Source organism: Streptomyces kunmingensis, from assembly GCF_039533535.1.
GTDB classification, from domain to species: Bacteria; Actinomycetota; Actinomycetes; order Streptomycetales; family Streptomycetaceae; genus Streptomyces; species Streptomyces kunmingensis.
This window is the reverse complement of sequence record NZ_BAAATS010000013.1, coordinates 14630-71170: the sequence shown is the minus strand read 5'-3', so window position 1 is coordinate 71170 and position 56541 is coordinate 14630. Positions and strand designations below refer to the sequence as shown.

Sequence of the window (56541 nt, the reverse complement as noted above, 5' to 3'; positions counted from 1 at the left end):
GGGTGCAGCGCGGGGTATCAGTGAACGCCGGTGGCGCCGGAGCGTGCAGGCGTCCGGCGCCACCGACAGCGGTGGAGTCAGCAGGCGGGGGCAGGGCCCGCTGTCTCAAGTACCTCTTCCGTTCCCGAGCCGGGTTCGGATGCACCGGATTTCTCGGGCGGCCCGGACTCGGGCGCCACCGACAGGAGTTCGACTGCTCGTTGGGCGGAACGTGCGCCCGCGGGGGGCGGCGTCGCGGACGCCGGGGGAGCGGCGGCGTAGGACAGGACGAGGACGAGCAGTGCGGCGAGCGCGCACACGGCGATCTCGGCGCGCAGCACCAGGACGCGGCCGGCGCGGCGAGTCCGGCTGCTGTGGAGGAGCTGGTCGAGGGCGCGTTCGGCGCGGTGGTGCTGGGGCCCGTCGGCGTAGCGGGGGCCTTGCGCCGGCACGGGGTCGGCGGCGCGCAGGAGGGCGAGGTCGTCGAGGGGTTCAGGCACGGTCGTGGTCTCCCGCGGTCACGGTCATGTTCATCCGGTCGATCTCGGCGCGCAGTCTGCGCCGGGCGCGGTGCAGACGCATCGCCGCCGCGGCCTTGCTGCATTCCAGAGCGATGGCCAGTTCATCGAGGGTGAGTTCCTCCCAGGTGGTGAGGCGCAGGGCTTCCTGGTCGGCGGGGTTCAGACGGGCCAGCGCCTCGCGGACCCAGGCGCCGGGCCGTTCGGTGTCGGGGCCGGACACGATGTGCCTGCGGTGGGCGCTCTCGTGGTGGCCGATGCGGTCGAGCAGACGGCGTCTTCGGCCCAGGCCCCGCACGGTGTTGGCGAGGCAGTTGCGGGCGACGGCCTACAGCCAGGGCAGCGGTGTCTCCGGTGGCAGTTCCGACCGGCGCCGCCAGGCTATGGAGAAGACGTCGGCGACCACCTCCTCGACCTCGTGGGCGGCGCCCGGATCGAGTCGGCGTGCCACGAAGCGGCTGACCGCCCAGTAGTGCGTGCGGTAGGCCGCCGCGAAGGCGTCGTCGTCGGTCGTGCTCATGCTGCGTAGATATCCGGCACGGCACCGATCTTCACAGGCGGCTGGTGTGATCTTTCCGGCGGGGTGGGAGCGGGCGGGTCGGTGAAGCGCGGGGCCCGTCCGGACACGTACGGGGTATGAGATCTTCCAAGTGGGTCACGTGGCTGACCAGCACGGACCACAAGACCATCGGCACGCTCTACCTGGTCACGGCGTTCGCCTTCTTCTGCCTAGGTGGCGTCCTCGCGCTGTTCATGCGGGCGGAGCCGGCGCGGCCCGGTTTGCAGATCATGTCGAACGAGCAGTTCAACCAGGCCTTCACGATGCACGGCACGATCATGCTGCTGATGTTCGCGACACGCGGCCTGTGTGACGTGGCGGGCCACGATCGGCCCGCCTTCGCGTGCGCTCCGTGCACCAGGCACTCAGGCTCGGACCATGCGTATCCGTACTCCGTTCGCCCTGTGCCTGGCCGGCACCCTGCTCCTGGTCACCGCGTGCGGTGACGACAGCAAGCCCGACCCCGAGCGGGACGACCAGTGGGCGCTCGACGCCGTCGGGCTGCCGGACGCGTGGACGTCCTCGCGAGGGGACGACACGGTGATCGCGGTCGTCGACACGGGAGCCGACCTCGACCACCCCGACCTCGAGGGGCGGTTCGTCGACGGCCACGACTTCGTCGACAACGACGACGAACCCAAGGACATGAACGGCCACGGCACACACGTGTCCGGCATCGCAGCCGCCCACACCGACAACGGGATCGGCATCGCGGGCGGCGCGCCCGGCGCTAAGATCATGCCCGTGCGGGTGCTCGGCGCCGACGGCTCCGGCTCCAACGCGAACATCACCAAGGGCATCGTGTGGGCGGCCGACCACGGAGCCGACGTCATCAACCTCTCCCTCGGCGAGGGCCCGCTGATGTCGAACCTCCTCCAAGGCGGCATCCTCAACCGGGCCATCCAGCACGCCCACGACAAGGGCGCCGTCGTCGTCGCAGCAGCGGGCAACGACGGCAAGGACACCCAGCCGTACAAGGTCGACACACCCGTCCTCGTCGTGGGCGCCAGCGACCAGGACGGCAAGGCCGCCTCCTTCTCCAACTTCGGTGCTGAGCAGGCCGTTTCGGCGCCCGGCGTCGACATCCTGTCCACGCTGCCCACGTACAGGACGAAGGAGTCGCTGAAGAACACCTCGGGGTACGGGGAACTGTCCGGAACTTCGATGGCGTCGCCCTACGTCTCCGCGCTCGCCGCCCTGCTGCACCATGGGGGGTCGAAGCCGGACGACATCATGGCCACCATCCGCGACACCGCCTCCAACCCGGGCAGGAGCTCCAAGCTGGGCCTGGGCGTCGTGGACGCCGAGGCGGCGGTGAAGAAGGGGAAAGCCTGACCGGCAGCACCGCGCTCGTCGGGCGTGAACTCGGCTTGTTTCCCGGGTGGTCGGGGACGAACCTCCAGTAATGACCCCGTTGGCGGAAGTGCTGCCAGAGTCGGCCCTGCACGACGTGATCGGTCTGCTGGTCAGGCTGGTCGAGGCCGCGGGCGCCCTGATCATTTTCATCGGCGCCGCGCGTGCGTTCGTACAGTTCCTCCGGGTCCTCCGGGCGGGTATGCGCGGGCGCGGCAAGGTGGCCGAGTTCAACCGGATCCGGCTGGGCCTGGGGCGGTTCCTCGTCCTGGGCCTGGAGTTCCAGCTCGCCGGTGACGTGCTGCGCACGGCGGTCGCACCGAGCTTCGCCGAGGTCGGCCAGCTCGCGGCCATCGCGGGCATCCGGACCGCGCTGAACTACTTCCTCGGACGGGAGATCGCCCAGGAACGGGCCGAGATCGAACCGGACGGTCAGGCCAGGGGGACGTCCAGGTAGGACGGGTGTGCGTCGGGGGAGGAGACGGTGAGGGTGGCGCCCTGGCCGTTGCTGTCGGCGTAGAACGGGTCCTGGGTGTCGATGACCAGCATCAGGCGATGCCCGGCACGGACGTCGTAGCCGGTGGCCTGAAGGTCGAGCCGGACGGAGAGCTGCTCGCCGGGCCGGCCGTCGGAGCGGGTGAACGGGGCGTGGGTGATGATGTGTGCGCTGTCGTCCGGGCCGACGTCGAAGAGATGGGCGATGAACGTCGAAGTGGCAGCGCTGGAAGCGTAGTTGAGGTGGAGGACGGGCGTGCCGCGGAGCCGGGCGGGCTGGCTCAGGGGGGCTCCCGCCCATACACCGGCGGCGCTGCGGCTGATGTCGCGGGTCGCGTACACCTTCGGGTTGCCCGCCATCTCCGCGTAGCCCGCCTTGATGATGGAGTCGGCGACGGTGGCCGGGGTGTCGGTGCCGGTACTGATGGTGCGGGTCCAGCCGTTCTCGGGCTTGTCGGTGAGGGCGCCGTCGCCGGTCTCGGCACCCGTACCGGCGAGATACAGCCGGTGGGGCTCGCCGACGGCGTCCTCCCAGGTGGCGGAGGGCTCGAGCGTGCTGTCCCACATCACCTGACTGACCAACTGCCCCTCCTTGTCGATGCCGTTGGCGTCGCCCTTGAGGTGATGGTCCAGCCACCGGTGGGCGTCCTGCCAGATGCGGTTGGGCAGGCCGAGGATGCCACTCATCTCGGGTCCCGAGTGGTCGCCGATGGAGAAGTCGAGCCGCTTGGGCCCTTCCAGGGCGTTGAACATCCGCAGCGTCTGGTTGTTGGGGAACAGCGTCTCGTGCCAGGCGTTGGCGAAGAACACGGGGACGCGGCGCTGGTTGAGCTGGTCCCGGTGGGTGTACGGGGAGCGTTCCTCGGCCCATTGCAGCGTCTGCTCGATGTTCTGCCCGGCCAGTACGTCCTCGAAGACCTGTCGGGTGCGGGCGCTGAGGCGGGCGTTCGCGGCGGCGTTGAGCAGCGCGGTCACCGAGGCGATGTGCCGGGTCTCGTTCTCGTAGAAGGCCTGGCCCAGGTCGCCCCAGGTGCTCAGCGCGGCCACCGCCGTCACACGTGTGTCGTGCGCCGCGACGAGCTGGCTGATGCCGGAGCCGTACGAGTCACCGAGGAACCCGACACCCCGCACGGTCTCGTCTGTCTGATCGAGGAGGTAGGTGAGCGCGGCGCTTCCGTCGGCGACGTCGTCCGGCCCGGCCACCTCCACCTCACCTCCCGACTGACCGAAGCCGCGGGCCGTGTAGGCGAGCACGTGGTAGCCGTTCAGCGCGAACAGCGTGCCCTGCACCGCGTACGCCAGCCAGCCCAGGTCCGTCCACGGGGACGGCATCACGATCGCCGGGTGCGCATGCCCGTCGCGGTGCCGCCACAGAAACCCGGCGAGCTCGATGCCGCCCTCTCCGGGTACGCGTACCCGGCCCATGCGGAGCAGCGCCCGCGCCTCGGCGGCCTCCTCCGAGCGGGTGGCGGACAGCCCGGCGGTGTCACCGCTCTCGAGCGAGTACACGAACCGCAGGAGCGCGGCCTCGTCGATCTCCGGATAGAGGCTGACCGGTGCCTGTTCGCGGGCTGCGCCCTGTCCTTGAGACGTCATGTCCGAACTCCCCTCCAACGGCCCGGCTGCGCACCCGGGCTCGCCAAGCTGCTGGCCTACGACGTCGACGAGGTTCCTACGTGGAGGGGGAGAGGGATGAGTAGTCGGTGAGCCTTTATCGTGGTTGGCTGGAAATTCGCGGTTCGCGGTATTTGTTCAGATTTTTAGGAGTTGTCGGGGACGGTGGTGCGCAGCCAGGCGCTTGCTTCTCCTGGGAGCTGCGTGCCGTTCAGGGGGTGTGAGGACAGGAGCAACTCCTGGTGCTCGGGGAGGTCGACGGGGGTGCCGGAGAGATTGACGACGCAGGTGAAATCGGTGCCGCGGGTGAAGGCGAGGACGCCGTCGGGGGAGGGTAGCCAGTGCAGGGGGCCGTCGCCCAGTGCGGGGTGAGCGGCGCGCAGGGCCAGCGCACTGCGGTAGAAGTGCAGCATGGAGGCGGGGTCGTTCTGCTGGGCGGCGACGCTGAGATGTGCCCAGGAGGCGGGTTGGGGCAGCCAGGGGCGGTCCGTGGCGTCGGCGGGGCTGAAGCCGTAGGGCTCTTGGTGGCCGCTCCAGGGCAGGGGGACGCGGCAGCCGTCGCGGCCGGGGTCCGTCCCGCCCGTGCGGTGGTAGATCGGGTCGTCGCGGCGGTCGGCGGGGATGTCCTCGACTTCTGGGAGGCCGAGTTCCTCGCCCTGGTAGATGTAGACGGCTCCTGGCAGGGCCATGGTGAGCAGGGCCGTGGCGCGGGCGCGGCGGCGGCCCAGGTCCTCGTCGACGAGGGGGTTGTACTGGCGGATGCCCGCCGCGGTGCTGGTGTCGGGGCGGCCGTAGCGGGTGACGTGGCGGGTGACGTCGTGGTTGGAGAGCACCCAGGTGCTGGGGGCCCCGACGCCGGCGTGGGCGGCGAGGGTCTGGTCGATGCAGGCGCGCAGGCTGGGCGCGTCCCAACTGCAGCCGAGGAAGTCGAAGTTGAAGGCGGTGTGCATCTCGTCGGGGCGCAAGTACAGGGCGAAGCGGGCCGGGTCGGCGAGCCACACCTCGCCGATCAGCGCCCGGGGCTCGGCGTAGGAGTCGGCGACGGCGCGCCAGCCTCGGTAGATCTCGTGATTGGCGTCGAGGTCGACGTAGGGGTGAGGGTCGGGGAAGGTGCTGTGGTCGTAGTCGGGCAGCGCGGGATCCTTGCTGCACATGGCGGCGGAGTCGATGCGGATGCCGTCGACGCCACGGTCGAACCAGAACCGCAGGACGTCCTCGTACTCGGCGCGTACGAGCGGGTTGCGCCAGTTGAGGTCGGGCTGCTCGGGCGCGAACAGGTGCAGGTACCACTGGCCGTCGTCGACGCGTGTCCAGGCCGGACCGCCGAAGATGGACTGCCAGTCGTTCGGCGGCAGTTCGCCCTGCGCGCCCCGACCGTCGCGGAACCAGAACAGGTCACGCTCGGGTGAGCCGGGCACGGACTTCAGGGCCGCGGTGAACCAGGCGTGCTCGTTGGAGACGTGGTTGGGGACGACGTCGACGATGATGCGGATCGACCGCTCGTGGGCTTCGTCGATGACCTTCTCCGCCTCGGCGAGGGTGCCGAAGCGGGGGTCGATCCGGCGGAAGTCGGTGACGTCGTAGCCGGCGTCCGCCATCGGGGTCAGGTACCAGGGGGAGAACCAGATGGCCTCGATGCCCAGGGCCTTGAGGTAGTCGAGGCGGGAGCGCACGCCGGCCAGGTCGCCGATGCCGTCGCCGTTGCCGTCGGCGAAGCTGCGGGGATAGACCTGGTAGATGGCTGCGTGTCGCCACCAGTCGGTGGTGCGCGGGGTCATGGGATCTGCCTTCGTGAGTGGGCCGGGGTCACCAGCCGGAGTTGCCGCTTCCGCGCTGGATGGTGAAGCCGCCCGCGACGTCGAGTGCGCCGCCGGCCGCTCCGGTGAGGGTGGTGTTGGAGAAGGTGCCCTTGCCGCCGGCGTTGACCTCGATGCCGCGGTGGCCGGTCCTGTTGATGGTGAGGCCGTCCACCCGCAGGTCGGAGACCTGCTTCTGATAGGAGACCAGAAGTCCGCTGTAGGTGGAGTCCTCGACGGTGTTGTTCTTCAGTACGACGGGCTGGGTGATGTCGGACTGGTCGGCGTAGACCCACACCGCACCGAGCTTGGCGTTCCAGTTCACCTCCATGCTGCCGGTCCGGCGCAGGACGTTCCCGGAGACGGTGGTGGTACCACTGAAGGGCTGGCCGAAGCGGGTGGAGACGGTGACACCGGCGGCGGCGACGACGGTGTCGGAGATGAGGTTGTTCTCCACGCTGTTGCCGCTGCCGCCGTATATCGCGGCGCCGTTGGCGAGGGTGGGCAGTTGCACGGTGTTGTTGCGGAAGGCGCTGTTGGTGACCGCCGCTCCGTCCGACCACATGGCCAGCGCGTCGTCCCCGGTGCCGCGGATGCTGCTGTTGGAGACGACGGTGTCCCGCACCGCACCGTGCAGGTTCACACCGTCCGCGTAGGTGTTGCGGATGCGCAGGTCGCTCGCCCTGAGGCCGGTGGTCGGGCCGGTGATCCACAGGCCGACCTTGGTGTGCTGGATCCAGACGTTCTTGATGACGGAGCCGGTGCCGAAGTCCCCCTCGACGGCGGCGTGGCCGCCGGCGTCGTCGCGGACGGTGTTCCGGCCGTCGATCATCAGGTTCTCGACGGTGCTGGTGCCGCCCCGGCCGAACAGTCCGCCCTTGAGGCCGGTTCCGCGCAGGACCGTGTGCCACACGCCCGCGCCGCGCAGTTTCACGCCGGTGAGGTTGATGTGGTCGGAGATGACGTACGTGCCTGCGGGCAGGAACAGGCCCTTGCCCTGGCTCTTCGCCGTCTCGAGCGCGGTGTTGAGGGCGGCTGTGACGTCCCTGTCGGTGTCCGGCGTGACACCGAGGTCCTTGGCCGAGACATAGCCGCTGGGCAGCGTGGCGGCGGCGCCGGTCTCCTCCGCCTCGATCAGGTCGACGGTGTAGGAGGCGGCCTGGTCGGCGGCGTCCTTCTGCAGGCGCAGGACGGTGCCGGCCGGCAGGGTCTGGCCGAGCTTGAGGCGGCTCTCGTCGAAGAAGCGATGGGCCTGGCCCTCGCCGGGGTTGTTGGAGTACGGGTAGCCGCCGTAGACCCAGGAGTAGCGGGAGGTCAGCTGGAGGTCGGGCAGGGCTCTGCCGTCGGCGTAGGCGCTGAGGGTGGCGTCGAGGCCCTTGCCGTCGCCGCTGTCGGGGAGCGAGTAGCGCAAATTGACGGCGTTGGCGGCCTTGGTGAGCTTGAACTCGACGTAGTCGCCGGTCTGGGTCAGCTTGACCGCCTTGCGGCCGGAGGACTCCGAGGCGACGGTGAGGTAGGTGCGGTCGGGGCCGATGGCCGAGCCCTTGAAGGTGCCGGCTTCTGCCTCGTACGTGGTGAACGGTGTGGTGGCGCCCGCGCCGCTCGGGCCCGGATCACCGGAACCGGCGGGGGTGTTCGCCGTCAGGCTGTCGATGTTGACGTTGCCGCTGTCGTTGCCGGTGAAGGCGAGGGTGAGGGTGTTGGCGCCCTTGGCGTAGGAGACGGGGACGTCGACGGTCGCCCAGGAGGTCCAGCCGCTCGTGGCGGGCAGGGTGACCTGCGAGCTGTTGCCGCCCGCGGACAGGGTCAGCGTTTTGCTCGAGCCGGTGCCGTTGGCGTAGCGGAGGGTGACGTTGCCCGCGCCGTCGTAGGTGGACTGCACGGTGGTGGTGAGGGAGGCCCGGCCCTTGTTGGGGTCGGTCAGTCCGCCGACGTAGCCGGTGCCGGTGTACCCGGAGTGTTCCCGCTCGGCGACCGCGCCGCCGGAGAGCGTGGCGGATTCGGCTTCCAGGAGAGCGGTCGCGGCGTGGGCCGGGGTCGGGGCGAGGGCGCTGTAGGAGACGGCGCCGGTGACGGCGAGGAGGAGTGCCGCTGTCGCGGCGGAGGTGCGGATGCGTGGGGCTCGTGCGTGGATTGACACGGCTGTGTGTCCTTCCAGGTGAGGGGCGGCTCGCCCGTGAAGTCCGCCGGTGGGATCGCGGCGGCGCTTGGGGGGTCGGTCGGTGATCGGGCGGTACGGGGGCCGGTGGTCGCGGGGCTGTGTCAGCCCTTGAGGCTGCCCGCCGTCAGACCGGCGATGATGTGCCGCTGGAAGATCAGGAAGATCACCAGCAGGGGGAGGGAGGCCATGACCATGCCGGCCAGGAGTTGGTTGGCGGGCATGAACTCGGCCAGGCGGTTCAGGGCCACGGTGATGGGCTGGCGCGCCGGGTCGGGGAGGACCAGCAGCGGCCAGAGGAAGTCCTTCCAGACGCCGACGACCGCGAAGATGGAGACGACCGCGAGTACGGGCCTCGACAGCGGCAGCACGACGGACCACAGGACTCGGACGGGACCGGCTCCGTCCAGGCGTGCGGATTCCAGCAGTTCGGCGGGGATCTGGTCGAAGAACCGCTTGAGGATGAAGATGTTTAAGGCGTTGGCGCAGGCCGGCAGCCAGATCGCCCAGGGCGTGTTGATCAGGTTGAGGTGGAGCAGGGGGACGTCGGTGACGGTCAGGTAGGTCGGCACCAGCAGGGCGGAGACGGGCAGCATGAGCGTGGCGAGCATCATGCCGAGGACGACGTTGCCCAGGACCGGTCGCAGTTTGGACAGGGCGTAGGCGGCGGCCACGTCGACGATGAGCTGGATCAGCCAGGCGCCGGCGGCCAGCAGCAGGGTGTTGAGGAAGTACTGGCCCAGGCCGACGTTGGTCCACGCCTGGGAGTAGGACTCCGGGTGCCAGGACCGCGGCCAGAGTGTGGGATCGGGGTCGGCCAGTTCCGTGGAGGACTTCAGGGCGCCGCTCGCCATCCAGTACAGCGGGAACACGAAGGCGAGGGTGAAGCCGACGACGGTCGAGCCGAGCACGAACCGGTAGAGGATGCGGCCGGTGCGGCGGTTCATCTCGGCGGGGGCGATGAGGGTGCGCGAGGCGGACATGGCGTTCCTTTCGAAGACAGCCTCTTAGCCCTTGCCGCGGCTCAGCCGCAGGTACACGGCGGCGAAGGCTCCCAGGACGAGGAAGAGCACGGTGCTCATGGCACTGGCCATGCCGAAGTCGTTGTAGACGAACGCGTAGCGGTAGAGCAGCAGCAGGACGGTGACGGTGGCGTCGTCGGGCCCGCCGCCGGTCAGGACGAACGGTTCGACGAAGACCTGCATGGTGCCGATGACCTGAAGCAGCAGGGTGATCATCAGGATGAACCGCATCTGCGGGACGGTCACGTGGAACAGTCGCTGCCGGATGGACGCGCCGTCCAGCTCGGCCGCCTCGTACAGCTCGCCGGGGATGGCGCCGAGGGCGGCGAGGTAGATCAGCGTGGTGGTGCCCATGTTGGCCCAGGTCGAGACCAGGACCAGGGAGACCATGGCCAGGTTCTCCGACTCCAGCCACTGTTGGGCCGGCAGGTGGAACACGCCGAGGACGTTGTTGAACAGGCCAGGTCCCGGATCGTAGAACCAGCGCCACAGCAGCATGGTGACGATCGGCGGCAGCATCACCGGCAGGTACACCGTCATCCGCAGATAGGACCGGGCGTGCCGGAACTCGTTGAGGATGACCGCCGTCACGAACGGAGCGGCGAAGCCGAAGACCAGGGCGAGGAGCGTGAAGTAGCCGGTGTTCTTCCAGGCCGTGGCGAACAGCGGGTCGTCGAAGAGGCGTTGGTAGTTCTCCCAGCCCACCCAGGTGGCGGGCTGGGCGAAGCTGACCTGCTGGAAGCCGAGCAGCAGCCCTCGCACGATCGGGTACCAGGAGAACAGGGCGAAGCAGATCAGTCCTGCCGCGAGGAACGCGTAGGCGGTGGCGTTCTCCCGGATGCGGCGTCTACGCGGGGGCCGGGGGCGCACCCCGTCTTCCTGCCGCGGCCCGGCGGCACGCTTGGGTGTCCGGGTCAGGGTCGTCGGGGCCGCCATGTCACTTGACCGTCGCCAGGATGCCGTCGACCTTCTTGGCCGCGTCCTTCAGGAGCCGGCCGAGGTCGGCGTCCTTCTTGGTCAGCACGGCCTGCATCACGCCGTCGAGGACGGTGTAGATCTGCTGGGCGTTCGGCGGTTCGACCTTCTGCTCGATCTCGCCGTTGCGCTCGACGAACGGCTTGTAGTTCTTCGTCGGCACGTTGGCGTACTTGGCGTGCGCGGCGTCCTGCTCGGTCTCCGCCTGCCCGGTGAACAGGCGGTCCAGAGGCAGGCCGATCGGTACGTCACTGCCGGCGGCGCGCTTGTCCTCGAACTCGGTGCGGTCCGGGTTGAGGTACTTCCACTGGACCCACTCGATACCGGCCCTGATCTTCTCCGGCGAGGCCTTCGGGTTGAACATGAAGCCGTTGCCGCCGCCGAGCGTCGCCTGCCCCGGCATGGCCCCGACCCCGTACTCCTCGTACTTGCGCTCGAACTGCTTGACGATGGTGGGGATGTTGTCCGGCCCGGCCATGTACATACCGAGCTTTCCGGCGCCCATCATCTTCTGGACGTCCTCGATCTGCAGCAGTTGGCGCGAGCCCATGGTGTTGTCGGTCCAGCGCATGTCATGCAGCGTCTGCAACGCCCTGCGCCCCGCGTCACTGTCGAAGGCGGCCTTCCATCTGCCGTCCTTCTTCGCCGCGATGTCGCCGCCCATCGAGTACACCCAGGAGGTGAGGTGCCAACCGCCCTGGTTGTTCTTGCTGTAGTCGGCGTATCCGACGGTGCCGTCGCCCAGGGCGCTGATCTTCTTCGCGGCTGCCCGGACCTCGTCCCACGTAGCGGGCGGGGTCTCGGGGTCGAGGCCGGCCTTCTTGAACAGGTCGCGGTTGTAGAGCAGGCCGAGTGAGTACTGACCGTTGGGCAGGCCGTAGAGCCTGCCGTCCGGACCGGTGAACACCTTCAGGAACTCCGGCTTGATGTCCTTGTAGTACGGCATGTCCTTCACGTACTGCGAGATGTCGGCGCCCTGGCGGCGCTGGATCAGGCCGGCGGGGTCGGTGAAGTACACGTAGTACACGTCCTCCAGCTGGCCTCCGGCCAGCTTGGCGGAGAACGTCTTGGGGTCCATCTGCCCCTCACGGGCGTCGATCCTGATCTTCGGGTGGTCCTTCTCGAAGGCCTTGACGTCCTCCTCGAAGTACTTGCGGTCCACCGGCTGCGTCTTGGGCGGCATGCCGTTCACGGAGATCGTGACGACGCCGTTCTCGCTTCCCGTCTCCGACGGGCCGCTGCACGCCGCCAACGCTCCGGTGAGCGCGCAGGCCACGCCTGTGGCTATGAACCGACGACGGCTCTGGATACCAGCCATGACACATCAGCCTTCCTGCGATGCATCCGCGCCTGTGAACTCCGTCGCTCACAGCTCCAGCGGACACGCAGAAGGTAGAAGTCGTCGCTGCAAAAAGTCAATGACAAAGTGCAAAATCTCTACGTCACCGCTGTCGGGCCGGTCTCCCGGTGGAGCTGCGGACGATCAACTGCGTCTCGAACAGGGTCACTCCGGGCTCGATCCGGTGTCCCTGCATCTGCTGCGACAGCGCCTCCACCGCCGCGTCGGCCATCCGCGCGACCGGCTGCCGGCACGTCGTCAGCGGCGGGTCCACCGTGCCCATGAACAGGGAGTCGTCGAAGCCGGTCACGGACACGTCGCCGGGAACGCTCAGGTTCTGGCGGCGGGCCCCGCGCACCGCGCCCAGCGCCAGTTCGTCGCTGCCGCAAACGAGGGCGGTGGCCCCGCGCTTCAGCAGTCCCTCCGCCGCCGAAGCTCCCGCCTCCATGGAGAACAGGGCGTGTCCGACCAGGGGCATCCAGCGGTCGGAGGACACCTCGCGGGCCTTCCAGAACGCCGCGAAGGCCGCCAGTTTGCGGGCCGAGGGCACGTGCCCGACCGGACCGACCAGCAGGCCTATGTGCTCGTGCCCCATGCCGGTCAGATGGGTGAGCGACTGCCGTACCGCGTCCGAGTCGTCGGCGCTGATCCGCACCGCGTCGGGGTTCTCGTCGGCCGCGTTGACCAGTACCAACGGCACCCGGCGGTCCCGGAGTGCGGCGCCCTGCTCCGGGCCCGCGTCGGCGTAGCTGGAACCGATGAAGACGATCCCCCCGATGTTCTGCGCCAGCAGCATCTCGATGTAGTTCGCCTCGGAGACGCCGTCCGACGTACGCGTGCACAGCACCGGGACCAGGCCGCGTTTGTTGAGACGGCCGGCGATTGCCTCCGCGAACGCCGGAAAGACGGGGTTCTGCAGGTCCGGCACGACCACGCCGATCAGCGGGCTCCGCTCGGCCGTCACGTCCGTCGGCCTGGGCAGCCCCAGCACGTCCAGCGCCCTCAGGACCCGCTCCCTGGTGGCGGGGGCGACCAGAGGGCTGCCGTTGAGCGCGCGCCGAACCGTCGCTTCACTGACGCCCGCGAACCGGGAGACCTCGACCAGCTTCTTGTTCATGCACACACAGTACAGTCGCGTCGCAAAAAGAGATCAGGCTTACGCAAATAACTTGCAACGGTGTTGGGGGGTGGGTCGACGCGTGGGCCCGTTCACGTGCCGGGCTCCTGCGGCGAGCGGCGCAGGCTCAGAGCCCGTAACGCGAGTTGCATCTCGAACTGGGCTGCCGGGTCGCGTAGTTGATCGCCGAGTACCTCTTCCAGCTGGCGCAGCCGGTAGCGGACGGTCTGGGGGTGCACGGCGAGACGCTGGGCGACCTCGCTCGCGTTGCGGGCACAGCTCAGCCAGCACAGCAGGGTCTCGGCCAGCCGCTCGCGCTGCGGGGACCGTACGGCGTCGAGCGGGCCGAGGTGCCGGCGGGCGAGCGCGTCGACGAGATCCTCGTCGCGGAAGAGCAGCAGCGTGGCGAGATGGTCGGTGCAGCGGACGAGGCCGTGGGCGGGCAGCGCGCCACGGCGCACGAGGTCCAGCGCGTCGCGGGCCCACCGCAGGGAACGGGCGCCCTCGTCGAGCGCGACCGTCGGCCCGAGCGTGGCCCGCAGGCCGCGCAGGGCCCCGGTGATGGCCCTCTCCCGGCCTGGGCCCTCGGGATCGGGCACGACGATGACACCGGACTGTCCCTCGAACCGGGCCAGGAACTCGGGAGGCACGATCGGGCGCGGCAACTCGCCCTTCCCGGTGCCCTCGGCGACGACCAGCGCGATCTCCCGGGGTACCGGCCACTGCGCGGTGTGCGCGAGATCGGCGACGGCCTCGGGGGAGACCGGCGGGTCGGCGGTGACCAGGTCGATCAACCGGCTGCGACGCTGCTGGAGTTCACCGGCGGTGTGCAGCCGGGCCTCGGTGTACCCGGCGGTGGTGGCGGCCGCCATCTCGTCGAGGTGCAGGAACATGGCCTCGCCGAACGCGACGAGGATGTGCGGCGGGAGCCGGTCGGCCCGGACCAGTTCGCTGACCCGGCGCCAGGTGACGCGGGCGCCGAGCCGCAGCGCCGCCTGGAACGAGTCGAGGCTGCGCCCCTCGTCGGCCTCGCCCCGGCCGATGCGCTGGTACGTCGCCTTGACGTCCTCCCAGTCGGTCTCGGAGTCGGCGACCCGGGCGAGGAACCCCTCCAGGGCCTGCTCGACGCCACGGTGCACGACATGCATGTACGTGTCGTCCATCGGCCGGGCGTACTCGGCTATCCCGGTTCTGATGGCGCGTACGACCTCGTCGGTGAGGTCGCCGAGGAACGGCCGCAGCTGGGCGTGGAGTTCGGCGGGGAACGACCGGAACGCGGCGTCCTTCGTGGGGCGTTCGGCCGTGGTGCGGGCTCCGTCGACCATGGGGCTCCCTCTGCGCGTGGGGTCATCAGGGGCCCGGTGACGATACTGCCCGGCCGGGTCCGGGGCCCCTCGGTGGCGTACAGATTCGGCGGTGACCCTTGTCACTGGAGTGACAGCCGGTGCCGTGCCCGGCGCGTACGCGCGATTGCGGGGTGACTCCTGTCACTGGAGTGACAAAGCACTGCCGCCTCCTGCGCGTGCGGGCACAAGTGGCGGCGATGTGTCGTGCGCCACGATCCGTACATGACGGACCTGTTCGCGCGGCAGCCCGTGGCGGAACCCTGGCTGCGCTTCTACGCTCCCGGCGTGCCGCGGGAACTGTCGTTGCCCCAGGTCACGCTGGCGGACCTGCTCGACGACGCGGCCCGACGGTTCCGGTTCCGTGCGGCGCTCTCCTGCCAGGGGCGCCGGACTGGCTTCGGTGCGCTGCGGCGGGCGGCGGTGCGGCTCGCCGCGGCACTCGACCGGCTCGGGGTGCGCCGCGGCGACCGGGTGGCGGTGCTGCTTCCCGACTGTCCGGAACTGGTGGTGATGTGTCATGCGGTGTGGCGGCTCGGGGCGGTGGTCGTGCCGGGGGACCCGGCGGACCCCGGGCGGCCGGTGGCCGGAGCCGTGGTCGCCGTCGTACCGCAGGAGCGGGGGCCGGAAGTGGCCCGGGCCGGGAGGTATGCGGCGCTGTCCGCGGTCGTGACCGTCGAGGTGCCACGGACGGGAACCGCGAAACGGGTCACCTCCGCCGCTGCCCCGGAAACCGCTCCCCGGCTGGGACGACCGCCGGAGTCCGTGCGGCTCGTGGCCTACGGTGCTCTTGACCGGCGCCGGGGCGACGCCGTGGGCCGGGGCAGGAGCGGCGGCCCGCTTCCCGAGGACGTCGCCGTCGTCCTGCCCCGCCATGACGGCACCTCCCTGACACTGCGGCACAGGCACCTCGTCGCGGCGGCCCACCAGATCCGGTCCTGGTGTCCGGAGGCGGCGGAGCGGCGGGTACGGGTGCTGTCGCTGGTGCCGCTGCGCGAACCGCACGGCCTCGCGCTGGGCGTGGCGGCCTCGCTCACCGGGGCCCGCACCGTCCTGGTGCCCGGCGGCGACCCCGCGACGGCGCTGCGGGCCGCACGCCGCGCCGCGCCGACCGTTCTCGCGGCGGCACCCGCCGGGCTGCGCCTGCTCCTGGAGCGGCCCGCCCATGAGTGGGAGGCCCTCGCCACGGTGCGTACGGTCGTCACCGGCCCGCTGGACGCCGTCACCGGCGAACGGCTGCGGGCGGCCCTGGACGTCCGGGTCGTCGAGGCGTACGGGCCGGTCGCGGCGGCCGGGGTCGCGCTCGCCAACCCGGCCACGGCCGACGCCCGTTCGGGCACGGCGGGGATCCCGTTGCCCGGGACGGAGGTGCGGATCGCCGTGGAAGGCGCGCTCGCGGCGGAGGCGCTGCCCGGTCACGCGGGCGAGTTGCTGCTGCGCGGGCCCCAGGTCGGCGATGTTCCGGGCCTGCTGCCGGGCGGCTGGCTGCGTACGGGACGGCTCGCGACGCGCGGCCCCGACGGGTTCGTCAGCCTGCTCGGCCCGCTCGGCCCGCTCGGCCCGCTCGGCCCGCTCGGCCCGCTCGGCCCGCGCGGTCCGCTCGGTCTGCGCGACGGCGATGACGGCCCGGGCGGCGCAGCGCGACGCCGGTGACGACGGCGCCCAACAGGACGCATCCGGCGCCCAGTTGCAGCCCGGTGTCGTATCCGTCGAGAAACGCCGTGCGCGGGTCGGCGCCGTCGTGCAGCGCGTCGCGCTCGGTGCGGGTGAGCACGATGCCGACCAGGACGACGCCGAACACGCCGCTGATCTCGCGTGCCGCGCTCACCAGCCCGGACGCCATGCCCGTACGGGTGGCTGGGACGCCCTCGACGGACCGTACGGTCAGGGGTGTGGTCAGCGAGGAGCCGACGCCGATGAGTACGAGGCCGGGCTGCAGGTCCGCGTAGGAGGCGCCGGCCCCCACCCGGGAGACGAGCAGCAGACCCGCCGCGACGAGCACGAGGCCGGCGGCGATGGAGCGGTGGGCACCCACGAGCCGGGCGGCCCGCTCGGCGAACGGCGTGCACAGCAGCAGCGCGCCGGCCAGCGGCAGGAACGCGAGCCCCGCCCTCACCGGCGAGAAACCGAGTACCTGCTGGAGGTAGAGGGCGGTGAAGAAGAACACGCCGTTGACGCCCATGCCCCAGAGCACCTGCGCGGCGATCCCGCCGAGGAGGAACCGGTCACGCAGCATCCGCAGATCCACCAGCGGCAGGAAAGTCCGCGCCTCGACCACCAGGAACGTCAGTGCGGTCGCGGCCGACAGCCACAGGCACAGCGGGACGGGCGGCGTACTGAAGGAGGTCTCGCCGCCCTTCACCAGGGCGTAGGTGAGGAGGAACAGGGCGAGAGCCGACAAGGCGACGCCGGGCAGGTCGAGGAGTGCCGGCAGGCCCGCGGCGCGGCGCCGCCCGGCGGCCGGGACAGCGGGCACGAGCAGCAGCGCGAGCGCCCCGAAGGGCACATTGAGCAGGAACACCCAGCTCCAGCCCCAGTGTTCGGTGACGAAGCCGCCGATGACCGGGCCGAGCGCGAGGGCGACGGCGAGGGAGGCCGTCCACAGTCCGACGGCGGTGGCGCGCCGCCGCCGCGGCAGGTCCGCGGCGACCACCGCGAGCGAGGCGGGGATGACGAGCGCCGCTCCGGACCCTTGCACGGCGCGGGCCACGACGAGCGCGGTCCCGCTGCCGGCCAGGGCTGCCGCGGCGGAGGCGAGGGTGAACACGACGAGGCCGACAGCGAGGACGGAGCGGCGCCCGAGGAGGTCGGTGAGCCGTCCTCCGGCGAGCAGCAGCGCACCGAAGGACAGCACGTAGCTGGTCGCGACCCACTCCAGATCGGTGACGTCCAGGCCGAGTTCGTCCTGCACGGTGGGCAGGGCGACGTTGATGACGGTGTTGTCGAGCGTGGTCAGGAATCCGGAGAGGGCCACCAGGGCCAGCAGCGCCGACAGTCTTCCCCGATGCATCGCCCCGCCCCTTCGGCCAGTTCCCAGGTCGTCCCCGCCCACCGGATTGTGGGTGCGCGGCCGGTGCGGGCTCTGCTGTGCCGACTGCCGATTGCGGCCGGGCGCGTTGTCACCGCGCTGATAGTCCGCCCCGGACGAACTGTCAGCGCCTCGTCTTTCTCAGGTGTCCCACGGCGGCGGAACCTAAGGCCTCAGCCGCACCGCCCGTCACCCCCCTCCGTCGTACAGGGAGCCGCCGAGATGACCGAGACGACGACGCCCGAGCACGCGCCGCTGCTGACCGACCTGCTGCGGCAGTGGGCCGGCGAACGCGCCCACCAGCGGGCCTTCACGTTCGTCGACTTTCCCGAACCGCACTCTCCCGGCCTGCACCGCACCCTGGGCTGGCGCGGTCTCGACGCGCGGGCCCGCGCGGTCGCCGGGCAGCTGGTGCGCACGGTACGGCCCGGCGACCGGGTCGTCCTGCTGCTGCCGCAGGGTCTGGACTATGTGGTGGCGTTCCTCGGCTGTCTGTACGCCGGGGTGATCGCGGTGCCGCTGTTCACGCCGGAACTGCCGGGCCACGAAGGGCGGTTGAGGGCGGTACTGGACGACTGCGAGCCGTCCTGCCTGCTGTCGGACACGGCGTCCCGGGCGTCGGTGGAGGCGTTCACGGGCGGCCTGCTGCCCGTACTCGCGGTGGACGTGCCGCCGCAGGAAGCGCCCGCCACGGAGCTGCCCCGGCCCGCGCCGGACGACGTGGCGTACCTCCAGTACACGTCGGGCTCCACCCGCAGCCCGTCCGGGGTGATGGTGACCCACGCGAACGTCGTCGCCAACGCGCGGCAGGCCGTCACCGCGTTCGACATCGCGCCCGGCCGGAACACGTCGGTGGGCTGGCTGCCCCTCTTCCACGACATGGGGCTCGTGCTGAGCATCGCCACACCGGTCTGCGCGGGGTACGCGTCCGTGCTGCTCGACCCCGTGGCGTTCCTGGAGCGGCCGGTGCGCTGGCTGCGGCTGCTCGGCGGTTACCCGGGGACGATCAGCGCGGCGCCGAACTTCGCCTACGACTACTGCGTCACGCGCGTCGGCGCGGACGAGGCGGCGGGGCTGCGTCTCGACCGGGTGGCGGCGCTGCTCAACGGCAGCGAGCCGGTGCGGCCCGGCACGCTGGAGCGGTTCCTGGACACCTTCGGCGGGTCCGGGCTCGCCCCGAAGGCGCTGTGTCCGGCCTACGGGCTCGCCGAGGCCACCGTGTTCGTGACGGCCGACCCGCGCGACCGGCCGCCGACGACCGTGGAGTGCGACGCCGCAGCCCTCGCGGCGGGCCGGATCGAGGAGCGCCCAGTCGCGGCGGCACGCCTCGCCGACTGCGGGCGCCCGGTCGGGCAGGAGGTACGGATCGCCGCCCCGGAGACAGGGACCGTGCTCGATGAGGGGCGGGTCGGCGAGATCCAGGTGCGCGGACCGAATGTCGGCGCCGGGTACTGGAAGCAGCCCGAGCGCACCGCCGAGACGTTCCGTGACGGATGGCTGCGCACCGGCGACCTGGGCGCGCTGCACGGCGGGCGGCTCCTGGTGGCCGGGCGGCTGAAGGATCTGATCGTCGTCGACGGCCGCAATCACTATCCGCAGGATGTCGAGGAGACCGTGCAGTCGGTGGTGGACGCGGTCCGCAGAGACCGCCTCGCCGCGTTCCTCGTACCGGGCGACGACGGGACGGAGGGCGAGGAGCTCGTGGTGGTGGCCGAGACACGGCGTGGCGCCGCGCCCGACGCGACGGCGGTGGGCGACGCCGTGAACGCCGCGCGTGCGGCGATCGCCACCGGGCACGGACTGCGCCTGGCCGTACTGCTCCTGGTACCGGCGGGAACGGTGCCGCGGACGTCGAGCGGAAAGGTGGCGCGCGCGGCATGCCGGGAGCGGTTCCTGTCCGGCGCGCTGCACGCGGAGGCGCTGGGATGAGCGCCGCCCAGCACGTGCGTGAAGAGAGCGAAGGGACGGGGACGAGCACCGCGCAGGGCGTCCGTGAGGAAAGCGAAGGGACGGGGACGAGCGCCGCGCAGGGCGTCGGTGAGGAGAGCGAAGGCGTGGGGACGAGCGCCGCGCAGCGCGTCCGTGAGGTGCTCGTCGAGCGGCTCGGCGAGTGGTACGGGGTGCCGCGCGACGAGGTGACCGACGACCGGCCGCTCGCCGAACTGGGCCTCACCTCGCGGGACGCCGTCGCGCTGACGGCGCTCCTCGGCGAGGTCACGGGACGCAGGCTGCCCGCGACACTGCTGTGGGAGACACCGACCCCGGGCGCGCTCGTGGCGGCGCTCACCACGACCGGCGAGGATTCTTTGCCCGCGCCAATCAATTCCCTTACAGCGAAAGGGAGTTGCGCTGTCGCCGTGATCGGGATCGGCTGCCGCTTCCCCGGCGGGGCCGACTCCCCGGCCGCGTACTGGCAGCTGCTCACCGAAGGGCGCGACGCCGTCGGGAAGGTGCCGCAGGGACGCTGGGAACAGTTCGTGCCGCCCGGATCCGTGCTGCCCGCCGACCTCAGCCGGCACGGCGCCTTCCTGGACGGCCTCGCCGACTTCGACGCCGAGTTCTTCGGCATCGCCGCCGATGAGGCCGTCGCCCTCGACCCGCAGCAGCGGCTGCTCCTGGAGGTGGTGCGGGAGGCACTGGACCACGCCGCGCTGCCCGCGCCCTCCCTCGCGGGGACACGGACGGGCGTGTTCGTCGGCATCAGCGGCACCGAGTACGCCCATCTCACCGCCGCGCGCCCGGAAGCGGTGACCCCGTGGACCGCGCCCGGGGGAGCGCTGAGCATCGCCGCGGGCCGCCTCTCGTACACGTTCGACCTGCGCGGCCCGAGCCTCGCGGTGGACACGGCCTGCTCGTCGTCGCTGGTGGCCGTGGATCACGCGGTACGCAGCCTGGCGGACGGCACGTCCGACGTGGCCCTCGCCGCGGGCGTCAACGTGCTGCTCTCTCCCGCCGTGACGCTGGGTTTCCAGCGGGCGGGCGCGCTGGCCGCGGACGGGCGGTGCAAGGCGTTCGACGCGGCGGCCGACGGCATGGTGCGCGGCGAGGGCTGTGGCGTCGTCGTCCTCAAACGGCTCACGGACGCCGAGCGCGACGGCGACCGCGTACTCGCGGTCGTCACAGGTACGGCCGTGAACTCCGACGGCCGCTCGAACGGACTCACCGCGCCCAACGCGTCCGCGCAGCGCGCTCTCCTGTCTCAAGTGCACAATACGGGCGGACAGTTGCTGGACTATGTAGAGGCGCACGGTACCGGCACCCCGCTCGGCGACCCCGTGGAGGCGGGCGCGCTCGGCGCCGTGCTGGGCCGCGGCCGCGTCCCCGAACAACCCCTGCTGATCGGCTCGGCGAAGACGAACCTCGGTCACCTGGAAGCGGCCGCCGGGATCGCCGGACTCATCAAGACGGTCCTCGCGCTGCACCACGACGAGCTGCCGCCCCAACTCCACTTCACCGAGCCGAGCCCGCACGTCGACCTCGACGCCCTCGGCCTGCGCGTCGTCACCGACCCCGAGCCGTGGCCGCGCTATTCGGGAGCGGCGACGGCGGGCGTCTCGGCGTTCGGCTTCGGCGGCACGAACGCGCACGTAGCGCTCACCGAGTACCGGACGCCGGTCCCCACCCCTCCGGTCCTCACCCCTCCGGCCCCCACCCCTCCGGTCCCCACCCCTCCGGTCCCCACCCCTCCGGTCCCCACCCCTCCGGTCCCCACCCTTCCAACGGTCGGCACGACCCAGCCCTCGGTGATCCTGCTCGACGCGCCCACCGACGCCCGGCTCCGTGCCCAGGCGGGCACGCTGGCCCACTGGCTCGACTCGCCGGCGGGGCGCCGCGTACACCTGGCCGACCTGGCACGGACCTCGGCGGGCCGGACCGGTCGTGGCCGCCGACGCGCCGCAGTCGTCAGCCGCGACCTGACCTCCGCGACGACCGCCCTGCACCGCCTCGCCGCGGGCGCGCCGGACGCCCACCTGGTCACCGCCGACCGGGCCCCGCTCACCACCGGCGCGCCCGGACCCGTCTGGGTCTTCTCCGGATACGGGTCGCAGTGGCCCGGCATGGGACGCGAACTCCTCGCCACGGAACCGGTGTTCGCGGCCACCGTCGACCGGCTCGAACCCGTGCTGCGCGAACACGCCGGCATCTCGCTGCGCGCCGCCACCGAGCCCGGCGCCGACCTGTCCTCCCTCACCGTCGTCATGCCGGTCCTGTACGGCCTTCAGGTCGCGCTCGCCGAACTGTGTCGGTCCTACGGCGTGGAGCCCTCGGCGGTCATCGGGCATTCGCTGGGCGAGATCGCGGCGGCCGTCGCGACGGGCGCCCTGGACCCGTCGACCGGGGCACGCATCGTCGCGGTGCGCTCGCGTCTCCTGGCCACGCTGAGCGGCGGCATGATGGCCGTCGTCGACCTCCCGGCCGCTGAAATCACCGTGCTGGCGCGGCAGTTGCGGTCGCTGAACGTCGCGGTGCACGCCTCGCCCGCGCAGTGCGTGGTGACAGGCTCGACCGCCGACGTGGAGGCACTCGTCGCCCGGGTCACCGCCGACGGCGGCTTCGCGCGGGCCATGCCGGTGACCGCGGCGGGCCACTCGCCGGACGTCGAGCCACTGCTCGAGGAGTTCGCGTGGGAGCTCGGCGCGGTGCGGCACGCGCAGCCCGGGTGCCGGCGCTACTCGACGGTCCTCGACGACCCGCGGGCCGGCGATCCGTACGACACGGAGTACTGGCTGGCCAATGTGCGCCGCCCCGTCCGGTTCGAGCAGGCGGTGCGGGCGGCGGCCGAGGACGGACACCGCGTCTTCGTCGAAGTCGCCCCGCACGCGACACAGCTGCACCCGCTCACCCGGACGCTGGAGGAGGCCGGGGCGGACCGTCCGCTGATACTGCCGACGCTGCGGCGCGGCACCGACGACGCGCTGACGTTCCGCTCGTCGCTCGCCTCGCTCCTGGTGCACGGAGTGCGGATGCCCGCCGCGCGCGAGACGCTGCATCGCGGCGGCCGAATCGTGGACATTCCTTCGCCCCCGTGGCAGCACCGCCGCTTCTGGGTGGGCGAGACACCCGAGGCACCGCCCCTGGAGGCGGCGCCGGCCACGGTGGCCACCACGCCGCTTGACCGGTTGCGGGCCGTGGTGGCGGGCGTCATGGGCTTCGGCCCCGACCGGCTCGACCCGGACGTCCCGCTGACGGACCTCGGCCTCGACTCCCTCACCGCGGTCCGCATCCGGACAGCCGTGGAAGAGGAGTTCGGCGTCGCACTGGAGCCGGGCGTGCTGTTGCGGCAGGGGACGCTGCGGGGGGTGGCGCGGCTCGTCGACGGTGCGGGCGGTGCTGCTGGGTTGACTGGTGCAGGTGGTGCAGGTGGTGCAGGTGGTGCAAGCGGTTCAAGTGGTGCACGTGGTGCAGGCGGCGCGAGCGATATACCCGCGCCGGCCCGCCCCTCCCTCCCGCACCCCGCCCAGCCAAGCTCCGGCACGCCGGGAGTCCTGCGCTCGTTCCCCGGTGACGGCCCGCACACCCCGCTGTTCCTCGCGCACGCCGCCGGTGGCTCGTCCGACGTGTACGGGCGCCTGGCCGCTCAATTCGACGGCTCCAGGCCGGTGTTCGGCTTCGACCGGATCGAGCGGCCGGACAACGTGCCCGGCCGCGCCGCCGAGTTCGCCCACCGCATCCGCCGGCTGCGGCCCGAGGGGCCCTGGGTGCTGGGCGGCTGGTCGTACGGCGGGCTCGTCGCGCAGGAAGCGGCGCGGCTGCTGACCCCGCACGGGAAGGTCGCCGCGCTCGTCCTCATCGACTCGGTGCTCCCGCTGCCGGCCCCGCCCGCGGACAGCCCGGCCGCCGAGGCGCGGCGCCGCTTCACGGACTTCGCCACGTACATCCGGACCACGTACGGGGCCGAACTGCCGCTGCCCTACGAGGAACTGGGCGGAATGGACGACAGCGCCCAGATCGACCTCGTCGTCAAGCTCCTTGAGCAGGCCGTCGATCTGCCCACCGCGGTCCTGGCCCACCAGCGCACCTCCTACCTGGACCTGCGCAGCGGGGAACGCCACACACCCGGCCCCTACGACGGCCGGACCCTTCTCTACCGGGCCACGCGACCGGCGCCCCACACGGTCCGCGACCTCCGCTACGAGCGCACCGACGCGGCCCTCGGCTGGGACGCGCACTGCACCGACCTCACGGTGACCCCGCTCCCCGGCCACCACCTGGCCCTGCTCGACCCTCCGGTGGTGGACGTCCTGACCGACGAACTGACGCGCGCACTTGCCCCCAACTGAGCACTGCCGACCAGCCCCTGGAGCCCCCATGCCCGGACGCCGCCGCCACCGCAGATCTGCCGCCCGCACCCGCCTCGCCGCCTGCACCGCCACCGCCGCGCTCCTCGCCACCGGCGGCGCGCTCGGGACGGCCCCCGCACAGGGCGCCCCCGCCACGTCCCGCTCGGGGCAGGCCGTGGTCGCCGAGGACGGGGCTCAGATCATCGCCCGGAAATGGCTCGACGAGCGGACCGTCGATCTCACGGTACGGTCCCCGGCCGTGGGCGCCGACGTCCCGGTCCGCGTCCTGCTCCCCACCTCGTACGCCCAGGCGCCAGGCCGCGAACGCCCCGTGCTCTATCTCCTCCAGGGCGCCCACGACGACTACACGTCCTGGACCCGCGAGACGGACGTCGAGTCCTTCCTCGCCGGGCAGGACGTCATCACCGTCATGCCGTCGGCGGGCGCCACCGGCATCCCCACGGACTGGTGGAACTTCGGCCGCCGCACACCCGACTACGAGACGTTCCAGGTGGACGAGGTGATGGGGCTGCTGCGCGAGGAGTTCCACGCGGGGGAGCGGCGGGCCGTCGCCGGGGTGTCCACGGGCGGCTACGGCGCGCTCGCGTTCGCCGCGCGCAGGCCCGGCACCTTCGCCGCCGCGGCGTCGTATAGCGGAGTCCTCGACACGAGGGCGGTGGGCATGGTCACCGTCGTCAACGCGATCGTCGCGCGGGAGCTCCAACTGCCCGCCCTGCTGTGGGGCGACCCTCTCCTGCAGCGCGCGAACTGGACCGCGCACAATCCGTACGCCCTCGCCGAGCACCTCAAGGGCACCCGCCTGTACGTCTCGCAGGGCAGCGGCATTCCCAGTACCGACTTCGGCAACCTCCAAGGCGCGATCCTGGAGGGCACGTTGTACGGGCAGGCACGCAGGTTCACCGACCGCCTCGCCGCCCTCGGCGTGCCCGCGCAGACGCATCTCTACCAGGGCGGGTCGCACGCCTGGTCCTCCTGGCAGGGCGAGTTCAAGACATCCTGGCCGACGCTCGCCGCAGGACTCGGACTCCCCACGAACTGACCACCCCCAGCCCCCAAGTCCCGTCCCCGCAAGCACGTCCCCGAAGCTCCGTCCCCTCACGCTCGGAAGGAACGCCATGGAAGCCGATCCCCTCGCCGCTGCCGTGGTGGCCGACGCCCCCGCCACCGCTCTCGCCGAACTGCCCGTCCCCGCCACCTACTTGGCGGCGCATCTGCGCGCCGAGGACCAGGACACCTTCAGCGGCGTCGACGACAAGGACGTACGCAAGTCGATCCACGTCGGCCGGGTGCCGATGCCCGAGCTCGCCCCGGACGAGGTCCTCGTCGCGGTCCTCGCGAGCGGCATCAACCACAACACCGTGTGGTCGGCGATGTTCGAGCCGGTGCCGACCTTCTCCTTCCTGCGGAAGTTCGGCGGCGACGGCGGCTGGGCGGCGCGGCACGACGCCCCGCAGCACGTCATCGGCTCGGACGCGGCCGGCGTCGTCGTGCGGGCGGGCGCCGGCGTACGGCGCTGGCGGATCGGCGACCGGGTCGTGGTCTCGCCCGTGTACGTCGACGACGAGGACCCGGCGACGCACGCGGACGGCATGATGAGCCCGTCCCAGCTGGCCTGGGGGTTCGAGACGAACTTCGGCGGCCTCGCCCACTACTGCGTCGCCCGCGCCAGCCAACTCCTGCCCAAACCAGCCCACTTGACGTGGGAGGAGGCGGCGAGCAACCCCCTGTGCGCGGGCACCGCGTACCGGATGCTGGTCGGCGAGCGGGGCGCCCGTATGAAGCAGGGCGACGTCGTGCTGATCTGGGGAGCCGCGGGCGGCCTCGGCGCGTACGCGGCACAACTGGTGCGCAGCGGCGGTGGGATCGCGGTCGGTGTGGTCGGCAGCGAGGAGAAGGCGCGCGCGGCACGGGAGTTCGGGTGCCACGCCGTCATCGACCGGCGCGAGATCGGCCTGGACGGAGGGGTGCCCGAGGATCCGGCGGTCCCGGGGCGCCGGCTCGGCAAACTGATCAGGGCGGCCGTCGGCGCGGACCCGCACATCGTGTTCGAGCACGTGGGGCGGGCCACGTTCGGTGTGTCCGTGTACGTGGTGGGGCGCGGCGGCACCGTCGTGACCTGCGGCTCGACCACCGGCTACCAGCACGAGTTCGACAACCGCTACTTATGGATGCGGCTCAAGCGCGTCATCGGCAGCCACGGTGTCAACCTCGCCGAACTGTCCGCCATGCAGCGCCTGTTGGAGATCGGTCGGCTGCGTCCCGCGCTCTCGGTGACGTATCCGCTGGAGGAGACGGGAGAGGCCGCGCGCCTGGTCCAGCGGGGCCTGCACACGGGGAAGGTGGGCGTCCTCGCCCTCGCGCCGCAGACGGGTCTCGGCGTGTCCGACCCCGGCACCCGGCGGTCGCTCATGGGGTGAGGTCAGCCGGTGGCCGCCTCGCGGCAGGACCGGCCCGTGCGCAGGTTCTCGGCGGCACCGGTGATGACGGAGTCGAGCCGGCCGCGGGTGGCGGCCAGGTCGGCGATCTGACGGTCGACGCGGTCCCGTTCCACGGCGAGCCGGTCGAGGAGTTCCGGGGTGGCGTCGCCGTCGACGACGCACGGCAGCAGGTCGACGATGGTGCGGCTCGACAGGCCGGCGGTGTAGAGCCGCTGGATCAGCTCGACGCGGTCGACGGCGCTCTCCGGGAAGTGCCGCTGGCCGCTGGGGCTGCGTTCCGCGGACAGCAGGTGCTGCTCCTCGTAGTAGCGCAGCGCCCGGACGCTGACCCCGGACCGGGTGGCGAGCTCGCCGATACGCATCCCGCGCCTCCTTTGTGAGCCCGGCATGCGCCGCCGGGTCACACCCTCTGCCGCGACACCTTGCCTCTGACGTCGGCGTCAGGTTCTAGCGTACGGCGGGCGGGCCGCACCTCGGCCCACAGCCCCACTCCCCGCCAGAGAACAGAGCCTTCCCGTGCCCACACCTGTCATCACCCCGTCCGGCATCCCCCTCACCACCGCCACCCCCGTCGTCTCCGTGAAGCCGATCGTGCTGCCCGCTCCGGAACGCGGCACCGATCTGCACGTACGCGTGTCCGCGCCCGTGGCCGGAAACGAGCTGCCGATCGTCCTGCTCGCGCACGGCTTCGGTTCGTCGCTGGAGGGCTACGGTCCGCTGGCCGACTTCTGGGCCGCCCACGGCTTCGTGGTGATCCAGCCCACCCACCTCGACTCCAGGACCGTGGGCCTGCCTGCGGACGATTCCCGTACGCCCCGGATCTGGCGCTTCCGGGTCGAGGACATGGTGCGTGTCCTCGACGAACTCGACACGCTGGAGGCCGCCGTCCCCGGGCTCGCCGGCCGCCTCGACCGGAGCCGGATCGCCGCCGCCGGACACTCCTTCGGCGGCCAGACGGCGGGCAACCTGCTGGGCCTGCGCGTCCTGGACCCGGCGGGGGAGGGGGCGCCGGATCTGTCCGATCCGCGGGTCACGGCGGGTGTGCTGCTCGCCACGGCCGGCCGCGGCGGCGCCGACCTGACGCCGTTCGCGGCCGAGCACTTCCCCTTCATGAACCCGGACTTCGCGCACATGACCACCCCGGCCCTGGTCGTCATGGGGGACCGGGACGATCTGCCGCTGAGCGTGCGGGGGCCCGAGTGGACGGCCGACCCGTATGTCCTGAGCCCCGGTGAGAAGAGCCTGCTCACGCTGTTCGGGGCCGAGCACTCGCTCGGCGGCATCGCGGGGTACGAGGCCAAGGAGACCACCGACGAGAACCCCGCGCGGGTCGCCCTCGTCCAGCGGGTCACCTGGGCCTACCTCCGCCACGCACTCGGCATCGACAGCACCGCGTGGGCGGCGGCGCGCGCAGCCCTCGCAGGGGACGCCCACCCGCTGGGCCGGCTCGAATCCAAGTGACCGTCAGACGTCTCTCCACCGCTGTCGGCTCAATCGGTATCCGTGCCATCTGTGAATACCAGTCCTTTTTCGGCCCATTTAAATGTGACCTACATCATGTTACCGGAGGTATCTGAAACACGGTGTCGCAGGTAAGTTGCCGTAACACGCAGATGTGGAACCACGTGTCTGAGCAACTGCCGGCGCCCGGAGAGGCGGCGGCGACCCTCCGCCCCTGCCTCTCCTGGGGCCCCGCGAGCGAAGTGAGGACCCTCCGCGATGGAGCAACAGCACGTCGACGTCCTGGTCATCGGCGCCGGAATATCCGGTGTCAGTGCCGCGAGCCACGTCCTGCGTGACAACCCCGGCGCTTCACTCGTCGTGCTCGAACGCCGCGCCCGCGTCGGCGGCACCTGGGACCTCTTCCGCTACCCCGGTATCCGCTCCGACTCCGACATGCCCACCTTCGGATTCGGCTTCCGCCCGTGGCGCGACAAGCGCATCCTCGCCGAAGGGGCGAAGATCCGCCAGTACGTCGAGGACGCCGCGGCCGACCACGGCGTACTGGAGCGCATCCGCTTCGGCCGCAAGGCGATCAGCGCCGACTTCTCGCACGACACCGGCCGCTGGACCGTCGAGGTCGAGGACGAGAACACCGGCGGGCGCGAGTCGTACAGCGCGGGCTACCTCGTCGGCGCGACCGGCTACTACGACTACGACAACCCCTACCGCCCGCAGTTCCCCGGCGAGACCGACTTCCAGGGCACCCTGGTCCATCCGCAGCACTGGCCCGAGGACCTCGACCACACCGGCAAGCGCGTCGTCGTCATCGGCTCCGGCGCCACCGCCATCACCCTGCTGCCCGCGATGGCGGACACCGCCGCGCACATCACCATGCTCCAGCGCTCGCCCACCTACATCCTCGCGCTGCCCGAGGTCGACCCGCTCACCGCCGTCCTGCAGAAGCTGCGCGCCCCCGCCCGGTTCACGTACAAGGTCGTCCGCGCCCGCAACATCGCCCTGCAGCGCGGGAGTTACGCCTTCTGCCGCAAGTACCCCCGCCTCGCCCGCAAGGTGCTCCTCGGCCTGGTGCGGGCGCAGGCCGGCAAGAGCGTCGACATGCGCCACTTCAGCCCGAAGTACAAGCCCTGGGACCAGCGGCTGTGCGTCGTCCCCGGCGGCGACCTGTTCAAGGTGCTCAAGAGCGGCAAGGCCTCGATCGCCACCGACCACATCGACACCTTCACCGCCGACGGCATCCGCCTGAAGTCCGGCGAGGAGCTGAAGGCCGACATCGTCGTCACCGCCACGGGCCTGAGCGTCCGCCTCATGGGCGGCATGGCGCTGACCGTCGACGGCGAGCCGGTCGACGTCAAGGACCGGGTCCTGTACAAGGCCGTCCTGCTCGAGGGCGTCCCCAACATGTCCCTCGTCATCGGCTACACCAACGCGTCCTGGACCCTGAAGGCGGACCTGGCGGCCGCTTACACCGCCCGCCTGCTCGCCCACATGCGGCGCCACGGGCACGACATCGCGACGCCGGTGGCCTCCGGGGACGACCGCTCGGAGTTCTCCGTCATGGGCGAGGCGCTGACATCCGGCTACATCGCCCGGGCCAACGAGGTCATGCCGCGCCAGGGCACCCGCGACCCGTGGCGGCTGTGGAACAACTACTACCGCGACCGCGCCCTGCTCCAGGACGCCCCCCTCGACGACAGCCCCCTGCGCTTCGACAAGGCGGGCACGCCGCAGACCTCACCGACCCGCGCCGCCTGACCGTTCGGCCGTACAACAGGAACCGAGGACGAAGATGACCGCGAACCTGACCAGGAAGGTCTACGACGAGCGCCTGCGGACGCTGTCGGAGGGCTCCGTGAACGTCAACTTCAACGCCTTCATCGACATCAAGTGGGACGACCCCGAGTTCGCCGTGGACGACACCGACCCGCGGTGGGTGCTCACCAGCGCCGACGCCCTCGGCGCCCACCCCTGGTACCAGGAGCAGCCGCTCGAGGACCGGATCCGCATCGGGATCTGGCGCTGGGCGGTCATCGCCAAGGTGGGGATGCAGTTCGAGAACCTCCTCATGCGCGGGGCGCTGGACTACATCCACCACCTGGGCAACCAGGACGAGGAGTTCAGGTATCTCACCCACGAGATCACCGAGGAGACCCACCACACCCAGATGTTCCAGGAGCTGGTGAACCGCACCGGCGTGGACACCGCCGGCGGAAAACGCTGGTTCCGCCAGGTCAGCCGGGTCCTGCCGGTGTTCGGCTCCCTCTACCCCGAGGCGTTCTTCACCGGCATCCTGGCCGGCGAGGAGCCCATCGACCACCTGCAGAAGGGAGCCCTGCGCAGCGGGGAGCCGGTACACCCCCTGCCGCAGCGGATCATGCAGATCCACATCGCCGAAGAGGCCCGGCACATCTCCTTCGCCCACGAGTTCCTGCGCCTGCGCGTCCCGCACTTCGGCAAGACCCGGCGCGGCGCCCTGTCCGTCCTCTTCCCGCTGATCATGCGGATCCTGTGCGACGTCATCATGATCCCCGACCGCAAGTCCGCCGCGCAGGTCGGCATCCCGGCCTGGGTGGTCAAGGACGTCTTCTGGAAGTCCGAGGCCGGCCGGAAGATGCTCCACGACCTCTTCTCCGACGTACGGATGCTCGCCGAGGACATCGGCCTGATGAACAAGGTGTCCCGCCCGCTGTGGAAGGCGCTGCGCATCAGCGGCCGCCCGGCACGCTTCCGCGGCGAGCCCGCCCTGCACACCGACTGAGAGCCGCTCGCTCCCCCCTTGAACGTCCCCGAACGGAGACCAGCCCGCCGTGCCGTACGTCGTCACCCGATCCTGCTGCGCCGACGCCTCCTGCGTGCTGGCCTGTCCGGTCAACTGCATCCACCCCGCACCGGGGGAGCCCGGCTTCGGGACCGCAGAGATGCTGTACGTCGATCCGCGCACCTGCGTGGACTGCGGCGCCTGCACGACGGCCTGCCCCGTCGACGCGCTCAAGCCGCACACAGCGCTCGGCGCGGGGGAGTTGCCGTTCCTGGAGCTGAACGCCGGCTACTACAAGGAGAACCCGCACGCCGATCGCACGCCCATGTATGTCGTGCCGCCCCAACGAGCGCTCCCGACCGGCGAGTTGTCCGTAGCCGTCGTCGGCGCGGGCCCCGCCGGCCTGTTCGCCGCCGACGAGTTGCTGCGCCACCCGGGCGTGCGCGTCACCGTCCACGACCGGCTTCCGACACCGTACGGTCTCGCACGGGCCGGCGTCGCGCCGGACCACCAGGACACCAAGCAGGTCACCCAGCTGTTCAGGACCATCGAGTCCCAGCCCGGCTTCAGCTACCGCCTCGGCGTCGAGGTCGGCACCCACCTCACCCACACCGACCTCCTGCGCGAGTACCACGCGGTGATCTACGCCGTCGGCGCCGCGACCGACAAGCGCCTCGGCATCGAGGGCGAGGACCTGCGGGGCAGCGTCTCCGCGACGGACTTCGTCGCCTGGTACAACGGCCACCCCGACCGCGCGCACGACGACCACTCCCTGGACACCGAACGCGCGGTCGTCATCGGCAACGGCAACGTCGCCCTCGACGTAGCCCGCATTCTCACCGCCGACCCCGAGACCCTGGCCCGTACCGACATCTCCGACCGGGCGCTCGCCGCGCTGCGCACCAGCAAGGTCCGCGAGGTCGTCCTCCTGGGCCGGCGCGGACCCGCCCAGGCGGCGTTCACCGTGCCCGAACTCCTCGCGCTCTCCGCCTTGGAGGACGTGGACGTGCGCGTCGAGGGCTGGCCCGACGACCTGGAGCCCGACGCCACCGAGAAGACCCGGCTGCTGGCGCGGCTGGCCGCCCGCACACCGGTCGAGGGCCGGCGCCGTATCGTGCTGCGCTTCCTGACCAGCCCGGTGCGGCTCATCGGCGAAGGCTCCGTACGGGCTCTGGAGATCACCGACACCACGCTGCACACCGATGAGGACGGCACCGTCCGCGCCCTGCCGTGCGGTGATACGCAGACCCTGGAGACCGGCCTCGTCCTGCGCTCCGTCGGCTACCGTGCCCGGCCCGTCCCCGGGCTGCCGTTCGACGAGGACAGCGCGACCGTCCCCCACGAGCGCGGCCGGGTCGAGCCCGGCGTGTATGTCGCGGGCTGGATCAAGCGCGGGCCGACCGGCTTCATCGGGACGAACAAGACCTGCGCCCACGAGACGGTCGAGTCCCTCCTGGACGACTTCGCCGCCGGCCGCCTCACCCGGCCGGTACACGGTGTCACCACGGCGACGGACGCCCTGGACCTGGACGCCTGGCGCGCGATAGACCGCGCGGAACGGGCGGCGGGCGAGGCCGCGGGCCGTCCCCGCGTCAAGTTCACGGACACCGAGTCCCTGCACCGAGCCGCGCTGTCCACCCCGGCGGCACACGGCTGACCTCAGGATGCAGGCCCAGCACCGCTACAGATCCGCCACCCGCTGCTGCGGCGACAGCTCCACACCCAGGTCCCGCAGCGTCGCGTCCAGCACCGCCCAGACCGAACGGCACAGCATCGCGCGCAACTCCTCCTCGGACTGCTCACGCTGAGGGTCACGCACCCACTGGTTGACCGAGGTGTCCACGAACCCCACGATCCCGATCGCGACCGACCGGATCGGAGCCTGTGGCGTACCAAGTGCCTTGAGTACGTCACCGAACCGGTCGCTCAGCATGAGCGCGATAGCCGTCTTGGTGTCCGCCACCAGCGAGCCGTCACCCATCGAGTGCTCGCCGACGCCCATGTAGGCGTACAGGCGCGGGTGCTGGGACACCCAGTCCAGATGCGCGCCCACGACACGCTCTACGGCCTCCTCGATCGTGCCGTCGAAGGTGAGCGTGGGCTCCATCCGCCGCATGAACGACTCCACCACCCGCCGGCGGATCAACTCGTCCAGATTCGCGCGGTCCTTGAAGTGCCGGTACAGCACCGACCGCGGCAGACCCAGACGCTCCGCGAGCCGCTGCACCCGAAAGCGCGCGCCCTCTTCCTCGATGAGCGCGACCGCCGCGTCCACCAACTCGACCTGACGCTGCGCCTTGTGCTCGTCCCACCGGGTGGAGCGCCCGTCGATCTGCGGCTCGCCGCCGGTTCTGTCCGCCATTCCGCCAGGATATCGGCCACTCGAACGCGGACGGCGAGCGTCGTGCGTCAAGCGGCCGGATCCGGACGGGGCCGCCTGCCGGGGTCTGCGCGCCGGGGGCCGACGCTCAGCTCGACACCACATCGCAGAGGCCTGAGAAGTTCTCCCCGCCGCGGCCGGACAGGACCGCGGAGGGCAGCTTTTCGACGTACTCGCCGCACGTGGACGACGAGACCGCGGCCGACGCCAGATCGGAGAGGACGTCGTGGGGGCCGGCCGCTGTGGCGGGCGCTGCCAGGAGCAGCACGGAGAAGGTACCGGTCAGCGCCGCAGTCGTGGTGATTCGCTTCATACCGCACCAACGGCGCCGCGCACCCAAACGTCACTTCGTTAGGCCGCCTGTGTGCGACCCGAACTCATCCGTCGGCGACGACCCGTTTCAACTCGGCCGCCGATTCGTCGAGGAGCGCGCTCAGCTCCGCGGACGGCGCGTCGGGGGCGATCCACCGCGTGAAGGCCGTACGGAAGACGGCCGCCGCGGTTTCCGCGGCCAGCCGCGCCGGCAACTCGGCCACGCCCCGGCGGCCGAGCCCCCGCGCCAGGGCGTCGGTCAGTGAGGCCATCTTGGCGAGCTCACGCTCCTGGAGCTCCGGGGTGGCCGCGACGATGGCGTTGCGCTGCCGGGCCAGTTCGCGGCGGTCGCCGAGCGCACTCGGCAGCACCCCCAGGGCCGTCATGAGGGCCGCGAAGGGTTCCTGCTCCGCCGGAACTTCCTCCAGGGCGGCGACGAGTCCCGCCTCCAGCGGCTGGGAGGCGGGGAAGAGCACCTCCCGCTTGTCGGAGAAGTGCCGGAAGAACGTCCGCTCGGTGAGCTCGGCCCGCTGGGCGATGTCCTTGACCGTGGTCCGCTCGAATCGGTGGCGCCGGACGACGTGTTCCCCCACTTCGGATGGCTCGCGGCGATCCTCGCTCCGGACCAGCCCTCTTCCGCCGAACTGACCAGGAAGCTCATCGGCTGGGAGCCGACGCGTCCAGGACTGCTCGCGGACCTGGACGAAGGGCACTACTTCCGGCAGGGCGCCTGACCTTGCCGGCGCGCCCCCGCCCCGGGCCGGGGCGCGCCGTGTGCGGACCGGGGCCTCCCACCGGTCACAGGAAGTGCTGCACGGTCCGGGTGGCCGCCTCCGCGGCACGGAACGACAGAGGACGCTTCGCCCAGCGGCCGGGATCCACCGTCACGCTGTGCGCGACGTCGGCCTCGTAGTCCGCGTCGAGGGTGGCGGTGAACTCCGGGTCGAGGACGGCGAGCATCACTTCCTCGTCGTGGTCCAGGGAGCGCCGGTTGAGATTGGCCGAGCCGATGAGTGAGGCGGTGCCGTCCACGGTGACGATCTTGCAGTGGAGCATGGTCCGCTGGTACTCGCGCACGATCACTCCGCACTCAAGGAGTCGGTGATAGTGGTGACGCCCGGCGATCCGGCTGATCTGCTTGTCGGTGTAGGGGCCGGGCACCAGCAGTTCGACCTCGACGCCGCGACGGGCGGCGGCGCACAGCAGCTCGACGAAGTGGTCGTCGGGCGAGAAGTAGGCGGTGGCCAGGCGCAGTCGCTGCTCGGCGGACTCGATCGTCACCCGCAGCAGCGTCTGGATGTCCTGCCAGCCGATGCTGGCCGACCCGCGCACCACCTGCACGACGGCGTCGCCCTTCGGCTCGTGCTCGACGAACCGGTCCCGCTCGTCGAAGAGTTCGTCGTGGCACTCCGCCCAGTTCTGGGCGAAGGCGGCGCAGATCCCGTCGACGGCCGGGCCCTGCACCATGACGTGGGTGTCACGCCACTCGTGCGGGCCGCGGGCGTCGCCGCACCACTCCTCGGCGATGCCGACGCCGCCGGTGAAGGCCGTCACCTCGTCGACGACGAGGACCTTGCGGTGGCAGCGGTGGTTCTGCTTGAACGGGGACAGCAGCAGCGGCTTGCGGAACCAGGCGACGTCGACGCCGGCGTGCTCCATCAGGTCGAGCAGGTCCCGTTCGATGGTGCGGCTGCCGAACGCGTCGAGCAGCAGCCGTACGCGAACACCCGCGCGCGCACGCTCGGCGAGGGCCTGGGCGAACTCCCGGGCGATCTCGCCCTTCCAGTAGACGAACGTCATCATGTCGACGGTGTGCCGGGCTTCGCGGATCGCCTTCAGCATGGCGGGGAAGATCTCGTCGCCGTTGCGCAGCGGTATGAGCAGGTTTCCCTCGGTCGCGGCGACGCCGATGAGGCGCTCCATACGTCGTCGCAGGCGCTGGCACCCATCGGCACGCGATCTCTCGGACGTCGGCTCGGGGGCGGGGACCGCGGTGATGACGGACATGAGTTTCTCCAGGTCGGAGCGGATGCTGGCGCGCATCCGCTTGCCCCGTCACGTTTCGTTCACACCCTGGCGCCGTGCTCCGGCCGCGGCCCCGCCCGTCATACGTCGTTCAGCTTGGCCACTCTCGTGACGATGGCGTCGGCGACGCTCTCCCCGGGCCAGGGGAAGATGCGGGTGGCGGCGTGCTGGTGGGCGAGGCCGTGCAGGCAGACCCACAGGGTGACGGCGTCCAATTGCGGATCGGCGACCGAGGACTGCCCGGCGGCGACACAGTCGGAGAGGGCGTCGGCGAGGAGCTGCATGGCGCCCGCGCCGAGGGTGGTGAGTTCCTCCTCGGTCAGCGAGCTGTCGCCCAGCGTCGGCATCCACAGACCGCCGAACATGGTGCGGTAGCGCGCCGGGTGCTCCTGCGCGTAGCCGAGATAGGCGCGGCTCACGGCGTACAGCCGGTCGCGCGGATCGCTGCCCGCGGAGTCCGCCGCGGCGCGCAAGTGCGCTTCGAGAGCGGTGAATTCCTGTCGTACGACCGCCAGCATGATGGCCGGCTGGTCGGGGAAGTGCGGGTAGATCGACGGGGCGGCGATGCCGATCTTGCGGGCGACCGACCGCAGGGTGATCGCCCGCTCGTCGCCGCTCTCGTCCAGCAGCGCGGCGGCGGCGTCGACGATGTCCTCCCGCAGACGGCCGCCTTCGCCGCGCCGGTTGCGTACGCGCGCGGTTCGCTTCGGTGGGTCCTGACTCGTCACGTCGGTCTCGTTCATCTTCGTAACCTTACGCGCAAAAGTTTATCGGCGTAATCCCTTGCTCGCTCTCGCTTTACACGCGTAGCCTTACGGTCGTCAGGTCATCGGTGGCGGCCTTCGCCGCCAGCCGGCAGACCAGCTCTCGACGTCGCTAAGTCGCTAAGTCATCAAGTGGTCCGGTCGCCCGGTCGCCTCGGTCGCCCCGGTCGCTCGGTCGTTCGGGCCGTTCACGAAAGGGATCTGTTCGTGTCCAGCACCCGCTCCCGCCCTTCCTGGACGCCGAGCGACCGCGCTCGATGCGGGCGCTCCTTCCTTGGCCGGGGCCCGATCGCTCCGAAGTTTACAGCCGTAAGTTTATTTCCGTAGCCCCTTGCCGGGTTTGACTTAACGCCTATAGCCTTACGGGCGTAAACAAACGCCGATAACCCAAGGAGAACGCCATGAGCAGCCCCATCACGACCTCTGTCACCGCGACCGAGATCGTCCTGCCCGGCAAGGTCGAACCCGAGGGTCTCGATCTGCGCAGTCGCGAGCTGGCGGCCCCGGACAAGGGGCAGGTGGTCCTGCGGATGGACGCGACCGGGGTCTGCTTCGCAGAGCAGCAGATGCGCCGCGGCAAGTACTACGACCAGCCGCCGTTCCCCTTCGTGCCCGGCTACGACCTGGTCGGTACCGTCATCGCGGTCGGACCGGACACCGACAGCGCGCTGATCGGGCGCCGGTTCGCCGCGGTCACCAAGGTCGGCGCCTGGGCCAGCCATCTGCTCGTCGACGCCGCCGACCTGATGCCCGTACCCGACGAGGTCGACGCTGCCGCCGCCGAGACGGTCATCGTCAACGGCATCACCGCGTGGCAGATGCTGCACCGCACCGCGAAGGCCCGCGCCGGCCAGACCATCGTCGTGCTGGGCGCCAACGGCGGCGTGGGCTCCACCCTCGTCCAGTTGGCGGCGCACGCCGGAATCACCGTCATCGGCACCGCCTCGCCCCGCCACCACGACGCTCTTCGGAAACTGGGCGCCACCCCGGTCGACTACCGCGACGCGGACATGTACGCCCGCATCCGCGGACTCGCCCCGGACGGCGTGGACGCGGTCTTCGACCACGTCGGAGGCCCGGCCATCGAGGACTCCTGGCAGCTGCTGCGCCGCGGCGGCACCCTCGTCTCCTACGGCACCGCCGCCACCAAGGACGAGGAAGGCAACTCCCAGCTCCCCGTCCTCAAGCTCTTCGCCCGCCTCAACGCGTGGAACGCCCTGCCCAACGGAAAGAGCGCCGGCTTCTACAACTTCTGGGCAGGCAAGCGCCGTTGCCGGGCCGCCTGGCAGCGCCGGCTGACCGAGGACCTCACGCAGGTCCTGCGCCTGGTCGCCGACGGCACCCTGGTCCCGCAGATCGCCGCGAAGTTCGCCCTGACGGACACCGTCGCCGCCCTGCGACTCGCCGAATCCCGCACCGTCGCGGGCAAGGTCATCATCGTCCCCGAGATCTGACACCCGCCGTGCGGCCTCTCCTCCCTCCCCTTCTCCCGCCACGGCCCACTTTCATCCGGTTTCGCCGCGCACATCTCACCCGGAGGTATCCGCCATGTCCCTCACAGACACTGCCGCCGTTGTGCCATCGGATGCCGGCCCGGATACGGCGTGTACACCGAGCGAGGTCGACAGCCGTTCGACGTACGTCAGCTTCGGTCTCGCCTACGTGCTGGGGCACGGTTCCGCCGCCCTTTCCAAGGGCGACACACCTCTGCTCGACCTGCCCGGTTGGCTGCCCATGACCCTCCTCGGCGCGGGACTCGCCACCGGCACCGTGCTGGCCACCCGCGCCGCCCTGCGCGCCCAGAGCACGGCGACGGATCCGGACGAGATCCTCTCGGGCAAGCTCCTCGGCGCCGCCTGGATCACCGGTTTCGCCGCCCTCTTCCTCGCCATCACCGGCCTCGCCGCAGCCGTCGACACCCCCGACGTACAGACCCTGTTGTGGCCCACCGGCTCGGGACTCATCGTCGGCCTCATCTACGTCGCCGAGGGCGCCGCACGCCGTAACCCACTCCACTACGCCCTCGGCACCTGGCTCGCTCTGACCTCCACCGGAGCCCTTCTCCTCGGCGACCCCGCCTTCTACTGGGTCCTCACCCTCGCCGGCGGCGGCGCCTACGCCCTCGCGGCCCTCCTCGAACGCCGTCGCCTCGCACCCAACCCGAACGCCGTCAGCCTGCGAGCGCGGATGTGACCTCAGTGTGTGTGCCGTGGCTCGAGGAGTTCGGCGGTCGCCTCCCACAGGCGGTGCTCCCGGGTTCGGTCGCGGGCGACCGGGCGCACTTCGGTGACCTTGTCGACCACCACGAACGCGCCGTCGCGCAGCTGCGCCCACCGGTCGTCGAGGGCGATCGAGGCCAGCGCGGGGCCGGAGCGCTTCGGCGTGGAGACCCCGGGCAGGCGTGCCAGGGCGCGTCCGAACGCCTGGGCCGCCGCGGGTGTGTCCCGGCCCAGCGCGGTGCCGGGCATCCAGCCGGGCTCGAACACCGAGACGTTGATGCCGGGGCCGGCGTGCCGTTGCAGCTCGTGGGCGTAGTACAGGATCGCCAGTTTGGCGTTGGAGTACGCGACTCCGGAGGCGGTGAAACCGGGGGCCTCCTCACCGGTCGCGGGCCGCGCGAGATCGACGGGGTCGGCCCACTTCGCCTCGGGTACACCCAGGAGCCGCCGGTACAGGTTGGCGTAGTACGTGTTGGAGCCGAGCAGCACGATCCGGGCCGGCGCCGCCAGAGCGCCGAGCAGACCGGCGATGAGCTGGGCGTGGGCGAGGTAGTTCACGGCGAAGGTCAGCTCGTGACCGTCGGCGGAGGCGGCACGGGTGTCGGCCGACATGAGGCCCGCGTTGGCGACCAGTGCCCGCAGGGGGCGGACCGCGCCGGATTCGAGGGCCTCCCGCACGGCGGACGCCGCGGCCCGTACGTCGCTGAGCCGGGACAGATCGCAGCCGATCGTGCGGACCGTCGCTCCGTGTGCGCGGGCTTCGTCGGCGACCTCGGTCAGGGACGGTCCCGCGCGGCCCACCAGCAGCAGGTCGGGGCGGTCCGCGGCAGGGCGCCTTGCCATGGCGAGGGCGGCGGAGCGGCCCAGGCCACGGGTGGGGCCCGTGATCAGGACAGTTCCGGGAGTGTTCGTGTGTGGGGTCATGACATCGAGCCTCGGACGGTGCGCGACGGTCAACCAGCCGCCCCGATGTCATAGGACTGACGGGGCCAGGACAACGTCCGCGCCGTCACGCACACTGGGCGCATGGAGAGCACTGGGCCCGGGAAGACCTGGGAGTTCGGGCGGATGGTGCGCGACCGTCGGGACCGTGTGGCACCCGAGACCGTGGGTGTGCCGGTCGGACGGCGCCGCCGGGCGACCGGTCTGCGGCGCGAGGAACTGGCCGGGCTCGCCGGAATCTCGGCCGACTATCTCACCCGGCTCGAACAAGGGCGCGCGACGGCGCCGTCGGCGCAGGTGGTCCAGGCGCTCGCCCAGGCGCTGCGGCTGTCCGACACCGACCGCGACCTCCTCCACCGGCTCGCCGGACACATCGCCCCAGGACCCGACGTCGTGCCTTCGCGCGTCCCGCCGAGCGTGCAACGACTCCTGGACCGGCTGGCGAACACCCCGGTCGTCGTGTACGACGCCTGCTGGACGCTCGTGCTCGCCAACGCCCCCTACGACGCACTCATGGGCGAGACATCGACCTGGCGCGGCATCGAGCGCAACGCCGTCTGGCGCAACCTGGTCGGGCCGGGCAACCGCAGCGTCCACACACCCCGGGAGCAGGCGGAGCACGAGGCGCGTCTCGTCGCCGACCTGCGACTGACGGCCTCCCGCTATCCCGCCGACCGGGCGCTGCGCCGGCTCGTCCAGGAACTGACGGACGTCAGCCCCCGCTTCGCCGAACTGTGGAACGCCGGTGCGCCGGCTCCGCCGGCCGACCGTTCACGGCACAAGACCATCGACCACCCCGCGGTCGGCCGCATCACCCTCGACTGCGACACACTGATCGACGCTCTGGACGACCTGCGCATCAGCATCTACACGGCTGAGCCCGGCACCCAGGATGCCGAACGCCTCGCCCTGGCCACCGTGCTGGGGACCCAGACGCTCGTCGAGTAGAGGGCCCCGGGCGTCGAACTCAAGGCGCGCGTGGGTGCCCGGTTCGGCGGACCCGATCCGGAGTGCTCAGGAGTTGAGTATCCGGGCCTTCTCGGTGGCGAACTCCTCATCGGTGAGCAGCCCTTGGGCCTTGAGGTCCGCGAGGGCGGAGAGCCGGTCGACGCGATCCGTGCCGGCCGGCGGGGGAGGAGGCGCCGGTGCCTGTGCTGCTGCTTGGTCCCTCTGCGCCTGTTGCTGGGCCTGTGCGCTCAGCTGGCGGTTCATCTCCCGGTCGCTCATGCGCCGGTTGACGCGGTTGGAGACGGCGGTGGCGGTTCCGGAGATCACCGCGGTGCGTGCGACCGTGCCGAGCAGGCCGGGACGTCCGAATCGTTGCGGCATGGGGTGCCGTTCCTTCGGTGGTGGGCGGGTGGTGGGCACATCAGTTGGAGTCGAGTGCGGCGATGGCCGCGAGCACGGCTTTCCTGGGGATGCGTTCCAGCATCATGATGTCGCCCTGGGAGTCGCGCAGCGCGGTGCTGAGGCGGGCTGCCCAGGTGTTCTCCCAGACGATGATCATGGCCGATGACTCCGGGGCCAGGTCGTCGGCGACGGCCTGGAGGTCGGCGTCGCTGAGCAGGTCGAACTGGGTGTCGGCGAGGTGATGGAAGGCCTCGGCGATCTCGGTGTCGGAGAGCTCGACGATGAGCGTGGTGCCGTCGGTACCTTTTTTGACGAAGGTCAGATCGAGGATATGCACGGTGCCGTTGTGCTGGAGTTCCTGGAGGGCGGGGACGATGGCGCCGTGGAAGTGATTGCCTGGAAAGGCGATGACGGCGACGTCCACCGGGCCGACGGTGTCGGCGTTGAGGCCATGGGGCACGGGTCCACCTTCCTCGCGCAGAAGAGCCGGACGAGTACGAGCGTAGGACGGTGCCGGGTATGTGCCCAGGGCCGTACGGGCCGGTCTTGGCCGGATGGCTGCCGCGGGGCGGTCCGGTGGTCAGCAGTCCGTGTCGCGGCGCGGGCGTACGCCCGTCAGCAGGTAGTCCGTCACGGTGCGGTTCGCGCAGGTGTTTCCGGTGCCCAGATAGACCCCGTGCCCGCCCCCGTCCACGCTGACCAGCCGTGCCCGCTCGCCCAGGACCTCGCGCATCTTGAGCGCGCCGAAGTACGGCGTCGAAGGATCGCGGCGGTTCTGGATCATCAGAATGTTGGCGGGCCCCCGGTCGGTGATCCGCGTGGGCTTCTCGGCCGGGTCCCACTTCCAGAACGAGCAAGGCGTGATGTTCGCCGGGAATCCTGCGGTGAGCGGGTGTGCCAGGCGGTCGCTCCGCACCGCTCGACGGTACGAATCCACCGCGCCCCGCCCCCGCGGCCAGCGCACGTCGTTGCAGATCACGGCGATGGTGACGGCGGCGTCCGCGTCCGGCAGCGGTCCGGCGACGTCCGGGGGGAGCGTGGGCCGCACCGACGGGTCCGTACTGCGCGCGTCGTCGATCAGCTTCGCCAGCGCGGGAAAGTTCCCGTCGCTGTAGAGAGCGGTGTGCAGGGCCTGGCGCAGCCGGTTGCCGGTGAGGGGCACACCCGGTGTGGTCGACGCTCTGGGGGAACCGTCCAGGCGGGCCGCCAGGTCGAGGAACAACTGCCGTACCCGCGCGGGGGTTTCGGCCAGTCGAGGCCCCTCCCCGTCGGTGGCGCGGTCCGGGTCGGACGCCCAGGAGGCGAAGTCGGGGAAGCGGTCGTCGACGGCCTGACTGGTGTTGCGCAGCCAGCCCTGTGCGAGGCGCTCGGGGTTCGGGTCGGCCACGCTGTCGATCACCCATCGGTCCGTGCGGTGGGGGAACTTCTGCGCGTAGCTCGCCGCGATGTAGGCCCCGTATGACGTGCCCCACGCGGACAGTTTCGTTTCACCCAGCGCACGCCGCAGCAGCTCCATGTCCCGTACCTCGTTGAGTGAGGTGAAGCTGCGCAGCGCCGGGCCGCCGTTGCGGGCGCACAGCTCGGCGGTGCGCCGCGAGCGGTCGATATTGGCATCGATCCCACCGGTGGGTGCGGGCCAGGACCGCAGGGTGGTCAAGTGCCGGTCGTCCGCGGGGAGTTCGCAGGCGGCGCGGGTGCTGCCGCCCGTTCCTCGCGGGTCGAAGGACACCAGGTCGTAGACCCCGCCCACACTCTTCTGGAGGGCCGGTCCTTTCTGTGTCAGACGCTGTACTCCGGACCCTCCCGGGCCGCCGGGCAGCACCATCAGAACGCCCCGCCGCTCCGCGGGTCGCTCACTGCGTACACGCGAGACGGCGAGGGAGAGGCGGGGCCCCGCGGGGTCGCTGTAGTCGAGAGGGACGGGAAGGGTGGCGCATTCCTGGTGCGCGGGACCGCCGAGGTCAGGTCTCGCGCAGGGCTGCCAGTCCAGAGCAGGGGCGGGGGAGCGCCCGTCCCCCGCCTGGGCCGAGGCGGCACCCGTGTTCGTCGCTGTGAACGCCGAGGCGACCGTGGCGGCGCAGAGAATCAGCAGGAGCGTCCTGGAGCGGTGAGTGGTCATGCGAGGACGCTATGGGGGGCCTCACGTGCGGGCCCATCGGGCGAGCAGGTCGATCGGGGGTGGGGGTAGCCCCCGCAGGGACGCTGCCACCGAGGTCGTGGGCGTCGCTCTTTGGCCCGCGCCCAGATCGACGGGCTCGCGGCGGCCGGCCGGCAGAGCAGCGGCAAACTGCGCGATCTGCTGCGGATGCTGCGTGACCCCGCGGACGCGGTCCCGCTCCAGCCGGTGCCCGGGCTCGGGGAGCTGGAGTCGCTCCTGGACAGCCACCGTGCCGCCGGAGGAACGGTCGAGGTACGGGCAGGGACCGCACTGGAGTCGTTGCCGGGCCCGGTGCAGTTGGCGGGGTACCGCGTCGTGCAGGAAGCACTCGTCAACGCCCGCCGCCACGCCCCCGGAGCACCGGTCCGGCTGACCCTCGAGGGCGTCGAGGGAGAGCTGCGGTGCGAGATCGTGAACGGCCGCGGGGCCCGGCGCGGCGCCGCGGGTGCGGGGGTCGGCCTCGGCCTGGTCACCAAGCCGCTCGGCATGAAGGACTCGTACCTGGACACGAACGACGACCGGGACACCGGCAAGGAGCACGTGAGCGGCTACGAGCCGGACGCGGCGCGCCTGAAGGCCCTCCTCGCCGGGACGGTGGACCTGCCCGAGGGCGTCGGCTTCGCCGGTCCCGAACGTCCTGAGGGCAACATCGACACCTCCGCCGTCGACCCGAGCTGGGCCTGGGCGGCGGGCGGCATGGTCTCCACCGCACAGCCGAAGTTCGTGCTGGTCAGGACCGCGACGCTGCGGTGTCCGCTCGCGTCGGTGTAGATCTCGCTGGAGTAGCCGGGCAGACCGCCGGTGTGGCCCCAGACGGTGCCGCACGGTGTGTCCACCCTCATCAGGCCGAGGCCGTAACCGCCGCCTTCCTCGGGGGCGTCCACCGTGGTGCGCATCTGCTTCATCTGGGCATCAAGGAGAAGGCCGCCGCAGCCGCGAACAAGGCCCTCGTAGAGAAGGCCACCTGCCAGATGCTGAACAGGCAACAGCCCGGCGAGAGCCCGACGGCGTGACCTTCGCGGCGGTCGGCGGGGGACGGGGCGCGCCCTGCATCAAGCGGCGGGGTTCTTCCCCCGAAGGACGTCCCGCGGCCGCAGACGAAGTCGACTGGCATGCCCGCCTGTGAGGATCAAGCGGGCCGCATGGGGCGGTTGTACTTCGCGCACGGTCACCTGTGGGTAGCGTCGAATCTCCGTCACGATCAGGTCCACGGTCTCACCGTCGTGGTCCGGACACCGGAACTCGGCGCCCAGCCGCGTGCTCCCCAGGCAACGCGCCACTACGGCGAGCTGGTCAGCGGCGATGACATCCAGCTGCACGATCTGGATCCTGGGCTGTGGTGTCTCGGCGAGGGGTGCGGTCACGCCGTCAGAATCTCAGGGCAGACGGCCGCCTGTCGTCTCCGTCTCCTCGCCGGAGCGAGGCCACGCGGTGTCCCGCAACAGGCGTAGGCCGTTGAGGCCGACGATGACGGTGGAGCCCTCGTGGCCGGCGACGCCCAGCGGCAGCGGCAGCGTGCCGATCAGGTCCCAGGCCACGAGCGCGGTGATGAAGATCCCGGCGATGACGAGGTTCTGCACGACCAGGCGACGGGCCCTGCGCGACAGCTCGACGACGGCGGGCACGGTGGCGAGTTCGTCGCGGACGACGACGGCGTCGGCGGTCTCCAGCGCGAGGTCGGAACCGGCCCTGCCCATTGCGATCCCGGTGTGCGCGGCGGCCAGGGCGGGGGCGTCGTTGACACCGTCGCCGACGACCAGGACCCGGCGCCCCTCGGACTCCCAGTGCCGGACGGCAGCCACCTTGTCCTGGGGGAGGAGCCCGGCGCGGACATCGGTGATACCGATCTCGGCGGCCAGACGGCGGGCGGCGCGTTCGTTGTCGCCCGTCAGGAGGACCGGAGAGCGGCCGGTGAGTTCGGTGAGGGCTGCCACCGTGGCTTTCGCGTCGGGACGGAGCCGGTCGGAGATGCCCAGCACACCGGCCGGTACGCCGTCGCACAGGACAACTACCGCGGTACGGCCCTGGTCCTGAAGCTCCCGCACCGTTCGGGCAGTCTTCGAACCGTCGCCGTCGCCGTCGCCGTCGCCGTCGCCGTCAGCATCGGCATAGGCGTCGGCACCGGCATCGGCGTCGCTGTCGGCATCGGCATCGGTATAGGAGAGGCGGGACGGTGAGCCGACCTGGACCGTGCGGCCGTCGACGACGGCGGTGACCCCCGCACCGGGCGCCGAGCTGAACCCGGCCGCCTCGGCGAGAGGGAGGCCGCGTTCGCGGGCGGCCCCGACGACGGCCCGGGCCAGGGGATGTTCGCTCTGGAGCTCGGCCGCCGCCGTCAGCGCCAGCAGCCCGTCCTCGTCCAGACCGGAACCGGCGGCGGGGCGGATGTCGGTGACGCGCGGTGTGCCCTCGGTGAGGGTGCCGGTCTTGTCCAGGGCGACCGCGTCGACCTGGCTCAGGCGCTCCATCACGACGGCGGACTTCGCGAGGACGCCGTGGCGGCCGGCGTTGGCGATGGCGGACAGCAGCGGCGGCATGGTGGAGAGGACCACCGCGCACGGCGAGGCGACGATCATGAACGTCATCGCGCGCAGCAGGGCCGGGCGGAGTTCGTCGCCCAGGGCGAGCGGGATCGCGAAGACGGCCAGCGTGGTGAGGGCCATGCCGATCGAGTACCGCTGCTCGACCTTCTCGATGAACAGCTGGGTGGGGGCCTTGGTCCCGGAGGCTTCCTCGACCATCTTCACGATCCGGGCGATCACCGAGTCCGACGGGCTCCGCCCGACACGTACGCGCAGGGCGCCGGTGCCGTTGACGGTACCGGCGAACACCTCGTCACCCGCGTGCTTGGCGACGGGCAGCGGCTCACCGGTGATGGTGGCCTGGTCGATGTCGGACGCCCCGTCGATGACCTCGCCGTCGGCGCCGACCCGCTCGCCGGGCCGCACCAGGATGATGTCGCCGATGGCGAGGGCGTCGGCAGGAACGTTCTCTTCGCCGCCGTCGGCCAGGAGCCGGTTCGCGGTGGCCGGCGCGAGATCCAGCAGACCGCGCACCGAGTCGGCGGTCCGGGCGGTCGCGACCGCCTCCAGCGCGCCGGAGGTGGCGAAGATGACGATCAGCAGTGCCCCGTCGAGTACCTGCCCGATGGCCGCCGCGCCGAGAGCGGCGACGACCATCAGCAGATCCACGTCCAAGGTCTTGTCCCTGAGAGCTTTCAGACCCTCCCATCCCGGTTCCCAACCGCCCGTGACGTAGGTGGCGGCGTACAGCGGTGCCCACAGCCAGGCCGGGGCCCCGAGGAGATCCAGCGGGAGGGCGGCCAGGAACAGGACGAGCGCGGCCAGTGCCCACCGGGCCTCGGGCAGCGCCAGCACCCGCGTGCGGCGGCGCGGGGGCGCGGTCGGCGGCCCGGCAGTGGTGGGCGCGGGCCGCTGATCGAGGACAGAAGGCATGACAAAACAACCCTTCACGGGCGGACCGGGGGGAACGCCCTCACCATACAGGAACATCTGAATAGGTCTTCAGGTGTCACGCGTATGATGTCCGCATGGGTCACGGAACCGGTACCGCCAGCAACGCCACCACGCGCGAGCGCCTCGACGCTGTCGGCACCGCCGATGTCGCGGCCACCCTCCAGGCCCTCGCCACGCCCTCGCGCCTGCACATCCTGGCGCGGCTCCAGGAGGGCCCCTGCTCGGTGGGCGACCTGGCCGAGGCGGTGGGCATGGAAGCCTCGGCCTGCTCCCACCAACTGCGCCTGCTGCGCAACCTCGGACTGGTCACCGGCGAGCGTCACGGGCGCTCGATCATCTACGCCCTCTACGACAACCACGTCGCCGAGCTCCTCGACCAGGCGCTCTACCACGTGGAGCACCTGCGCATGGGTGTCCGGGACGCCCCGGCCGCCCTGCCCGAACCCTCCGTCGCCGAAGGCTAGTTCCGGTACCGGAACACAATGCGGCCGCGCGTCAGGTCGTACGGCGGGAGCTCCACCAGGACCCGGTCCGCCAACATGATCTTGATGTAGTTCTTGCGGATCTTCCCGCTGATGTGGGCGAGCACCTGATGGCCGTTCTCGAGCTCCACGGTGAACATGGCGCTGCGCAGGCACTCGACGATCTTGCCCTCGACCTCGATGACGTTCTTGTTCTTCGTCATCGCCGCACCAGCTCCAGGTTGCTGCTCATCGGCCGGCCGCCGACGCCTTCGAACAGCGCCGTCGCCGCTCGGTTGGCCTCGTGGACCTCGGCCCAGGCCGCGACGGCCCCGGAGCGGTGCAGCGTCCCCAGCGCGTGGGCCAGCAGCGCCCGCGCGATGCCACGGCGCCGATCACCGGCCCGGACCGCGACCAGCCCGACGCGGGGCCGGTTCGTCGTCACGACCCGGATCAGACCCAGGTAGCCGTCCGGCGCCGCGGCCACCGCGTACTTCGACGGGTCGACGATGGTGTCACCCGCGGGGCGGGGCATCACCTCCGCGGGCATCGACTGCCACCCGACGGTCGCCTCGACCTCGTCCCGGATCGTGCGGTCCACCGCCCGCAGCAGACTCTCGTCCGCCTGACCGGCGGGCACGATCGTCACGCCCGGCGGCGGCAGAACCGCTTCGAGCCCCGTGACCCCCGGGTCGGTCGGTACGACGTACTCCCATTCGCGGCGCCGGACCGTGAAACCGGCCCGCAGCCAGCCCGCCGTCAGTTCGACGTCCGCCGCGTCGACCACCGTGTGGAGCGGCGCCGGCAGCTCTGCCAGCATCGCGTCGGCGAGCCGGTCGAAGGCGGTCGCGTGCCAGGCGTCGACGCTGACGAACAAGCGTCCTCGGGGCGGTGCAGCGCATGTCCGCGGCCTACCACCAAGTCGTCATCCAGGGCGTGCCATTGCCGGTCGGCGACGCGCGTGACCAGCACCGCGTTCTCGCCCAGGCCGGATGTGAAGAGTTCTGTGTTCATCGGAGTCTCCTTCGGAGTGCCTCGATCTCGGGCGCTCCTGGCGACGCCGGACGTCAGCCGCCGGACCGTGGCGGATCGAGGGAGCACCCATGGGTGACTGTGTTCACGGGGCTCACCTCCCTACGACGACTTCACGGTCCGCCATGAAAGTAGCAGCGAAGCACCGCCTCGCTCCATGCATTTTCTCGGCCCCCGGCGGGCGTCCGCCACGGCCCCCGGGTGGGCATCCACCGGTCCGCGGGCGGGCATCCGCTGTGCAGCCCAACCTGATCCCCCGGACGTGGGCGAGCAAACGTTTCCCTGCTTCCGGCCCCTCCCCTCTCGGGTGATGATCGGCGCCGTCGCCGGGGTCGGAAGAGGCGCCGTGCCGATCTTGGAGGTGTCTTTTCGTGGTCCTCGTCATCGTCGTCGCCGTCGTGGCCCTGCTCGCGGGCCTTGCCGCCAACCGTTACCTGAGGCCGCGGCTGCTCAGCGAGGACGACGACACCGGCATGGCGGTGAAGGACCTCGTCGGACCGCTGCTGACACTGACCGTCCTGCTTCTCGCGTTCGTCCTGGTCACCGCCAACGGCTCCTACGGCAAGGCCGAGACAGCCTCCCGCGGCGAAGCCCGGGCGCTGGACCAGCTCGTGGAGACCGCCGAGTACGCGCCGAACGCACAGCGGGCCAAGGTCCAGGCCGCAGCGGTCTGCTACGCCCGCGCCCTGCGCACGCAGGAGTGGCCGGCCATGGCCGACGGCAACGGATCAACGGCCCCCAGCGTGTGGTCGACGGACCTGCGCCAGACGTTCCGCACCCTTCAGGGCGAGCCGGTCTTCGGCATGCTGGTCGCCGCCGACAACAAGCGCTCCGACGAGCGCGAGGAACGCTTGACGCAGGCCACCGCCAGCATCGCCAGCGTCATTCTGTGGTTCCTGTTGGCCACCTTGACCATCACCGTGATCGGCCTCGGCATCTGTCTGCCCCGCAGGAACAATCGCGGCCAGATCGTCACGCTGGTGGTGATCACCGCGTTGCTGACCACGACCTTGTGCATCATCCGGGACGTCGACCGGCCCTTCGGCGGCATCGTCAACGTGCAGCCGACGGCGGTCGCCGAAGTGGAACGCCAGGCCACCCGCGACTTCGTCGCCCACCACAAGATCACCGAATTGCCCTGCGACGACCAGGGCGACCGCCGCGACGTGTGAGCCCCGCCGGCTTTCTCAGGCAGGCTTGCGCGCTGTCCGCTGCCGGGCGTCGAGGTCGCGTGTGCTGAGCAGGCCCTCGACACCGCGCAGGAACGTCTCGGAGATCAGCACCGGGTCGAAGAGGCAGCCGGCGGCCATGGCACCGTCCCGGAGCATGATGAAGTGCCGGCCTGCCGCGTCGGTGGACCCGGGCGCGCTGCCGGCCTGGGTAAGCAACTGCGTGGCGGTTTCCTGGAACCACTGCCGGTGGGCCAGGACGGTCCGGTGGACCGGGTGCGCCGGGTCGGGATATTCGGCCACCGCGTTCAGGAACGCGCAGCCGCGGAACCCGGGCTGCTGGATGCTCCCGGCGATGGACCGGCTGATGGCCCTGACGGTGTCGGCCGCCGAGAGGGCTTCCGCCCGAGCGGCGGCAACCTGTCCCCGGATGCCGTGATCGGCCTGCTGGAGGTAGGCGAGTATCAACTCCTCCTTCCCCTTGAAGTGCCGATACAGCGTGGCGCGCGTGACCTGGGCCTCCGCGATGATCCGGTCCACGCCGACGGAGTGGATGCCCTCCGCGTAGAAGATCCGCGTTGCTGTGTCGAGCAGGCGGGACCGCGCCTCTGACGTGTTCCCGCCCTGTGCAGTCGCGCTCATGTGGTCAGCGTACCAGTCGATGAGGGAGAACGTTCGGTCTTGACGGAGAGGGTGGGGGCGGCTTAGATGAGGAGCGAGCGAGACCGAACGTTCTCCCTACGGGGAGTCGAGGGCCCGAGCGGTCGACGGGCCGCCCTCGTTCGCGACATCCGCTTGCGACATCCACCTCCACCTCCGCATCCACCTGCGCTTCCGCTTGCGCCGAAAGGGACGTCCCATGCACACCGACACCGCAGTCGTCGCCCCCGCCCCCACCACCAGTGCTTCCACCGCGAGTGCTCCCACGACGCTGCGCCGGCTGTACTTCCTGCGCTTCGCGTTCGCCGTCGTATGGGCCGGCCTGCTGTTCGCCTCCGCCCACACTCTGAGCACCCTCGCCGCAACGCTGCTGGTGATCTACCCCTTGTTCGACGTGGCGTGCGCCGTCGTGGACATCAGGTCCGCCAGGGCGAACCGCGGACCGGTGCGCGGTCTCTACGCGAATGTCGCGCTCAGCACCCTCACCGCCGCCGGTCTGATCGCCGCCGCCACCTCCGGTATCCCGGCCGTCCTGCGCGTCTGGGGCGCCTGGGCGATCACCGCGGGTCTCGTCCAGCTGATCGTCGGCGTCCTTCGGCGTGGCATGGGAGGGCAGTGGCCGATGATCGCCAGCGGTGCCATCTCCACTCTGGCCGGCGCTTCCTTCATCGCCCAAGCAGGCAAGGCCGACGCCTCGTTGAGCACCCTCGCCGGGTACGCCTTCCTCGGCGGGGTCTTCTTCCTCGTCTCCGCCCTGCGTCTGGGACGGACCGACAAGTCCGCGTGAGTAAGCCGTAGAAGACGCATCCCGCACATTTGCCTTCAAGCGCTTGAAGTATGTTCTGCTCCCCGCATGACAGCTTTCACCATTCAGGACGTCGCCCGGCGCAGCGGGCTGACCGAACCGACCTTGCGCTACTACGAGGACGTCGGGCTGATCGGGCCGGTCGACCGTGACGAGAGCAGCGGCCACCGGCGCTATCACGAGCGCGACCTCGACGAGCTCCAGGCGCTTGCCTGCCTGCGCGCGGTCGGCATGAGTATCGAGGACATGCGCACCTATCAGAGCAACCGGACCCGAGGACCGGCCGCCGCGGCCGAGCAGCGTGATCTGCTGCTGCGCCACGCCGACCGCGTCGAGGCGGAGATCGCCGCGCAGCACGCCCGGCTCGCCTATCTGCGGGAGAAGGCCGCCCTGTGGGACGCCCGCGAAAAGGGCGACGCCGAGGCGGAGGCCGAAGCGACACGGCGTTCCCTCGATGCGGCGCGGCGACTGGAGGTGGCGCGATGAGCCCGGTCCTGGTCACCGGCGGATCCGGGTACCTCGGAGTCAGTTGGTCGCCGCGCTGCTGCGGTCCGGGAAGGAGGTCCGGACGACGGTGCGCTCGCTCGATCGCGCGCCGCAGCTGCGGGCGGCGGTGCGCAGGGGCGGCGCCGACGACGCGGGCCTGGAGATCGTCGCCGCGCATCTGACGGGCGACGACGGGTGGGCCGCCGCGCTGGCCGGCTGCGAAGAGGTCCACCATGTGGCCTCGCCGATCCCGGCAGCCCAGCCCGACGACCCCGACGAGCTGATCGTGCCCGCCCGCGAGGGCACGCTGCGGGTGCTGCGCGCGGCACGCGACGCGGGGGCCCGGCGCACCGTACTCACCTCGTCGTTCGCGGCGGTCGGCTACACGCCCAAGCCCGGTGCCGAGTTCACGGAAGCCGACTGGACCGACCCCGACACGCCCGGCCTCGCTCCTTACATCCGTTCGAAGGCGATCGCCGAGCGTGCCGCGTGGGACTGGTCGCAGCGCGAGGGTGGTGACACCGAGCTCGTCGTGGTCAACCCGACGGGCATCTTCGGCCCCACCCTGACGACCACGCTCGGCTCCTCCATGCAGTTGGTCAAGGCGCTGCTCGACGGGTCGATGAGCGTCGCTCCCCGCGCCCGTTTCGGCGTCGTCGACGTACGTGATGCGGCGGACCTGCATCTGCGGGCGATGGCCGCTCCCGAGGCGGCCGGCCGGCGCTTCCTGGCCGTCGCCGACGGCCCGGCGCTGAGCTTCGTCGAGCTGGCCGGCATCCTGCGCGACCGGCTCGGCCCACTCGCCGCGCGGGCCCCCGAACAGGAGGCTCCCGGCGAGGATCTTCCTCACCCGGTCATCCACAACGACCGGGCTCGGGAGGAGCTCGGCTGGCAGCCGCGTCCCGCCGCGACGACGATCGTCGAGTCGGCCGAGTGCCTGCGGGATCTGGGGTTCCTGGACGCGGGGCGCTGACATCCGCCGGAGGTCGAGTGCCGTTCGTGTCCCTGCTCTCCCAGCGCTACGAGCGACCTCCGGCTGCCTCTTCGTAACGGCGGCCCGGGCTCCCGTCACGCGAAAAAACTGTTACCGAACGGGCGCGCGCCCGTCTCCTGTACACACGGCCGGACCTTGCGGCCCCCCGTTACAGGAGCACGCACCTCCATGGCAGACCACAACCGCCATCGCATCCACCGCCGCGGTGCCCTCGGCATCGCGGGATCACTGGCCGCCGCGGGCGCCGTCGGCGGCACCGTCCTCACCGTCACCGGAAGAGACGCGGCCGACGCCGCCCCGGCCGCCGCCTTCGCGCACCCCGGCACGCTGCACAACGGCGGCGACCTCAACCGCGCCAGGGTCCGGGTGGCAACGCCGACGGGTTCCTCGCCGCGGGACTCTACGGCCGGCAGTTCGCCAACGCGGCCGAACTCGTCCGCGACCATCCAGGCGCCCCGTGACGACGGCCGCCCGGAGACGGTGAACCCGGGCGACCGGCCGCGTCACATATGGGCCGCTACGACAGCGTCGTCCAGCCGGACGCCGAAGCCCGGCCCCTCCGGCACCACCAGCTCGCCGGACTCGAACCGCTCCTGGGGCGCCAGCAGTTCGTGCCGCCACGGCACCTCGCCCCAGGCGTACTCCAGCCTGGCGAGATGGGGCAGTCCCGCGCACAGATGCGCGCTGATCGCGGTGGATACGGGACCGCTCGGATTGTGCGGGGACACCTGCACCCCGTAGTGACGGGCGAGGCCGGCGATCTGGCGGGCCTCCAGCAGCCCACCGCAGTGTTTGACGTCCGGCATGATGATGTCGAGGGCGTGCTCGCGGACCACGGGGACGAAACTGTCCCGGCCGAAGAGTGCTTCTCCGCCGGCGAGCTTCTGACTGATGGAGGACCGTATCCGGCGGGTGTCCGCGACGTTCTGCGGCGGTACGGGCTCCTCGTAGAACTCCAGGTCCAGCGGCGCGAAGCGGCCGGCGACCTCGACGGCGAGCGGGACGTCGAAGCGGGTGTGGGCGTCGATCATCAGCGCGATGTCCGGGCCGATGGCCGCCCGGATCGCCTCGGCCCGCGCGATGCCCGACTCCTTGGCCGCGGCTAGGTCCTCGGCCGGTGCCGTGAGCGCCGGGAAATCGTCGAAGACGGCAGCCTTGATCGCACCGAAGCCGTCGGCCACGGCGGCCCGCGCGTTGGCTGCGAATCCGGCCGGGGTCCGGTCGACGGTGGCGCGGTTGATGTTGGCGTAGACCGGCAGCCGGGTCCGCAGCTTGCTGCCACCCGTGCCGGTGCCGGTGCCGGTGCTGATGCCCGTGCTCGCGAGGAGTTCGGCGACGGGGGCGTCCAGGGCCTTGCCGACGATGTCCCACTGCGCCTGTTCGAGCGCGGCGAACGCCGTGGCCTGCACCTTGCCGCGTGTGGCGCGGGAGCGGGCGGAGCGGCGATAGGCAGCGATCTCGAACGGCGAACGGCCGCGTACATGAGCGAAGAAGGCGTCCAGCTCCCGCTCCATCTCCTCGTCCGTGCCTCCGCCGTGGGAGGCCTCGCCCAGTCCATGCACTCCGCGGTCGGTCAGCAGCCGGACGAAGATCCAGTTACCACGGTGGTTGACCCGGACGACGAACACTTCCATGCCCGTGACCCGCAGCCGCCGCCCCGCCTTCGGGACGGCGAAGGAAGGGACGGAGGACGTGGTGGAGGAGGCGGAGTCGGCGGCGGCCGGGGTCACGGTGGTGAGCAGCGGTGCCACAGCCAGTGCGGCCATCCCGGTCAGTGCTGTGCGTCGGCTGCGGCTCTCGCTGTGGTGCGCCATGGGGTGAGGCCTCTCGGTGGGGGTCTCCGGCGATGCGATCACACAGCCCCTCCACAGGTCGATGATCGAAAGGATCTCGCAACATGATTGCCACAGCGGCGTGGAGCGGGACGCCCGATCCTGCGGAACTCACCGGAGCTCCGGCCGCGGCGAGTCACTCCGACCGACCGCGCTGTGTGGTGGCGGCAGCGCGTTGGGCGTCCGCGTGTTCCAGTGCGCGATCGACCTGCTGGGCGAGGGCGGGGTGCGCGGTGAGGTGGGTCTGCAGATCGGCGAGGGGGACGAGGAGTTGGGCCGCGTCGCTGTGGTCGAGTGCCTGGCGGATCCGGTCGAGCGGGGGCTGGGCGGTGCTGGGGAGGTCGGCGAGGGCGGCCAGTTGCCCGGCGAGTTGGCGCAGTTCGCCGGCGTGGGCGCGGGCCCAGGAGGTCACGTGGCGTTCGGCGGCACGTTCGTCGCGGACGGCCTGTGCGCGCTGGTCGCCGGTGGAGCCGGGGGCGCCGGGGCGCAGGCGTAGGTAACGGCGTTCGGCGGCCTGGCGGCTGTTGACGCCCATGGGTTGCGCCAGGCTGGCCCAGCTGGCCCCCGCGCCCCGGGCCGTTTCGATCAGGGAGGCCTCCCAGCCGGCGATCTGTCCGCGCAGTTCACGCAGCAGGATCAAGGCGTCGAGCGCGGCGTCGACGCCGGGCGCTGGAACGGCGGGCAGCCCGTCGTGCGCGGCCTGGGCGGAGCGGGTCATGTCCTGCAGGGCCGCATAGGCGGCGTGGAAGGAATCGGGGGCCTGGGAGTCGGGATGCGGGGGTTGGGACACGGCTCCTCCTGCTGTCATCGCTGCGCTGACTCGGTCGCTTGTCATCGTTACGATGACATGGTACAACGATGGCAGGTGCAGCGCATGAGGCATGAAATGCCCTGAGACCTTGGAGGTGTAGCAACAATGCTGATGCGTACCGACCCCTTCCGTGAGATCGACCGTCTCGCTCAGCAGCTGTTCACCGGAGGCGCCGGCACGTGGTCGAAGCCCACGCAGATGCCGATGGACGCCTACCGCGACGGTGACGCCTACGTCATCGCCCTGGATCTGCCCGGGGTCGACCCGGACGCCATCGACGTCGACGTCGAACGCAACATGCTGACCGTGAAGGCGGAGCGGCGCCCCACCTCGACGGGCGAGGGTGTCCAGCTGGAACTGGCCGAGCGGCCCATGGGCGTCTTCTCCCGCCAGCTGGTCCTGGCGGACTCGCTCGACACCGAGCGCATCGACGCCAGCTACGAGGCGGGCGTGCTGGTTCTGCGCATCCCGATCGCCGAACGCGCCAAGCCGCGCAAGATCAACATCAGCCGTGCGGCCTCCGGCGAACCCAGGCAGCTCTCTTCCTGACCCACCCACCCGCTGACCGCGAGGGGGCCGTCACGCGTCAACAGGCGCGCGAGCGGCCCCCCCCCGTGCCAGCCGAGCGAAGCGCGAAAGGCCACCGCTTCCATGCACACCGTGACCCCGGCCCCGACCCGCTCCGACGCCGCGCTGCTGGAGCAGATCCGCTACCAAGGCGCCTACGCCACCGTCGAGCAGGCAGAGCGCGTCACCGCCGCCGTGTTGGACGCACTCGGACAGCAAATCGTCGGCGACGAACGTGTCGAGCTCGCACGCCAGTTGCCGCCGCAGGCCGCCCGGCACTTCAGTCAGGCCCTGCCCGGCCAACGCCCGCTGACGGCGCACGCCTTCGTCAAGGCTCTCGCCGAAGCCACCCACGCGCCCTACACCATCACGCGCTGGCACGTGGGATCCGTCCTGGGCGCCCTCGCCCGCACGGTGGACAAAGAACTGCTGCACCGCGTCCTTGCCCAACTGCCCAGCGGGTACGCCCTGTTGTTCGGGCAGGCGGACCTCACGGTGGGTGCCCGCCGACTGCCTGTCGACCAGGTGGTGCGAGCGGCCTGAGCGGTGCGCGGGCCGCGTCGGCCGCCGCATCGCCATCGTCCGTCGGGGTGGCGCGGCGGGCCGCGCCGCCCGCTCTCCTCGCGCACCTTCAGGCTCGCGAACATCCAGGTCTTGCGTCCTCGGCCGAGCCGCGGGCCGCGGCCGACGCGGCCGCGGAGTGGTGCCCATCGGAATTACTTGGCTAGCCACGTAAATCCTGCTACGTTTTACGTGTCTAGCCACCTATTAACGATGGCGACGCGCACCGCTTGATCCACGCACCGCACCGAACTGACGTAGGAGCAGAGATGAAGGCCATCGTTTTCGACCGTTTCGGCGGCATTGAGGTCCTGCACGAGGCAGAGATCGACGTCCCGCAGCCCGGGCCCGGCCAGGTTCGCGTCCGCATCAAGGCGGTCGGCGTCAACCCGGTGGACGGGAAGATCCGTTCCGGGACCATGGAGGCGATCTTCCCCACCTCGCTGCCCGCCATCCCGGGAGGGGAGATCGCCGGAGTGGTCGACGCCGTGGGTGAGGGTGTCGATGAACTGAAGGTGGGCGACGAGGTGCTGGGCTGGTCCGAGACCGGTTCCTACGCCCAGTACGCCCTGGCCGACGCAAGCGTCCTGGCCCCCAAGCCCGCCGCGCTTCCCTGGACCTCGGCGGCGACGCTGCCGGTGGCCGGTGATGGCGCCGAACGGGTCCTGGACCTGCTGGAGGTCAAGGCGGGGGAGACCCTGCTGATCCACGGCGCGTCCGGGGCGCTCGGCACCATCGCCGTCCAGTTGGCCGTCGCCCGCGGCGCACGTGTGATCGGGACCGCCGGCGCGGCCAACCAGGAGTACGTCGGTTCGCTCGGCGCCACCGCGCTGGTCTACGGCGAAAACCTGGTCGAGCGGGTCCGCGCGCTCGCCCCGGAGGGTGTGGACGCCGTGTTCGACGCGGCGGGCAAGGGGGCTCTGGAGGACTCCATCACCCTGCGCGGCGGCACCGACCGCATCGTCACCACGGCCGACTTCCGCGCCGCGCAGCTGGGCATCGTCTTCGCCGAAGGCCCCCAGCGACGGTCGGCGGCCCGGCTGGCAGAGCTGGCCCAGAAGGCCGCAGCCGGCGAGCTGGTGACCACGGTCGGCGCGGCCTACCCGCTCACTGAGGCCGCCGAGGCCCAGCGGGTCAGCGACGCCGGCCACGGCCGTGGCAAGCTCGTCCTCACTGTGGACTGAACCCCGACCCACGGCGCTAATGGATCCGGCCGCTTCCCACGGCAACGACGACGGCGGGGGCGCCGGCGCCGGCGCCGGCGCCGGCGCCGGCGCCGGGG

The 56541-nt window shown here is 71.3% G+C and carries 49 protein-coding genes and 5 pseudogenes; 24 read left to right on the top strand and 30 right to left on the bottom strand.

Going from position 1 to position 56541, the window contains the following annotated elements:
• Nucleotides 1-77 precede the first annotated feature (77 nt).
• Both ABD366_RS16970 and ABD366_RS16965 read right to left on the bottom strand, forming a co-directional pair.
• Entirely contained in the window at nt 78-479 is a 402-nt protein-coding gene (locus ABD366_RS16970) for a hypothetical protein (RefSeq protein WP_324772986.1), read from the bottom strand.
• Nucleotides 472-1017: pseudogene (locus tag ABD366_RS16965) on the bottom strand (RNA polymerase sigma factor). Before ABD366_RS16965 ends, ABD366_RS16970 begins: the two are co-directional and overlap by 8 nt.
• Before the next feature lie 116 nt (nt 1018-1133).
• On the opposite strand from ABD366_RS16965, the pseudogene ABD366_RS16960 reads away from it, so the two are divergent.
• The 3 genes and pseudogenes from ABD366_RS16960 to ABD366_RS16950 form a co-directional block, all read left to right on the top strand.
• Nucleotides 1134-1355, top strand: a pseudogene (locus tag ABD366_RS16960) (cbb3-type cytochrome c oxidase subunit I); the annotation flags it as partial.
• A gap of 79 nt (nt 1356-1434) precedes the next feature.
• On the top strand, nt 1435-2391 hold the full coding sequence (locus ABD366_RS16955) for a S8 family peptidase (RefSeq protein WP_324772988.1): 957 nt from the start codon (nt 1435-1437) through the stop codon (nt 2389-2391).
• 70 nt (nt 2392-2461) lie between these two features.
• The gene (locus tag ABD366_RS16950) at nt 2462-2866 is read left to right on the top strand and encodes a DUF1622 domain-containing protein (protein WP_324772990.1); all 405 of its coding nucleotides are present in this window, start codon (nt 2462-2464) and stop codon (nt 2864-2866) included.
• Here the strand turns inward: ABD366_RS16950 and ABD366_RS16945 are convergent.
• From ABD366_RS16945 to ABD366_RS16910, 8 genes are all read right to left on the bottom strand, one after another.
• On the bottom strand, nt 2842-4500 hold the full coding sequence (locus tag ABD366_RS16945) for a CocE/NonD family hydrolase (protein ID WP_324772992.1): 1659 nt from the start codon (nt 4498-4500) through the stop codon (nt 2842-2844). The genes ABD366_RS16950 and ABD366_RS16945 overlap by 25 nt on opposite strands.
• A gap of 164 nt (nt 4501-4664) precedes the next feature.
• The gene (locus ABD366_RS16940; protein ID WP_324772994.1) at nt 4665-6296 is read right to left on the bottom strand and encodes a glycoside hydrolase family 13 protein; all 1632 of its coding nucleotides are present in this window, start codon (nt 6294-6296) and stop codon (nt 4665-4667) included.
• Nucleotides 6297-6324: 28 nt separating this feature from the next.
• Complete coding sequence (locus tag ABD366_RS16935) at nt 6325-8454, bottom strand: right-handed parallel beta-helix repeat-containing protein (RefSeq protein ID WP_324772996.1); 2130 nt, start codon at nt 8452-8454, stop codon at nt 6325-6327.
• A 122-nt stretch (nt 8455-8576) separates the two neighbouring features.
• A complete protein-coding gene (locus ABD366_RS16930) occupies nt 8577-9455 on the bottom strand; it encodes a carbohydrate ABC transporter permease (RefSeq protein ID WP_324772997.1) in 879 nt (292 codons plus the stop codon).
• 24 nt (nt 9456-9479) lie between these two features.
• Nucleotides 9480-10430 carry a carbohydrate ABC transporter permease gene (locus tag ABD366_RS16925; protein WP_324772999.1) on the bottom strand — a complete coding sequence of 317 codons (951 nt, stop codon included), beginning with the start codon at nt 10428-10430 and terminating at the stop codon, nt 9480-9482.
• A 1-nt stretch (nt 10431) separates the two neighbouring features.
• Complete coding sequence (locus ABD366_RS16920; RefSeq protein ID WP_324773003.1) at nt 10432-11787, bottom strand: ABC transporter substrate-binding protein; 1356 nt, start codon at nt 11785-11787, stop codon at nt 10432-10434.
• 124 nt (nt 11788-11911) lie between these two features.
• Nucleotides 11912-12925 carry a LacI family DNA-binding transcriptional regulator gene (locus ABD366_RS16915; RefSeq protein ID WP_324773005.1) on the bottom strand — a complete coding sequence of 338 codons (1014 nt, stop codon included), beginning with the start codon at nt 12923-12925 and terminating at the stop codon, nt 11912-11914.
• A gap of 92 nt (nt 12926-13017) precedes the next feature.
• A complete protein-coding gene (locus ABD366_RS16910) occupies nt 13018-14250 on the bottom strand; it encodes a PucR family transcriptional regulator (protein ID WP_324773007.1) in 1233 nt (410 codons plus the stop codon).
• A 243-nt stretch (nt 14251-14493) separates the two neighbouring features.
• Between ABD366_RS16910 and ABD366_RS16905 the strand changes: the two are divergent.
• Nucleotides 14494-15708: pseudogene (locus tag ABD366_RS16905) on the top strand (AMP-binding protein); the annotation flags it as partial.
• An 88-nt stretch (nt 15709-15796) separates the two neighbouring features.
• On the opposite strand, the gene ABD366_RS16900 reads toward ABD366_RS16905, so the two are convergent.
• Nucleotides 15797-17278 carry an MFS transporter gene (locus ABD366_RS16900; protein WP_344441995.1) on the bottom strand — a complete coding sequence of 494 codons (1482 nt, stop codon included), beginning with the start codon at nt 17276-17278 and terminating at the stop codon, nt 15797-15799.
• Nucleotides 17279-17518: 240 nt separating this feature from the next.
• Between ABD366_RS16900 and ABD366_RS16895 the strand changes: the two genes are divergently transcribed.
• From ABD366_RS16895 to ccrA, 4 genes are all read left to right on the top strand, one after another.
• On the top strand, nt 17519-19225 hold the full coding sequence (locus ABD366_RS16895) for a fatty acyl-AMP ligase (protein ID WP_324766141.1): 1707 nt from the start codon (nt 17519-17521) through the stop codon (nt 19223-19225).
• Nucleotides 19222-23577: a beta-ketoacyl synthase N-terminal-like domain-containing protein gene (locus ABD366_RS16890; protein WP_344441993.1), complete on the top strand. Its 4356-nt coding sequence runs from the start codon at nt 19222-19224 to the stop codon at nt 23575-23577. Before ABD366_RS16895 ends, ABD366_RS16890 begins: the two co-directional genes overlap by 4 nt.
• 28 nt (nt 23578-23605) lie before the next feature.
• Nucleotides 23606-24637, top strand: a complete 1032-nt coding sequence (locus ABD366_RS16885; protein WP_324766139.1) for an alpha/beta hydrolase — start codon at nt 23606-23608, stop codon at nt 24635-24637.
• Nucleotides 24638-24713: 76 nt separating this feature from the next.
• Entirely contained in the window at nt 24714-26015 is a 1302-nt protein-coding gene (gene ccrA, locus ABD366_RS16880; protein WP_324766138.1) for a crotonyl-CoA carboxylase/reductase, read from the top strand.
• Nucleotides 26016-26017: 2 nt separating this feature from the next.
• Here the strand turns inward: ccrA and ABD366_RS16875 are convergent, their stop codons facing one another.
• Nucleotides 26018-26398 carry a MerR family transcriptional regulator gene (locus ABD366_RS16875; protein ID WP_324766137.1) on the bottom strand — a complete coding sequence of 127 codons (381 nt, stop codon included), beginning with the start codon at nt 26396-26398 and terminating at the stop codon, nt 26018-26020.
• 154 nt (nt 26399-26552) lie between these two features.
• Here ABD366_RS16875 and ABD366_RS16870 point away from each other — a divergent pair, with 154 nt between their 5' ends.
• The 4 genes from ABD366_RS16870 to ABD366_RS16855 all read left to right on the top strand — a co-directional run bounded on the left by ABD366_RS16870 (nt 26553) and on the right by ABD366_RS16855 (nt 31912).
• The gene (locus tag ABD366_RS16870) at nt 26553-27497 is read left to right on the top strand and encodes an alpha/beta hydrolase family protein (RefSeq protein ID WP_324766136.1); all 945 of its coding nucleotides are present in this window, start codon (nt 26553-26555) and stop codon (nt 27495-27497) included.
• A 258-nt stretch (nt 27498-27755) separates the two neighbouring features.
• Entirely contained in the window at nt 27756-29252 is a 1497-nt protein-coding gene (locus ABD366_RS16865; protein ID WP_324766135.1) for a flavin-containing monooxygenase, read from the top strand.
• Nucleotides 29253-29286: 34 nt separating this feature from the next.
• Entirely contained in the window at nt 29287-30255 is a 969-nt protein-coding gene (locus tag ABD366_RS16860) for an AurF N-oxygenase family protein (protein WP_324766134.1), read from the top strand.
• 49 nt (nt 30256-30304) lie between these two features.
• On the top strand, nt 30305-31912 hold the full coding sequence (locus ABD366_RS16855; protein WP_324766133.1) for an FAD-dependent oxidoreductase: 1608 nt from the start codon (nt 30305-30307) through the stop codon (nt 31910-31912).
• A gap of 24 nt (nt 31913-31936) precedes the next feature.
• Here ABD366_RS16855 and ABD366_RS16850 read toward each other — a convergent pair whose 3' ends face one another.
• The 3 genes from ABD366_RS16850 to ABD366_RS16840 form a co-directional block, all read right to left on the bottom strand.
• Nucleotides 31937-32617 carry a TetR/AcrR family transcriptional regulator gene (locus ABD366_RS16850; RefSeq protein ID WP_324766132.1) on the bottom strand — a complete coding sequence of 227 codons (681 nt, stop codon included), beginning with the start codon at nt 32615-32617 and terminating at the stop codon, nt 31937-31939.
• Nucleotides 32618-32723: 106 nt separating this feature from the next.
• Nucleotides 32724-32948: a hypothetical protein gene (locus ABD366_RS16845; RefSeq protein WP_324766131.1), complete on the bottom strand. Its 225-nt coding sequence runs from the start codon at nt 32946-32948 to the stop codon at nt 32724-32726.
• Nucleotides 32949-33012: 64 nt separating this feature from the next.
• The gene (locus ABD366_RS16840) at nt 33013-33540 is read right to left on the bottom strand and encodes a TetR/AcrR family transcriptional regulator (RefSeq protein ID WP_324766130.1); all 528 of its coding nucleotides are present in this window, start codon (nt 33538-33540) and stop codon (nt 33013-33015) included.
• On the opposite strand from ABD366_RS16840, the gene ABD366_RS16835 reads away from it, so the two are divergent.
• A complete protein-coding gene (locus ABD366_RS16835) occupies nt 33529-33681 on the top strand; it encodes a hypothetical protein (protein WP_324766129.1) in 153 nt (50 codons plus the stop codon). The genes ABD366_RS16840 and ABD366_RS16835 overlap by 12 nt on opposite strands.
• Before the next feature lie 64 nt (nt 33682-33745).
• Here ABD366_RS16835 and ABD366_RS16830 read toward each other — a convergent pair whose 3' ends face one another.
• Together ABD366_RS16830 and ABD366_RS16825 are read right to left on the bottom strand one after the other, a co-directional pair.
• Nucleotides 33746-34954, bottom strand: coding sequence for a phospholipase D-like domain-containing protein (locus ABD366_RS16830; RefSeq protein WP_411293609.1), 1209 nt, complete (start codon nt 34952-34954; stop codon nt 33746-33748).
• 98 nt (nt 34955-35052) lie between these two features.
• On the bottom strand, nt 35053-35715 hold the full coding sequence (locus tag ABD366_RS16825; RefSeq protein WP_324766128.1) for a TetR/AcrR family transcriptional regulator: 663 nt from the start codon (nt 35713-35715) through the stop codon (nt 35053-35055).
• A 422-nt stretch (nt 35716-36137) separates the two neighbouring features.
• Here ABD366_RS16825 and ABD366_RS16820 point away from each other — a divergent pair, with 422 nt between their 5' ends.
• Nucleotides 36138-37190 carry a medium chain dehydrogenase/reductase family protein gene (locus ABD366_RS16820; protein ID WP_324766127.1) on the top strand — a complete coding sequence of 351 codons (1053 nt, stop codon included), beginning with the start codon at nt 36138-36140 and terminating at the stop codon, nt 37188-37190.
• Nucleotides 37191-37311: 121 nt separating this feature from the next.
• Nucleotides 37312-37929: an ABC transporter permease gene (locus ABD366_RS16815; RefSeq protein ID WP_324766126.1), complete on the top strand. Its 618-nt coding sequence runs from the start codon at nt 37312-37314 to the stop codon at nt 37927-37929.
• A gap of 2 nt (nt 37930-37931) precedes the next feature.
• Here the strand turns inward: ABD366_RS16815 and ABD366_RS16810 are convergent, their stop codons facing one another.
• Nucleotides 37932-38879 carry an SDR family NAD(P)-dependent oxidoreductase gene (locus ABD366_RS16810; protein WP_324766125.1) on the bottom strand — a complete coding sequence of 316 codons (948 nt, stop codon included), beginning with the start codon at nt 38877-38879 and terminating at the stop codon, nt 37932-37934.
• Nucleotides 38880-38981: 102 nt separating this feature from the next.
• Here ABD366_RS16810 and ABD366_RS16805 point away from each other — a divergent pair, with 102 nt between their 5' ends.
• Entirely contained in the window at nt 38982-39845 is an 864-nt protein-coding gene (locus ABD366_RS16805) for a helix-turn-helix transcriptional regulator (RefSeq protein WP_324766124.1), read from the top strand.
• A 66-nt stretch (nt 39846-39911) separates the two neighbouring features.
• Here the strand turns inward: ABD366_RS16805 and ABD366_RS16800 are convergent, their stop codons facing one another.
• The 7 genes and pseudogenes from ABD366_RS16800 to ABD366_RS16770 all read right to left on the bottom strand — a co-directional run bounded on the left by ABD366_RS16800 (nt 39912) and on the right by ABD366_RS16770 (nt 45860).
• Entirely contained in the window at nt 39912-40226 is a 315-nt protein-coding gene (locus tag ABD366_RS16800; protein ID WP_324766123.1) for an SHOCT domain-containing protein, read from the bottom strand.
• Nucleotides 40227-40266: 40 nt separating this feature from the next.
• Entirely contained in the window at nt 40267-40707 is a 441-nt protein-coding gene (locus ABD366_RS16795; protein WP_324766122.1) for a DUF6325 family protein, read from the bottom strand.
• 120 nt (nt 40708-40827) lie between these two features.
• A complete protein-coding gene (locus ABD366_RS16790; RefSeq protein ID WP_324766121.1) occupies nt 40828-42366 on the bottom strand; it encodes an alpha/beta hydrolase in 1539 nt (512 codons plus the stop codon).
• Between the two features lie 21 nt (nt 42367-42387).
• A complete protein-coding gene (locus tag ABD366_RS43475) occupies nt 42388-42945 on the bottom strand; it encodes a hypothetical protein (RefSeq protein WP_411293608.1) in 558 nt (185 codons plus the stop codon).
• Between the two features lie 8 nt (nt 42946-42953).
• Nucleotides 42954-43334 (bottom strand): annotated as a pseudogene (locus ABD366_RS43470) (serine hydrolase); the annotation flags it as partial.
• A 123-nt stretch (nt 43335-43457) separates the two neighbouring features.
• Nucleotides 43458-43769 (bottom strand): hypothetical protein, encoded by a 312-nt coding sequence (locus ABD366_RS16775; RefSeq protein ID WP_324766120.1) that lies wholly within the window; start codon nt 43767-43769, stop codon nt 43458-43460.
• A gap of 12 nt (nt 43770-43781) precedes the next feature.
• The gene (locus ABD366_RS16770) at nt 43782-45860 is read right to left on the bottom strand and encodes a heavy metal translocating P-type ATPase (protein ID WP_344441986.1); all 2079 of its coding nucleotides are present in this window, start codon (nt 45858-45860) and stop codon (nt 43782-43784) included.
• 95 nt (nt 45861-45955) lie between these two features.
• Between ABD366_RS16770 and ABD366_RS16765 the strand changes: the two genes are divergently transcribed.
• Entirely contained in the window at nt 45956-46345 is a 390-nt protein-coding gene (locus tag ABD366_RS16765; RefSeq protein WP_324766920.1) for an ArsR/SmtB family transcription factor, read from the top strand.
• Here the strand turns inward: ABD366_RS16765 and infA are convergent.
• On the bottom strand, nt 46342-46566 hold the full coding sequence (gene infA / locus ABD366_RS16760) for a translation initiation factor IF-1 (protein ID WP_324766921.1): 225 nt from the start codon (nt 46564-46566) through the stop codon (nt 46342-46344). The two genes, ABD366_RS16765 and infA, sit on opposite strands and share 4 nt — an antisense overlap.
• Nucleotides 46563-47356: pseudogene (locus ABD366_RS16755) on the bottom strand (GNAT family N-acetyltransferase). The gene infA and the pseudogene ABD366_RS16755 overlap by 4 nt, the downstream one beginning before the upstream one ends.
• 389 nt (nt 47357-47745) lie before the next feature.
• Here ABD366_RS16755 and ABD366_RS16750 point away from each other — a divergent pair.
• Nucleotides 47746-48546 carry a bestrophin-like domain gene (locus tag ABD366_RS16750; protein ID WP_324766922.1) on the top strand — a complete coding sequence of 267 codons (801 nt, stop codon included), beginning with the start codon at nt 47746-47748 and terminating at the stop codon, nt 48544-48546.
• Between the two features lie 15 nt (nt 48547-48561).
• Here ABD366_RS16750 and ABD366_RS16745 read toward each other — a convergent pair whose 3' ends face one another.
• Nucleotides 48562-49185 (bottom strand): TetR/AcrR family transcriptional regulator, encoded by a 624-nt coding sequence (locus ABD366_RS16745; RefSeq protein ID WP_324766924.1) that lies wholly within the window; start codon nt 49183-49185, stop codon nt 48562-48564.
• Nucleotides 49186-49402: 217 nt separating this feature from the next.
• Here ABD366_RS16745 and ABD366_RS16740 point away from each other — a divergent pair, with 217 nt between their 5' ends.
• The 3 genes from ABD366_RS16740 (at nt 49403) to ABD366_RS16730 (ending at nt 51467) form a co-directional block, all read left to right on the top strand.
• Entirely contained in the window at nt 49403-49990 is a 588-nt protein-coding gene (locus ABD366_RS16740) for a hypothetical protein (protein WP_324766925.1), read from the top strand.
• A gap of 66 nt (nt 49991-50056) precedes the next feature.
• The gene (locus ABD366_RS16735) at nt 50057-50494 is read left to right on the top strand and encodes a MerR family transcriptional regulator (RefSeq protein ID WP_324766926.1); all 438 of its coding nucleotides are present in this window, start codon (nt 50057-50059) and stop codon (nt 50492-50494) included.
• Nucleotides 50495-50582: 88 nt separating this feature from the next.
• Nucleotides 50583-51467 (top strand): NAD-dependent epimerase/dehydratase family protein, encoded by an 885-nt coding sequence (locus tag ABD366_RS16730; protein WP_324766927.1) that lies wholly within the window; start codon nt 50583-50585, stop codon nt 51465-51467.
• A 524-nt stretch (nt 51468-51991) separates the two neighbouring features.
• Here the strand turns inward: ABD366_RS16730 and ABD366_RS16725 are convergent.
• Nucleotides 51992-53302 carry a mandelate racemase/muconate lactonizing enzyme family protein gene (locus ABD366_RS16725; RefSeq protein ID WP_324766928.1) on the bottom strand — a complete coding sequence of 437 codons (1311 nt, stop codon included), beginning with the start codon at nt 53300-53302 and terminating at the stop codon, nt 51992-51994.
• A 154-nt stretch (nt 53303-53456) separates the two neighbouring features.
• Nucleotides 53457-54128, bottom strand: a complete 672-nt coding sequence (locus ABD366_RS16720; protein ID WP_411293642.1) for a type III effector protein — start codon at nt 54126-54128, stop codon at nt 53457-53459.
• Nucleotides 54129-54236: 108 nt separating this feature from the next.
• Between ABD366_RS16720 and ABD366_RS16715 the strand changes: the two genes are divergently transcribed.
• The 3 genes from ABD366_RS16715 (at nt 54237) to ABD366_RS16705 (ending at nt 56443) form a co-directional block, all read left to right on the top strand.
• Entirely contained in the window at nt 54237-54680 is a 444-nt protein-coding gene (locus ABD366_RS16715) for an Hsp20/alpha crystallin family protein (protein ID WP_324766930.1), read from the top strand.
• A 102-nt stretch (nt 54681-54782) separates the two neighbouring features.
• Nucleotides 54783-55241 carry a DUF2267 domain-containing protein gene (locus tag ABD366_RS16710; protein WP_324766932.1) on the top strand — a complete coding sequence of 153 codons (459 nt, stop codon included), beginning with the start codon at nt 54783-54785 and terminating at the stop codon, nt 55239-55241.
• 287 nt (nt 55242-55528) lie between these two features.
• Nucleotides 55529-56443: an NADP-dependent oxidoreductase gene (locus tag ABD366_RS16705; RefSeq protein ID WP_324766933.1), complete on the top strand. Its 915-nt coding sequence runs from the start codon at nt 55529-55531 to the stop codon at nt 56441-56443.
• Nucleotides 56444-56541: the final 98 nt, after the last annotated feature.

What these genes read in the sequence shown, in the direction of transcription:
- ABD366_RS16705 (WP_324766933.1), top strand. Translation starts at nt 55,529, where the DNA reads ATGAAGGCCATCGTTTTCGACCGTTTCGGCGGCATTGAGGTCCTGCAC.
- ABD366_RS16740 (WP_324766925.1), top strand. Translation starts at nt 49,403, where the DNA reads ATGCACACCGACACCGCAGTCGTCGCCCCCGCCCCCACCACCAGTGCT.
- ABD366_RS16720 (WP_411293642.1), bottom strand. Translation starts at nt 54,128, where the DNA reads ATGACAGCAGGAGGAGCCGTGTCCCAACCCCCGCATCCCGACTCCCAG.
- ABD366_RS16800 (WP_324766123.1), bottom strand. Translation starts at nt 40,226, where the DNA reads ATGCCGCAACGATTCGGACGTCCCGGCCTGCTCGGCACGGTCGCACGC.
- ABD366_RS16925 (WP_324772999.1), bottom strand. Translation starts at nt 10,430, where the DNA reads ATGGCGGCCCCGACGACCCTGACCCGGACACCCAAGCGTGCCGCCGGG.
- ABD366_RS16950 (WP_324772990.1), top strand. Translation starts at nt 2,462, where the DNA reads ATGACCCCGTTGGCGGAAGTGCTGCCAGAGTCGGCCCTGCACGACGTG.
- ABD366_RS16920 (WP_324773003.1), bottom strand. Translation starts at nt 11,787, where the DNA reads ATGGCTGGTATCCAGAGCCGTCGTCGGTTCATAGCCACAGGCGTGGCC.
- ABD366_RS16725 (WP_324766928.1), bottom strand. Translation starts at nt 53,302, where the DNA reads ATGGCGCACCACAGCGAGAGCCGCAGCCGACGCACAGCACTGACCGGG.
- ABD366_RS16885 (WP_324766139.1), top strand. Translation starts at nt 23,606, where the DNA reads ATGCCCGGACGCCGCCGCCACCGCAGATCTGCCGCCCGCACCCGCCTC.
- ABD366_RS16710 (WP_324766932.1), top strand. Translation starts at nt 54,783, where the DNA reads ATGCACACCGTGACCCCGGCCCCGACCCGCTCCGACGCCGCGCTGCTG.
- ABD366_RS16860 (WP_324766134.1), top strand. Translation starts at nt 29,287, where the DNA reads ATGACCGCGAACCTGACCAGGAAGGTCTACGACGAGCGCCTGCGGACG.
- ABD366_RS16915 (WP_324773005.1), bottom strand. Translation starts at nt 12,925, where the DNA reads ATGAACAAGAAGCTGGTCGAGGTCTCCCGGTTCGCGGGCGTCAGTGAA.
- ABD366_RS16900 (WP_344441995.1), bottom strand. Translation starts at nt 17,278, where the DNA reads ATGCATCGGGGAAGACTGTCGGCGCTGCTGGCCCTGGTGGCCCTCTCC.
- ABD366_RS16770 (WP_344441986.1), bottom strand. Translation starts at nt 45,860, where the DNA reads ATGCCTTCTGTCCTCGATCAGCGGCCCGCGCCCACCACTGCCGGGCCG.
- ABD366_RS16875 (WP_324766137.1), bottom strand. Translation starts at nt 26,398, where the DNA reads ATGCGTATCGGCGAGCTCGCCACCCGGTCCGGGGTCAGCGTCCGGGCG.
- ABD366_RS16735 (WP_324766926.1), top strand. Translation starts at nt 50,057, where the DNA reads ATGACAGCTTTCACCATTCAGGACGTCGCCCGGCGCAGCGGGCTGACC.
- infA (WP_324766921.1), bottom strand. Translation starts at nt 46,566, where the DNA reads ATGACGAAGAACAAGAACGTCATCGAGGTCGAGGGCAAGATCGTCGAG.
- ABD366_RS16805 (WP_324766124.1), top strand. Translation starts at nt 38,982, where the DNA reads ATGGAGAGCACTGGGCCCGGGAAGACCTGGGAGTTCGGGCGGATGGTG.
- ABD366_RS16825 (WP_324766128.1), bottom strand. Translation starts at nt 35,715, where the DNA reads ATGAACGAGACCGACGTGACGAGTCAGGACCCACCGAAGCGAACCGCG.
- ABD366_RS16715 (WP_324766930.1), top strand. Translation starts at nt 54,237, where the DNA reads ATGCTGATGCGTACCGACCCCTTCCGTGAGATCGACCGTCTCGCTCAG.
- ABD366_RS16810 (WP_324766125.1), bottom strand. Translation starts at nt 38,879, where the DNA reads ATGACCCCACACACGAACACTCCCGGAACTGTCCTGATCACGGGCCCC.
- ABD366_RS16830 (WP_411293609.1), bottom strand. Translation starts at nt 34,954, where the DNA reads ATGTCCGTCATCACCGCGGTCCCCGCCCCCGAGCCGACGTCCGAGAGA.
- ABD366_RS16850 (WP_324766132.1), bottom strand. Translation starts at nt 32,617, where the DNA reads ATGGCGGACAGAACCGGCGGCGAGCCGCAGATCGACGGGCGCTCCACC.
- ABD366_RS16865 (WP_324766135.1), top strand. Translation starts at nt 27,756, where the DNA reads ATGGAGCAACAGCACGTCGACGTCCTGGTCATCGGCGCCGGAATATCC.
- ABD366_RS16940 (WP_324772994.1), bottom strand. Translation starts at nt 6,296, where the DNA reads ATGACCCCGCGCACCACCGACTGGTGGCGACACGCAGCCATCTACCAG.
- ABD366_RS16895 (WP_324766141.1), top strand. Translation starts at nt 17,519, where the DNA reads ATGACCGAGACGACGACGCCCGAGCACGCGCCGCTGCTGACCGACCTG.
- ABD366_RS16890 (WP_344441993.1), top strand. Translation starts at nt 19,222, where the DNA reads ATGAGCGCCGCCCAGCACGTGCGTGAAGAGAGCGAAGGGACGGGGACG.
- ABD366_RS16930 (WP_324772997.1), bottom strand. Translation starts at nt 9,455, where the DNA reads ATGTCCGCCTCGCGCACCCTCATCGCCCCCGCCGAGATGAACCGCCGC.
- ABD366_RS16765 (WP_324766920.1), top strand. Translation starts at nt 45,956, where the DNA reads ATGGGTCACGGAACCGGTACCGCCAGCAACGCCACCACGCGCGAGCGC.
- ABD366_RS16945 (WP_324772992.1), bottom strand. Translation starts at nt 4,500, where the DNA reads ATGACGTCTCAAGGACAGGGCGCAGCCCGCGAACAGGCACCGGTCAGC.
- ABD366_RS16790 (WP_324766121.1), bottom strand. Translation starts at nt 42,366, where the DNA reads ATGACCACTCACCGCTCCAGGACGCTCCTGCTGATTCTCTGCGCCGCC.
- ABD366_RS16910 (WP_324773007.1), bottom strand. Translation starts at nt 14,250, where the DNA reads ATGGTCGACGGAGCCCGCACCACGGCCGAACGCCCCACGAAGGACGCC.
- ABD366_RS16955 (WP_324772988.1), top strand. Translation starts at nt 1,435, where the DNA reads ATGCGTATCCGTACTCCGTTCGCCCTGTGCCTGGCCGGCACCCTGCTC.
- ccrA (WP_324766138.1), top strand. Translation starts at nt 24,714, where the DNA reads ATGGAAGCCGATCCCCTCGCCGCTGCCGTGGTGGCCGACGCCCCCGCC.
- ABD366_RS16745 (WP_324766924.1), bottom strand. Translation starts at nt 49,185, where the DNA reads ATGAGCGCGACTGCACAGGGCGGGAACACGTCAGAGGCGCGGTCCCGC.
- ABD366_RS16845 (WP_324766131.1), bottom strand. Translation starts at nt 32,948, where the DNA reads ATGAAGCGAATCACCACGACTGCGGCGCTGACCGGTACCTTCTCCGTG.
- ABD366_RS16820 (WP_324766127.1), top strand. Translation starts at nt 36,138, where the DNA reads ATGAGCAGCCCCATCACGACCTCTGTCACCGCGACCGAGATCGTCCTG.